The 56,591-nt window shown below is 59.0% G+C and carries 57 protein-coding genes and 1 other RNA gene (1 of these 58 running past the window's edge); 26 read left to right on the top strand and 32 right to left on the bottom strand.

The genetic code is table 11. From position 1 onward, the window contains the following. From accC to ACSSNI_RS20090, 10 genes are all read left to right on the top strand, one after another. Positions 1–899: the 3' portion of an acetyl-CoA carboxylase biotin carboxylase subunit gene (gene accC, locus ACSSNI_RS20135; protein WP_102836812.1), read on the top strand. Its footprint begins 451 nt before the window's first position; the window shows 899 of its 1,350 coding nt (coding positions 452–1,350); its start codon lies off the left edge, out of view; it ends in the stop codon at positions 897–899. Positions 900–1,041: 142 nt separating this feature from the next. Continuing rightward, entirely contained in the window at positions 1,042–1,923 is an 882-nt protein-coding gene (gene prmA, locus ACSSNI_RS20130) for a 50S ribosomal protein L11 methyltransferase (RefSeq protein ID WP_448260096.1), read from the top strand. Positions 1,924–2,019: 96 nt separating this feature from the next. Next, a complete protein-coding gene (locus ACSSNI_RS20125; protein ID WP_448260094.1) occupies positions 2,020–3,312 on the top strand; it encodes a DUF3426 domain-containing protein in 1,293 nt (430 codons plus the stop codon). A 198-nt stretch (positions 3,313–3,510) separates the two neighbouring features. Next, entirely contained in the window at positions 3,511–4,524 is a 1,014-nt protein-coding gene (gene dusB, locus ACSSNI_RS20120) for a tRNA dihydrouridine synthase DusB (RefSeq protein ID WP_448260092.1), read from the top strand. Continuing rightward, positions 4,521–4,841, top strand: a complete 321-nt coding sequence (gene fis / locus ACSSNI_RS20115; RefSeq protein WP_021208373.1) for a DNA-binding transcriptional regulator Fis — start codon at positions 4,521–4,523, stop codon at positions 4,839–4,841. Before dusB ends, fis begins: the two co-directional genes overlap by 4 nt. Positions 4,842–4,923: 82 nt before the next feature. Beyond that, positions 4,924–6,528: a bifunctional phosphoribosylaminoimidazolecarboxamide formyltransferase/IMP cyclohydrolase gene (gene purH / locus ACSSNI_RS20110; protein WP_448260089.1), complete on the top strand. Its 1,605-nt coding sequence runs from the start codon at positions 4,924–4,926 to the stop codon at positions 6,526–6,528. Positions 6,529–6,616: 88 nt separating this feature from the next. After that, entirely contained in the window at positions 6,617–7,906 is a 1,290-nt protein-coding gene (gene purD / locus ACSSNI_RS20105) for a phosphoribosylamine--glycine ligase (protein ID WP_448260087.1), read from the top strand. 115 nt (positions 7,907–8,021) lie between these two features. Beyond that, positions 8,022–10,820, top strand: a complete 2,799-nt coding sequence (locus ACSSNI_RS20100; RefSeq protein ID WP_448260085.1) for a hybrid sensor histidine kinase/response regulator — start codon at positions 8,022–8,024, stop codon at positions 10,818–10,820. A gap of 322 nt (positions 10,821–11,142) precedes the next feature. Further along, positions 11,143–12,093 (top strand): lysylphosphatidylglycerol synthase transmembrane domain-containing protein, encoded by a 951-nt coding sequence (locus tag ACSSNI_RS20095; protein ID WP_448260124.1) that lies wholly within the window; start codon positions 11,143–11,145, stop codon positions 12,091–12,093. An 88-nt stretch (positions 12,094–12,181) separates the two neighbouring features. Then, a complete protein-coding gene (locus ACSSNI_RS20090; RefSeq protein WP_200636478.1) occupies positions 12,182–12,928 on the top strand; it encodes a VC0807 family protein in 747 nt (248 codons plus the stop codon). Positions 12,929–12,937: 9 nt separating this feature from the next. Here ACSSNI_RS20090 and ACSSNI_RS20085 read toward each other — a convergent pair whose 3' ends face one another. Next, on the bottom strand, positions 12,938–13,837 hold the full coding sequence (locus ACSSNI_RS20085) for an AEC family transporter (protein ID WP_448260083.1): 900 nt from the start codon (positions 13,835–13,837) through the stop codon (positions 12,938–12,940). Between the two features lie 131 nt (positions 13,838–13,968). Next, positions 13,969–14,895: a dTDP-4-dehydrorhamnose reductase gene (rfbD, locus tag ACSSNI_RS20080; protein WP_448260081.1), complete on the bottom strand. Its 927-nt coding sequence runs from the start codon at positions 14,893–14,895 to the stop codon at positions 13,969–13,971. A gap of 375 nt (positions 14,896–15,270) precedes the next feature. On the opposite strand from rfbD, the gene ACSSNI_RS20075 reads away from it, so the two are divergent. The 3 genes from ACSSNI_RS20075 to ACSSNI_RS20065 all read left to right on the top strand — a co-directional run bounded on the left by ACSSNI_RS20075 (position 15,271) and on the right by ACSSNI_RS20065 (position 16,453). Beyond that, positions 15,271–15,669 (top strand): Rho termination factor N-terminal domain-containing protein, encoded by a 399-nt coding sequence (locus ACSSNI_RS20075; RefSeq protein ID WP_448260080.1) that lies wholly within the window; start codon positions 15,271–15,273, stop codon positions 15,667–15,669. Between the two features lie 11 nt (positions 15,670–15,680). Beyond that, positions 15,681–15,812, top strand: coding sequence for a hypothetical protein (locus ACSSNI_RS20070; RefSeq protein ID WP_256061618.1), 132 nt, complete (start codon positions 15,681–15,683; stop codon positions 15,810–15,812). A gap of 107 nt (positions 15,813–15,919) precedes the next feature. Then, positions 15,920–16,453 carry a ferritin-like domain-containing protein gene (locus tag ACSSNI_RS20065; protein ID WP_102836823.1) on the top strand — a complete coding sequence of 178 codons (534 nt, stop codon included), beginning with the start codon at positions 15,920–15,922 and terminating at the stop codon, positions 16,451–16,453. 82 nt (positions 16,454–16,535) lie between these two features. Here the strand turns inward: ACSSNI_RS20065 and lpxC are convergent, their stop codons facing one another. The 18 genes from lpxC to rsmI all read right to left on the bottom strand — a co-directional run bounded on the left by lpxC (position 16,536) and on the right by rsmI (position 35,899). Then, entirely contained in the window at positions 16,536–17,447 is a 912-nt protein-coding gene (gene lpxC / locus ACSSNI_RS20060) for a UDP-3-O-acyl-N-acetylglucosamine deacetylase (RefSeq protein WP_102836824.1), read from the bottom strand. A gap of 111 nt (positions 17,448–17,558) precedes the next feature. Then, the gene (ftsZ, locus tag ACSSNI_RS20055; protein WP_448260077.1) at positions 17,559–18,746 is read right to left on the bottom strand and encodes a cell division protein FtsZ; all 1,188 of its coding nucleotides are present in this window, start codon (positions 18,744–18,746) and stop codon (positions 17,559–17,561) included. A gap of 47 nt (positions 18,747–18,793) precedes the next feature. Next, entirely contained in the window at positions 18,794–20,041 is a 1,248-nt protein-coding gene (gene ftsA / locus ACSSNI_RS20050) for a cell division protein FtsA (protein WP_148925065.1), read from the bottom strand. Positions 20,042–20,053: 12 nt separating this feature from the next. Then, complete coding sequence (locus ACSSNI_RS20045; protein WP_102836827.1) at positions 20,054–20,911, bottom strand: cell division protein FtsQ/DivIB; 858 nt, start codon at positions 20,909–20,911, stop codon at positions 20,054–20,056. Positions 20,912–20,914: 3 nt separating this feature from the next. Beyond that, positions 20,915–21,859 carry a D-alanine--D-alanine ligase gene (locus ACSSNI_RS20040; RefSeq protein WP_102836828.1) on the bottom strand — a complete coding sequence of 315 codons (945 nt, stop codon included), beginning with the start codon at positions 21,857–21,859 and terminating at the stop codon, positions 20,915–20,917. Continuing rightward, the gene (murC, locus tag ACSSNI_RS20035; protein ID WP_448260074.1) at positions 21,856–23,316 is read right to left on the bottom strand and encodes a UDP-N-acetylmuramate--L-alanine ligase; all 1,461 of its coding nucleotides are present in this window, start codon (positions 23,314–23,316) and stop codon (positions 21,856–21,858) included. Before murC ends, ACSSNI_RS20040 begins: the two co-directional genes overlap by 4 nt. Next, positions 23,309–24,379, bottom strand: a complete 1,071-nt coding sequence (gene murG / locus ACSSNI_RS20030; RefSeq protein WP_448260072.1) for an undecaprenyldiphospho-muramoylpentapeptide beta-N-acetylglucosaminyltransferase — start codon at positions 24,377–24,379, stop codon at positions 23,309–23,311. Before murG ends, murC begins: the two co-directional genes overlap by 8 nt. Next, positions 24,369–25,601 carry a putative lipid II flippase FtsW gene (gene ftsW, locus ACSSNI_RS20025; RefSeq protein ID WP_448260070.1) on the bottom strand — a complete coding sequence of 411 codons (1,233 nt, stop codon included), beginning with the start codon at positions 25,599–25,601 and terminating at the stop codon, positions 24,369–24,371. The genes murG and ftsW overlap by 11 nt, the downstream gene beginning before the upstream one ends. Then, a complete protein-coding gene (murD, locus tag ACSSNI_RS20020) occupies positions 25,601–26,944 on the bottom strand; it encodes a UDP-N-acetylmuramoyl-L-alanine--D-glutamate ligase (RefSeq protein WP_159967267.1) in 1,344 nt (447 codons plus the stop codon). The genes ftsW and murD overlap by 1 nt, the downstream gene beginning before the upstream one ends. A 6-nt stretch (positions 26,945–26,950) precedes the next feature. After that, positions 26,951–28,033, bottom strand: a complete 1,083-nt coding sequence (gene mraY, locus ACSSNI_RS20015) for a phospho-N-acetylmuramoyl-pentapeptide-transferase (RefSeq protein ID WP_148925072.1) — start codon at positions 28,031–28,033, stop codon at positions 26,951–26,953. Next, positions 28,033–29,409, bottom strand: a complete 1,377-nt coding sequence (locus ACSSNI_RS20010; protein WP_448260068.1) for a UDP-N-acetylmuramoyl-tripeptide--D-alanyl-D-alanine ligase — start codon at positions 29,407–29,409, stop codon at positions 28,033–28,035. The genes mraY and ACSSNI_RS20010 overlap by 1 nt, the downstream gene beginning before the upstream one ends. Beyond that, complete coding sequence (locus ACSSNI_RS20005; RefSeq protein ID WP_448260066.1) at positions 29,402–30,865, bottom strand: UDP-N-acetylmuramoyl-L-alanyl-D-glutamate--2,6-diaminopimelate ligase; 1,464 nt, start codon at positions 30,863–30,865, stop codon at positions 29,402–29,404. Before ACSSNI_RS20005 ends, ACSSNI_RS20010 begins: the two co-directional genes overlap by 8 nt. Beyond that, positions 30,865–32,595: a peptidoglycan D,D-transpeptidase FtsI family protein gene (locus ACSSNI_RS20000; RefSeq protein WP_448260064.1), complete on the bottom strand. Its 1,731-nt coding sequence runs from the start codon at positions 32,593–32,595 to the stop codon at positions 30,865–30,867. The genes ACSSNI_RS20005 and ACSSNI_RS20000 overlap by 1 nt, the downstream gene beginning before the upstream one ends. After that, on the bottom strand, positions 32,592–32,861 hold the full coding sequence (gene ftsL, locus ACSSNI_RS19995) for a cell division protein FtsL (RefSeq protein ID WP_200637112.1): 270 nt from the start codon (positions 32,859–32,861) through the stop codon (positions 32,592–32,594). The genes ACSSNI_RS20000 and ftsL overlap by 4 nt, the downstream gene beginning before the upstream one ends. Positions 32,862–32,878: 17 nt before the next feature. Further along, positions 32,879–33,826 carry a 16S rRNA (cytosine(1402)-N(4))-methyltransferase RsmH gene (gene rsmH / locus ACSSNI_RS19990; RefSeq protein WP_448260062.1) on the bottom strand — a complete coding sequence of 316 codons (948 nt, stop codon included), beginning with the start codon at positions 33,824–33,826 and terminating at the stop codon, positions 32,879–32,881. Next, positions 33,823–34,278, bottom strand: a complete 456-nt coding sequence (gene mraZ / locus ACSSNI_RS19985) for a division/cell wall cluster transcriptional repressor MraZ (protein ID WP_159967262.1) — start codon at positions 34,276–34,278, stop codon at positions 33,823–33,825. The genes rsmH and mraZ overlap by 4 nt, the downstream gene beginning before the upstream one ends. A 291-nt stretch (positions 34,279–34,569) precedes the next feature. After that, an RNA gene (gene rnpB, locus ACSSNI_RS19980) (RNase P RNA component class A) lies at positions 34,570–34,928 on the bottom strand. A gap of 95 nt (positions 34,929–35,023) precedes the next feature. Then, positions 35,024–35,899, bottom strand: a complete 876-nt coding sequence (gene rsmI / locus ACSSNI_RS19975) for a 16S rRNA (cytidine(1402)-2'-O)-methyltransferase (protein WP_448260059.1) — start codon at positions 35,897–35,899, stop codon at positions 35,024–35,026. Positions 35,900–36,020: 121 nt separating this feature from the next. Here rsmI and ACSSNI_RS19970 point away from each other — a divergent pair, with 121 nt between their 5' ends. The 4 genes from ACSSNI_RS19970 (at position 36,021) to ACSSNI_RS19955 (ending at position 39,428) form a co-directional block, all read left to right on the top strand. Then, positions 36,021–37,787 carry a penicillin-binding protein activator gene (locus ACSSNI_RS19970; RefSeq protein ID WP_448260057.1) on the top strand — a complete coding sequence of 589 codons (1,767 nt, stop codon included), beginning with the start codon at positions 36,021–36,023 and terminating at the stop codon, positions 37,785–37,787. Continuing rightward, complete coding sequence (locus ACSSNI_RS19965) at positions 37,733–38,152, top strand: YraN family protein (RefSeq protein WP_200636501.1); 420 nt, start codon at positions 37,733–37,735, stop codon at positions 38,150–38,152. The genes ACSSNI_RS19970 and ACSSNI_RS19965 overlap by 55 nt, the downstream gene beginning before the upstream one ends. 107 nt (positions 38,153–38,259) lie before the next feature. Next, on the top strand, positions 38,260–38,853 hold the full coding sequence (locus ACSSNI_RS19960) for a phosphoheptose isomerase (RefSeq protein ID WP_148925081.1): 594 nt from the start codon (positions 38,260–38,262) through the stop codon (positions 38,851–38,853). Further along, the gene (locus tag ACSSNI_RS19955) at positions 38,850–39,428 is read left to right on the top strand and encodes a BON domain-containing protein (RefSeq protein WP_159967259.1); all 579 of its coding nucleotides are present in this window, start codon (positions 38,850–38,852) and stop codon (positions 39,426–39,428) included. The genes ACSSNI_RS19960 and ACSSNI_RS19955 overlap by 4 nt, the downstream gene beginning before the upstream one ends. A 115-nt stretch (positions 39,429–39,543) precedes the next feature. Here the strand turns inward: ACSSNI_RS19955 and ACSSNI_RS19950 are convergent, their stop codons facing one another. From ACSSNI_RS19950 to rplM, 7 genes are all read right to left on the bottom strand, one after another. Next, the gene (locus ACSSNI_RS19950; RefSeq protein WP_448260055.1) at positions 39,544–39,957 is read right to left on the bottom strand and encodes a ClpXP protease specificity-enhancing factor; all 414 of its coding nucleotides are present in this window, start codon (positions 39,955–39,957) and stop codon (positions 39,544–39,546) included. 12 nt (positions 39,958–39,969) lie between these two features. Then, positions 39,970–40,587 (bottom strand): glutathione S-transferase N-terminal domain-containing protein, encoded by a 618-nt coding sequence (locus tag ACSSNI_RS19945; RefSeq protein WP_448260053.1) that lies wholly within the window; start codon positions 40,585–40,587, stop codon positions 39,970–39,972. Positions 40,588–40,672: 85 nt separating this feature from the next. Then, positions 40,673–41,482 carry a cytochrome c1 gene (locus ACSSNI_RS19940; RefSeq protein WP_159967256.1) on the bottom strand — a complete coding sequence of 270 codons (810 nt, stop codon included), beginning with the start codon at positions 41,480–41,482 and terminating at the stop codon, positions 40,673–40,675. Next, a complete protein-coding gene (locus tag ACSSNI_RS19935; protein ID WP_148925086.1) occupies positions 41,482–42,693 on the bottom strand; it encodes a cytochrome b in 1,212 nt (403 codons plus the stop codon). The genes ACSSNI_RS19940 and ACSSNI_RS19935 overlap by 1 nt, the downstream gene beginning before the upstream one ends. Continuing rightward, entirely contained in the window at positions 42,693–43,286 is a 594-nt protein-coding gene (gene petA, locus ACSSNI_RS19930; RefSeq protein ID WP_148925087.1) for a ubiquinol-cytochrome c reductase iron-sulfur subunit, read from the bottom strand. The genes ACSSNI_RS19935 and petA overlap by 1 nt, the downstream gene beginning before the upstream one ends. Positions 43,287–43,537: 251 nt before the next feature. Beyond that, positions 43,538–43,930, bottom strand: coding sequence for a 30S ribosomal protein S9 (gene rpsI, locus ACSSNI_RS19925; protein ID WP_021209313.1), 393 nt, complete (start codon positions 43,928–43,930; stop codon positions 43,538–43,540). 14 nt (positions 43,931–43,944) lie between these two features. Continuing rightward, positions 43,945–44,373 (bottom strand): 50S ribosomal protein L13, encoded by a 429-nt coding sequence (rplM, locus tag ACSSNI_RS19920; protein ID WP_019342644.1) that lies wholly within the window; start codon positions 44,371–44,373, stop codon positions 43,945–43,947. Positions 44,374–44,770: 397 nt separating this feature from the next. Between rplM and ACSSNI_RS19915 the strand changes: the two genes are divergently transcribed. Further along, positions 44,771–45,808, top strand: coding sequence for an NADP(H)-dependent aldo-keto reductase (locus tag ACSSNI_RS19915; RefSeq protein ID WP_448260049.1), 1,038 nt, complete (start codon positions 44,771–44,773; stop codon positions 45,806–45,808). A gap of 84 nt (positions 45,809–45,892) precedes the next feature. Continuing rightward, on the top strand, positions 45,893–46,585 hold the full coding sequence (locus ACSSNI_RS19910) for an energy-coupling factor ABC transporter permease (RefSeq protein ID WP_148925089.1): 693 nt from the start codon (positions 45,893–45,895) through the stop codon (positions 46,583–46,585). A 52-nt stretch (positions 46,586–46,637) separates the two neighbouring features. Here ACSSNI_RS19910 and yacG read toward each other — a convergent pair whose 3' ends face one another. The 5 genes from yacG to pilB all read right to left on the bottom strand — a co-directional run bounded on the left by yacG (position 46,638) and on the right by pilB (position 51,607). Then, positions 46,638–46,835: a DNA gyrase inhibitor YacG gene (gene yacG, locus ACSSNI_RS19905; protein WP_148925090.1), complete on the bottom strand. Its 198-nt coding sequence runs from the start codon at positions 46,833–46,835 to the stop codon at positions 46,638–46,640. Continuing rightward, positions 46,832–47,440, bottom strand: coding sequence for a dephospho-CoA kinase (gene coaE, locus ACSSNI_RS19900; RefSeq protein WP_148925091.1), 609 nt, complete (start codon positions 47,438–47,440; stop codon positions 46,832–46,834). Before coaE ends, yacG begins: the two co-directional genes overlap by 4 nt. Positions 47,441–47,806: 366 nt before the next feature. Next, positions 47,807–48,670: a prepilin peptidase gene (locus ACSSNI_RS19895; RefSeq protein WP_448260046.1), complete on the bottom strand. Its 864-nt coding sequence runs from the start codon at positions 48,668–48,670 to the stop codon at positions 47,807–47,809. Positions 48,671–48,674: 4 nt separating this feature from the next. Continuing rightward, on the bottom strand, positions 48,675–49,898 hold the full coding sequence (locus ACSSNI_RS19890) for a type II secretion system F family protein (protein WP_448260045.1): 1,224 nt from the start codon (positions 49,896–49,898) through the stop codon (positions 48,675–48,677). A gap of 2 nt (positions 49,899–49,900) precedes the next feature. Beyond that, a complete protein-coding gene (pilB, locus tag ACSSNI_RS19885; RefSeq protein ID WP_448260043.1) occupies positions 49,901–51,607 on the bottom strand; it encodes a type IV-A pilus assembly ATPase PilB in 1,707 nt (568 codons plus the stop codon). Between the two features lie 512 nt (positions 51,608–52,119). Here pilB and ACSSNI_RS19880 point away from each other — a divergent pair. The 7 genes from ACSSNI_RS19880 (at position 52,120) to ACSSNI_RS19850 (ending at position 56,446) form a co-directional block, all read left to right on the top strand. Continuing rightward, complete coding sequence (locus ACSSNI_RS19880) at positions 52,120–52,305, top strand: type IV pilin protein (RefSeq protein WP_417791992.1); 186 nt, start codon at positions 52,120–52,122, stop codon at positions 52,303–52,305. Positions 52,306–52,334: 29 nt separating this feature from the next. Continuing rightward, positions 52,335–52,790 carry a hypothetical protein gene (locus ACSSNI_RS19875; RefSeq protein ID WP_448260041.1) on the top strand — a complete coding sequence of 152 codons (456 nt, stop codon included), beginning with the start codon at positions 52,335–52,337 and terminating at the stop codon, positions 52,788–52,790. A gap of 81 nt (positions 52,791–52,871) precedes the next feature. Continuing rightward, complete coding sequence (locus ACSSNI_RS19870; protein ID WP_448260039.1) at positions 52,872–53,051, top strand: type IV pilin protein; 180 nt, start codon at positions 52,872–52,874, stop codon at positions 53,049–53,051. A gap of 218 nt (positions 53,052–53,269) precedes the next feature. Next, positions 53,270–54,079, top strand: coding sequence for a hypothetical protein (locus ACSSNI_RS19865; RefSeq protein ID WP_448260037.1), 810 nt, complete (start codon positions 53,270–53,272; stop codon positions 54,077–54,079). A 121-nt stretch (positions 54,080–54,200) separates the two neighbouring features. Beyond that, the gene (locus tag ACSSNI_RS19860; protein WP_448260035.1) at positions 54,201–54,917 is read left to right on the top strand and encodes a tetratricopeptide repeat protein; all 717 of its coding nucleotides are present in this window, start codon (positions 54,201–54,203) and stop codon (positions 54,915–54,917) included. After that, positions 54,914–55,816 carry an ABC transporter ATP-binding protein gene (locus tag ACSSNI_RS19855; RefSeq protein WP_448260033.1) on the top strand — a complete coding sequence of 301 codons (903 nt, stop codon included), beginning with the start codon at positions 54,914–54,916 and terminating at the stop codon, positions 55,814–55,816. The genes ACSSNI_RS19860 and ACSSNI_RS19855 overlap by 4 nt, the downstream gene beginning before the upstream one ends. Positions 55,817–56,008: 192 nt before the next feature. Beyond that, positions 56,009–56,446, top strand: coding sequence for a YtoQ family protein (locus ACSSNI_RS19850; RefSeq protein WP_448260031.1), 438 nt, complete (start codon positions 56,009–56,011; stop codon positions 56,444–56,446). Positions 56,447–56,591 lie beyond the last annotated feature (145 nt).

Here is a 56,591-nt window from a genome sequence, read left to right as displayed (position 1 = left end):
AAGTGGGCTACCCGGTTATCATCAAGGCCGCTGGTGGCGGTGGCGGCCGCGGCATGCGTGTCGTTCATCACGAAGAAGACCTCATCAAGTCGGCCAAACTGACACGCACCGAAGCGGGCGCGGCGTTCGGAAACCCGATGGTCTATCTCGAGAAGTTCCTCGGCAACCCACGCCACGTGGAAGTTCAGGTGCTGTCCGATGGCCAAGGCAACGCCGTACACCTGGGCGATCGCGACTGCTCGCTCCAGCGCCGTCACCAGAAGGTCCTGGAAGAAGCGCCTGCGCCGTACATTGATGAAAAAGCACGTGCCGAAGTGCTCAAGCGCTGCACTGACGCCTGCGTAGAGATCGGCTACCGGGGCGCCGGTACCTTTGAGTTCCTGTACGAAGATGGGCACTTCTACTTCATCGAGATGAACACCCGCGTTCAGGTAGAGCATCCGGTCACCGAGATGGTGACGGGCGTCGACATCGTCAAGGAAATGCTCAGCATTGCAGCCGGCAACAAGCTGTCGATCAAACAGGACGATGTGGTTATTCGCGGCCATTCCCTGGAATGCCGGATCAATGCCGAAGATCCTTCGAACTTCCTGCCGAGCCCGGGCAAGGTCAAGCACTTCCACGCGCCTGGCGGCTTTGGCGTACGGGTCGATTCGCACCTTTACAGCGGTTATTCGGTACCGCCGAATTACGATTCGCTGATAGGCAAGCTGATCACCTACGGCGCCACTCGTGAAGAAGCCATGGCACGCATGCGCAACGCCCTCGACGAAATCGTCGTCGACGGCATCAAGACCAACATCCCTCTGCACCGGGATCTGGTGCGTGATGAAGGCTTCTGCAAAGGCGGCGTGAACATCCATTACCTGGAAAAGAAGCTGGGAATGGACAAGCACTGATCCAGTGCTGACATCAGCAAGGGCTGCCAAACGGCAGCCCTTGTCGTTTCTGGCATCGCCAAGATGGAAGCCTCCAACACGCTCCAGTAAGATCCCGACTTTTGCGACCGGCTATTCCGGTTGCTCGCTGCGAGAGACCACAATGCCTTGGTTACAACTTCGTCTTGCCATTTCCCCAGAACAGGCAGAAGCCCTCGAAGACGCGCTCCTGGGCGTTGGCGCAGTGTCAGTGACGTTCATGGACGCCGAAGACCAGCCCATATTCGAACCCGACCTCAATACGACGCCACTGTGGTCACATACCCATCTGCTGGCATTGTTCGAAGGCGATGCCGATGAAACTAACCTACTGGCCCACCTGCGGTTGCTAACCGGCGGTGAGTTGCCTGAATACCAGCTTGAGCGCATCGAAGACCAGGACTGGGAACGCAGCTGGATGGACAATTTTCACCCGATGCGTTTCGGCAGCCGTCTATGGATAGTACCGAGCTGGCACGCTGCTCCGGAGCCGGATGCAGTGAATCTTTTGCTCGACCCCGGGCTGGCCTTTGGCACCGGCACTCATCCAACCACGGCACTTTGCCTGGAGTGGCTTGATGCTCAGCCATTGGAGGGTCTGGATGTACTCGATTTCGGCTGCGGCTCGGGCATTCTAGCCATTGCTGCCCTGCTTCTGGGCGCGAAGCAAGCCGTCGGAACTGACATCGACGTGCAGGCCCTTGAAGCATCACGCGACAATGCCGGGCGCAACGGCATCGACCCGGCACGCTTCCCGCTGCATCTGCCCGAGCAGCTACCCGAGGGTCAGGCTGACGTGGTGGTCGCCAACATTCTTGCCGGCCCGCTGGTGGCATTGGCGCCGCGCATTATCGAAAGGGTCAAGCACCGCGGCCGTCTCGCCCTGTCGGGAATATTGGCCGAGCAAGCTGAAGAGGTGCGTGCCGCCTATGCCAACCAGTTCGAGCTCGACCCGACGGCGGAAAAAGACGGCTGGGTCCGCATCACCGGTATCCGTCGATTCTGAGCATTGCCTTAGACGCAGCAATCAACTCGGCCGTCCGCCACTGCTGCTTCCAGGCTAGCATGCGCTAGACTACGGCCATTTAAGCCGGACCAACGCATGACCAGCTTCGTCACCCAATGCCCTCATTGCCAGACCAGCTTCCGCGTCAGCCGCACCCAGCTCGGCGCGGCCCAGGGTGTGGTGCGGTGCGGCGCCTGCATGGAGCTTTTCAATGCCGCCCGCTACCTGCAGGACGCAGACACAGCTGGCAGCAGGGAAGCGACCACGGACGCCACCGCCCTAGCTCCTGTCAGCGGAGCATCGAGCGGGCGGGCAGCGCAGGGCAAACCTGCGGGTCAAGACGACACTTTCTGGATCCACGACGATCTGGACCTGGATAGCCTGGACCTCGATGAAGAGCTGGCGAAACTTGAGCGACAGGAGCTGGAGCTTTCCCGCGAGTTTCTGGAGCTGGAGCCGCAACCCGGCGAGCAACAACACCACCCGCACGCCGACCATTCGACTGATGATGACGAAGCGTGGGCCGAGCAACTGCTGAGTGCGGACTCAGAGCCGCAGGAGCGCAACGAGCCGCTCGAAGCGCAACCAGAAACTATTGTCGAACATCCTCATGACACCGCAAAGATTCGCTTCACTCCGGTGAATGTCGAACATCCCGCCCCGCCCAGCCCGCTCGGGGCGCCTGGTGATCCAGTGATCGGGCAGCTGAACGCTACAGAACGCGCCGAACCGGTAGTCAATCTGACTACTGACGCTGACGGCGACGATGGGCAAACAACGCTGGCAGCGCGAGACAGGATCGGTACCGAGCGAGAATCGCCGCGCCCGCCACGCCAAGATCGCGAGGAGCGGTTGTTCGACCTGGACGATGAACCCTTGCAGCTCGCTTGGCAGGCGCGCCGGCGCCCGTGGGGCCGCTGGCTGGGCTGGGGTTTGTTGAACCTGATAGCGCTGCTGGGGTTGGCGACCCAGTATGTGATCTATAACTTTGACGAGCTGGCACGACAGGACGAGTACCGCCCTTGGCTGGAGAAAATCTGCCCTGCGCTGGACTGCAAGCTACCGCCCCGAGTCGATATCAGCCAGATCAAGAGCAGCAATCTCGTAGTGCGCAGCCACCCGGATTTCGCTGGAGCACTGGTGGTCGATGCAATCATCTACAACCGTGCGTCATTTGCCCAACCTTTCCCGCTGCTGGAAGTGCGCTTCGATGACATTCGCGGCAACACGCTGGCGCGACGAACCTTCAAGCCGGGCGAATACCTTTCCGGAGAGCTCGCGGGACAACGGGAAATGCCCTCGCAGGTTCCTATCCACATTGCGCTGGACATCCTGGATCCTGGCACAGAGGCGGTGAATTACAGCCTCGCCTTTCGCTCTCCTGACTGACGTCCACTGTGCCCGAGACGACGGGCGGCGCTTACCGCGCGCCGTTTCAGTGCGCCATGCTACCGCTCGCTATAAGTCCGGAGCTGTTCAGATTTTGTTCAGAACAGCCTTTAACCCGTCATCCGTAGCGGGTATTATGCACACCCTTTTTTGCTGTCCCGATCTACCTAACAAGCAGGCTCCAGGCAGGGAATCTTCATGTCAGCGGTACGCATCGGCCCCTACATCCTTCCGAATCGATTGATCCTCGCGCCCATGGCCGGCGTGACCGATCAACCGTTCCGCCAGTTATGCCGACGTCTGGGCGCCGGCATGGTGGTGTCGGAAATGGTGACCAGCGATGTGCGCCTGTGGAACAGCCGCAAGTCGCGCCTGCGCTTGCTGCATGAGGGGGACCCGGAGCCACGCTCGGTGCAGATCGCTGGGGGCGATCCACAGATGCTGGCCGAAGCGGCCGCTCGAAATGTCGAACTGGGCGCGCAGATTATTGATATCAACATGGGCTGCCCAGCCAAGAAGGTGTGCAACAAGGCTGCCGGCTCCGCACTGATGAAGGATGAAAAACTGGTATCGGAGATACTTGAGGCGGTGGTCGGAGCAGTTGATGTGCCGGTCACGCTGAAGATCCGAACCGGCTGGGACAGGCAGAACAAGAACGGGCTCTCCATAGCGAGAATTGCTGAAGAGTCCGGAATCGCTGCACTGGCCGTACATGGTCGCACGCGTGCCGACCTCTACACCGGTAATGCGGAATACGAGACCGTTGCAGCGATCAAGCAGGCCGTCGCAATACCCGTGTTTGCCAATGGGGACATCCAGACGCCAGAAAAGGCCCGCCTGGTACTCGACAAGACCGGGGCGGACGGATTGCTCATTGGCCGTGCGGCCCAGGGTAAGCCTTGGATATTTCGCGAGATCAACCACTACCTCGCCACAGGCGAGTTAATGGCGCCGCCGACGCTGGTTGAGGTCGAAGACATTCTGCTGCAGCACCTTGAGGCGCTGCATGTGTTCTACGGCGATGTGATGGGCGTACGTATCGCCCGCAAGCACGTCAGCTGGTATCTGGCAACACTGCCCGGCGCGCAGGAGTACCGCGGTCGGTTCAATGGTTTGGAAGACAGGGATGCGCAATGCGCCAGCGTTCGGAGGTTTTTCGCCGAGCGCCGTACAAGCCCTGATTCGGGGGAAGGAAAAGGGGTGGCTGCATGACGCTGTTGAACGAAACCTTGTTAACTGGAACAACATCCGTGAGCGACAATGTGAACCTAAAGCAACACCTCAACACGCCCAGCGAAGCAGGCCAGACCTTGCGAGGCAGTGTAGAAAAGGCGTTGCATAACTATTTCGCCCATTTGGAAGGCGCGGACGTTACCGACGTTTACAACCTGGTGCTCTCTGAAGTGGAGGCACCGCTGTTGGAAACCGTGATGAATTACGTCAAAGGCAACCAGACCAAGGCCTCGGAGCTGTTGGGTCTGAACCGCGGCACCCTGCGCAAGAAACTCAAGCAATACGACCTTCTCTGATCAGCGGCGCGCTCCGATGGAACGGTGCAAGCCGGTTCCCAAGGAGTTGCCGCTCGCAGCCTGTAGCTCCTAGGAAATGTCTATGACCGACCAAAGCACCCGCCTTCCCGTCCGCCGCGCGCTGATCAGCGTGTCCGACAAAACCGGCGTCATTGAATTCGCACGCGAACTCGTTGCCCTGGGCGTCGAAATTCTCTCGACCGGCGGCACCTTCAAGCTGCTGCGCGAAAACGAAATCGCCGCGGTCGAAGTGGCCGACTACACCGGTTTCCCAGAAATGATGGACGGCCGGGTCAAGACGCTTCACCCAAAGATACACGGCGGCATTCTCGGTCGGCGTGATCTGGACGGCGAAGTCATGACCGAGCATGGCATCAATCCGATCGACCTGGTCGCGGTCAACCTGTATCCGTTCGCTGCCACCGTCGCCAAGCCTGGCTGCACGCTGCCGGACGCTATCGAAAATATCGACATCGGCGGCCCGACCATGGTCCGCAGCGCGGCGAAGAACCACAAGGACGTCGCCATCGTCGTCAACGCCGATGACTACACCAGCGTTATCGAAAACTTGAAGGCCGGCGGCCTGACGTATGCGCAACGCTTCGATCTGGCGCTTAAAGCATTCGAGCACACGGCCTCCTATGACGGCATGATCGCTAACTACCTGGGCACGGTTGATCAGAGCGCCGAGACCCTTTCCACCGAAGGCCGCAGCCTGTTGCCGCGCACCTTCACCACCCAGTTCGTCAAAGCTCAGGACATGCGCTACGGCGAGAACCCACACCAGATTGCGGCGTTCTACATGGAAACCGCCGACGAAGCCTGCGTCGCCACCGCGCGCCAACTGCAGGGCAAGGAATTGTCCTTCAACAATGTGGCCGATACCGACGCTGCTCTCGAATGCGTAAAAAGCTTCGTCAAGCCAGCCTGTGTCATCGTCAAGCACGCCAATCCGTGCGGCGTCGCTGTGGTCCCGGATGCCGAGGGCGGCATCCGCCAGGCTTACGAACTGGCCTACGCCACAGACAGCGAGTCCGCGTTCGGCGGCATCATTGCCTTCAACCGCGAACTGGACGGCGAGACGGCGAAAGCCATCGTTGATCGCCAGTTTGTCGAGGTCATCATTGCGCCAAGCATTTCGGCACAAGCGCGTGAGGTAGTCGCAAGCAAAGCCAACGTACGCTTGCTCGAATGCGGCCAGTGGCCAGCCGAGCGTGCGCCGGGCTGGGACTTCAAGCGCGTCAACGGCGGGCTTCTGGTTCAGAGCCGCGATATTGGCATGATCAGCGAAGCCGACCTCAAGGTCGTCACCCAGCGCGCCCCGTCTGAACAGGAAATCCACGACCTGATCTTCGCGTGGAAGGTGGCCAAATTCGTCAAGTCCAACGCCATCGTCTACGCCAAGAACCGGCAGACCGTCGGGGTCGGCGCAGGCCAGATGAGCCGGGTCAACTCCGCACGTATTGCGGCGATCAAGGCCGAGCATGCCGGCTTGCCAGTGCCCGGCGCAGTGATGGCCAGCGATGCGTTCTTCCCGTTCCGAGACGGCATCGATAATGCCGCCAAAGCCGGCATTACCGCAGTCATTCAACCTGGCGGGTCCATGCGCGACGCCGAAGTGATTGCCGCAGCAGATGAAGCCGGCATCGCCATGGTGTTCACAGGCATGCGCCATTTCAGGCACTAAAAGCTCGAAGGTGAAGCTGGAAGACTGAAGCCCTGCTGCTTCCGACTTTCAGCTTTCGGCTTCCAGCTCTCAGACGAGAGAATCGAGTATGAAGGTTTTAATTATCGGCAGCGGCGGCCGCGAGCATGCCCTGGCCTGGAAGGTCGCGCAGGATCCCCGCGTAGAGAAAGTGTTCGTCGCGCCCGGTAATGCAGGCACGGCAACTGAAGCGAAGTGTGAAAACGTCGCCATCGATGCCCTAGCCATCGAGCAACTGGCGGACTTCGCCGAACAGAACGTGCAGCTGACAATCGTCGGGCCCGAAGCGCCGCTGGTCAAAGGTGTGGTCGACCTGTTCCGTTTGCGCGGGCTCGACTGCTTCGGTCCGACGGCCGCGGCAGCCCAACTGGAAGGCTCCAAGGCATTCACTAAAGACTTTCTCGCTCGTCACAAGATCCCGACCGCCGATTATCAGAACTTCACCGAAGTCGAACCGGCACTCGCTTATTTGCGAGAAAAAGGCGCGCCGATCGTGATCAAGGCCGACGGCCTGGCCGCCGGAAAGGGGGTCATCGTCGCCATGACTCTGACCGAAGCGGAAGAAGCCGTGCGCGACATGCTCTCCGGTAACGCTTTCGGCGATGCGGGCGCGCGGGTGGTGATAGAAGAGTTTCTCGAGGGTGAGGAAGCCAGTTTTATCGTCATGGTCGATGGCGCCAATGTATTACCAATGGCCACCAGCCAGGACCACAAGCGCGTCGGCGACGGCGACACCGGCCCGAACACGGGAGGAATGGGCGCCTATTCCCCAGCGCCAGTGGTAACTGCCGACGTTCACCAGCGCGTGATGGATAAAGTTATCTGGCCGACCGTGAATGGCATGGCCGCCGAGGGTAACGTTTACACCGGTTTTCTCTACGCCGGCCTCATGATCGACCGCAACGGTGCGCCGAAAGTCATCGAGTTCAATTGCCGCTTCGGCGATCCGGAAACCCAGCCGATCATGTTGCGCCTGCAGTCCAGTCTGGTACTGCTGGTCGAAGCAGCCTTGGCCAAAGCGCTGAACAAGGTCGAAGCGCAATGGGATTCGCGTCCGAGCCTCGGCGTGGTGATGGCAGCGGGAGGCTATCCGGGTGATTACAGCAAAGGTGCCGCAATCCGCGGTCTGGATGCCGCCGCCCAGTTGAATGGCAAGGTCTTCCATGCCGGTACCGCATTGGCGGACGGCGCGGTGACCACCGCAGGCGGTCGTGTTCTCTGCGCCACGGCGCTTGGCGAAACGGTCTCCGCGGCCCAGCAAAATGCTTATGCACTGGCTGCCCGTATCGAATGGGACGGGCATTTCTATCGACATGACATAGGCTATCGTGCGATAGCGCGCGAGCAGGGCGAAAGCTAAGCGCCAAAATCGGAGCGATGCGCGCAGCGGCAGCTTTTATTGATCGTTGCGCGCATTACTGAGCGCCTGTGCGGTGGTTATAATCCACCGTCACACACATGAAGGGACTTCAATCGTGCGTCGACTCAGGGTCGCCATTGCTTTTACCTTCAGTCTATTGCTGGCTGCGCTGGTCGCATGGCCTGCATTAGGCGCCGCTCCGGAAGCTGCGCCCTTTCCTGTATCGCCAGAAGCCATACCGGCGACAGAGTCCAACTGGCGATTGCTCGTCGATCAATCCGGTCTGCTCACGCTTGATGAGGTTGTCGCCCAGCGCAGCCTGTTCCAGCGGATCGACAAACGCGCTTACGCCGCTCCAGCCAGTGAAAACGCCGTCTGGCTACAGGTAAACCTTCCCGCGCTCGCCGACCCGAACTGGTTGTGGATCTTTGCCCCACGCGTGCAGTATCTCGATTTCTATCTGCTGCGGGATGGGCAGCTCGAACGCCATATCGAGACTGGCGAGCTCCGACCACTCGAGTCGCGTCCGCTGCCTACCCGCGCCTATCTGTTTTCGCTGCCCAATGACGATACGCCTCGCGAAGCCTATATCCGCCTGCAGTCTTCACACCCGATCATGGCCTGGTTCAGTACCGTGGATGAGGTAGGACTGGTCGCGCTGGCGCGCCCGGCTTACCTGTTTGGTGCCCTGTTTGGTGCCTTGGCACTACTGACGATCTACAACCTGCTGCGTTTCGCTTACACCTTGAGCTACAGCCATGTATGGCTTGCCCTGCTCCACTGTGCCCTGCTCACCAGCGCAGTCGCAAATCTGGGTCTGCTTGCGGTCTGGTCGCCCAAGCTGATCTATAGCCAGCCGTTGATCGCCGATTTGGCGGCATTGCTGACCTGTATTTCCTTGCTGGCCTTCACCTACGGTTTTTTCCATCACCGCAAGATAGCTTGGGCGACAGGAGTACTTGCGCTGGAAACTGGCCTGGTCAGCGCGCTTGCAGCCACCATACTGTTCACCGGTCAGCTCTGGTTCAGCTGGTTGATATATGCGCTGGTGCTAGTCACCGCCGTCAGCGTCACCGTCGTGGCTGTTCATCACTGGCGGCAGCGCTACGAGCCCGCCCGGCTGCTGGTCGCGGGCATGCTGTTGTTCGATGGCGGCTTCGTTCTGGTCCTGCCCGTTCTGCTGGGTTTCAATCAGTTCGACCCGGATTGGCTGACTGGCATCATGTTCAGCGTAGCCACCTGCTCCGGGCTGATCCTCAGCTTTGCGCTGCTCGAGCGGCAGCGCCAGATTCAGTCTGACAGCCGCAACCAACATACAGCGGAAGCCGTTAATAGCGCCGAACTGCGGACCAAAGCAGACTTCCTGGCAAAGATCAGTCATGAGATTCGTACGCCGATGAACGGAGTGCTCGGCATGAGCGAGCTGCTGCTCAGCACCTCGCTATCAGCCAAACAACGTGACTATGTTCAGACGATTCACAGCTCCGGTAATGAGTTGCTCAACCTGATCAACGAAATTCTGGATATTTCCAAGCTGGAGTCAGGACAAATCGAGCTGGACGATGTGCAGTTCGATCTCAACGCCCTCATCGAAGACTGTCTCAGTATTTTCCGCGCCAAGGCCGAACAGCAACGAGTCGAGCTGATCAGCTTTGTTCAACCGCAGATGCCGCACGTGGTGGCTGGCGACCCGACTCGCCTGCGCCAGGCGCTGCTCAACCTGCTCGAGAATGCCTTCAAGCAAACCGAAGAAGGCGAGGTGCTACTGACCGCAGCGGTGGATGAGCGCGAAGGACAGCCCCGTCTGCGCATAACCGTACAGGACAGTGGACGTCCGCTGGAGACACAGGAGCGCGACGCCCTGCTCAACGCTGCGCTTGATAGCCGAGACTTTCTCGCCGCGACCCGCCTTGGCGGCCGCCTTGGCCTGATTATCGCCCGGCAGCTGATTCACCTGATGGATGGAGAATTCGGCATTCAGACCGGCGGCATTGCCGGCAACACGCTATGGATGAGTCTGCCACTGGCGGCTGAAATTGCCGAACCCGCCAGCGATCTCGATAACCAGCTCAAAGGCGCCCGGCTGCTGGTAGTGGATGACAACGATACCTGCCGCAAGGTCCTCGGCCAGCAGTGCAGCAGCTGGGGCATGGAGGTCAGTGCGGTGGCCTCAGGCAAAGAGGCGCTGGCGCTGCTGCGGACCAAGGCGCACTTACGCGACTATTTCGACGTGGTTTTGCTCGATCAGGACATGCCCGGTATGACGGGCATGCAGCTGGCGAGCAGAATCAAGGAAGACTTCAGCCTCAATCACGACATCCTGCTGATCATGCTGACCGGCATGAGCAGTGCGCCAAGCAAGATCATTGCACGCAACGCCGGCATCAAACGCATCCTGGCCAAACCCGTCGCCGGTTACACGCTGAAAACCACCTTGGCAGACGAGCTTGCCCGACGCACCAGCGCGCTCGCACAGTCCTCAGCGACTCAAGCCAACGAGCCTCTATCCGTGCCAGAAGATTTCCGAATCCTGGTCGCCGAAGACAACAGCATATCCACCAAAGTGATCCGCGGCATGCTCAGCAAGCTCAACCTCAAACCGGATACCGCCAGCAATGGCGCAGAGGCGCTCGCACTGATCAAGATGCATCCATACGACCTGGTGTTGATGGACTGTGAGATGCCGGTGATGGACGGCTTTGAGGCCACTACGCAGCTACGGGCGTGGGAAACGTTCGAGGCGCGCCCGCGAACGCCGGTGGTTGCGCTGACCGCGCATATTCTCAGTGAGCACCGGGAGCGAGCCCGCGATGCCGGGATGGATGGGCACATGTCCAAACCTGTCGAAATGTCCCAGCTACGCGAGCTGATAGAGCACTGGGCCAGGAGCCGAGCAGCCGCTGCGGATCGCTAGACCCTGGTCATACCCGCCCTACTGATGATCAGCAGGCTTTCAGATCAGGCCGGCATCCGGAACGTTTGGCCCCCAAGGACCTGCTGCCAAAGCCTGATTTTCGCAAGAAATAACTGGCATGAGCGCATCTCTGTTGAGCTTCCCCGCACATGGCCCCGAAGGCGGGGTACGGGTGCCGTGGCCAACGGCATTTAGCCGGACAATGAACAAAACGTCCGGTCCGCTGCCGATAAAAGACCGCCCGAATTATTCCGCGACGCAACATGACCCATTGTCCGAATCTTCGCTTCGAGGCATAAGCCGTCGCCAAGGAGCCCGTGTAATGATGAAGAGGAGCGATGTCGCCTGGACGCTTGTAGGTATCACCGCAGTAGTCCTGTCCGGCTATCTGCTCTATCAGGAAATCCGTAATCTATCGCTGGCGGAACTGACCGACAGTCTCGACGCGATCAGCCAGCGCAGCTGGGTGCTGGCTGGGCTGGCAACGCTGGGCGCTTACGTGGCGCTGGCGTGGTACGACCGGATCGCCATAGCGCACCTCGGTAAACGCATCTCATGGTGGTTTATCACACTCTGCTCATTCACGACCTATGCCCTTGCGCATAATGTCGGTGCGTCGGTGTTCTCCGGCGCGGTGGTGCGGTACCGCGCATATCGCAGCAAAGGACTGACACCCCATGAGATCGGCGTACTGATCGTATTCTGCTCACTGACCTTTTTCCTCGGGACGTTACTGGCGAGTGGTTTCGTGTTGATTTTCAGACCCGAACTGCTCAACAGGCTCGTGGATGTCGATCCATGGCTATCGATTGCGATAGGCACTTCGCTGCTATGTGTTATCGGACTCTATGTGATCGGTGCTTGGCGACACTTCCCGCCGATGCATGTAGGCAAATGGCACATCACCTACCCGCGCCTGCCTATCGTCGGGCGGCAGCTCATTGCCGCGCCTCTCGAGCTCGCGTGCGCTGCGGCGATCATCTATTTTGCTCTGCCGGACGAAAGCAATCCCGGCTACCTAGTCGTGCTCGGCGTATTTCTGGCCTCTTTCTCGCTGGCGTTGCTGTCACACGCGCCCGGCGGTCTTGGGGTGCTCGAAGTAACGTTCCTTGCCGCAATGCCAGAGCTGCCCACGGCTGATGTGCTGGCCGCGCTGATCGTATTCAGAGGCTTCTACCTGTTGCTGCCGCTTGCCTTGGCTATCTTGGTCGTCGCATTGTTCGAAGCGGGACAGTGGTCGCAGCGACGACGCATTGCCTCGAGGCGCCTCTGAACGAGTCACGAAACGACACTATTGCCCTATGGCTATGCGCGCTTTGCCGCGCGATCATTCGCCCTCTTACGAGACGAAATCGAATCACATGAACAATACCCAACCCAATCGACCAAGCTCCGATCAGGCGGCTGCGCATAAACCGCGCCCGTTGATGGACTTGGCCATCAGCATCGTCATCCCATCACTGATCCTGATGAAGCTCAGCGGGGAAGAACGACTGGGCGCGGATGGCGCACTGCTGCTGGCGCTGGCGTTTCCGCTCAGCTGGGGGCTGTTCGAGCTGGCGAAATACCGCAAGTTCAACTGGATTGCGCTGCTGGGCCTGATAAGCGTGCTGCTCACCGGGGGGATCGGCCTGCTGCAGCTCGATCCGCAATGGCTGGCAATCAAGGAAGCTGCGATTCCCGGCATTATTGGGGTCGCCGTGCTGGCGTCTACTCGCACCCGTTTTCCATTGATCCGTACCTTGCTGTACAACCCGAAGGTACTAAACGTCGACAAGGTTCACGAGCAACTTGAGCGCAACGGGCAAACCGCTCACTTCGAGACGCGACTACTGCGAGCGACCTACTTTCTCAGCGTCACCTTCTTTTTTTCGTCATTCATGAATTACGTACTGGCCAAATGGATTGTCCACAGTCCGGCCGGTAGCGAAGCATTCAATGCCGAACTGGGGCGCATGACCTTACTCAGCTACCCCATGATCGCCATCCCGAGCATGGTGATGATGATGGCGATTTTCTACTACCTCTGGAAAACCATTCACGGCCTGACCGGGCTGCGGCTGGAGGACATCATCGCCAATCACGCGCAGACTGATAAGCGGACATAATCTACGCAGTCAGCTCGACAGCAGCAGCATCCACATCGGCAAGCTGATCACGGCCAGCAGCGTCGAGAGGAAGACTGTCGAGCTGACCACGCGGGTGTCTTCTGGATTGACAACGAAGGCCAGGACGTTGACACCGCTTGGGCAGGCAGCCAGCAGTACCAGCACGCTCAGGGCTTCATGACTGAGACCTGGTAACCATCCGCCCACATACCAGACCAGCGACGGAAACAGACCCAACTTCACCAGTGCCAGGCCCAGCGCCGGTGCGCTGGGTCGCAGTCGGTAACGCGACAGACTGATGCCCAACACCATCAACGCACATGGCAATGCGGCCTGGGCGAGCCAATCGGCCACACGCCAGATCGGCACTGGCAGGTCCCAACCGGATGCATTCAACATGGCGCCGAGCAACAGACCGACAATCAAAGGGTTGGCCAGATTCTTCAGCAATGCCGGGGCACTGACCTGTTGTCCTGAACCGAAGGCGTTATAGAAGCTCTGTAGGGAAAACAGGATCAGGCTGTGAAACACAAGAATGGCAAATACGTACACCAGACTCTCCGGCCCCAACAACGTAGTTACCAGAGGGATGCCGACCAGCACGTTGTTTGAGTAGGCTGCCGTCAAGCCGAGGGGGGAGGCTCGTCCGAGCAATCGGTGAGCAAACAGCGATACCAGTATGAAAATGGTAACCACCGGCCCAAAGTAGGCCAGCAACAGCGTTGGTGACATCCCATCACTCAGCTGGGCCCGAGCAATACCGGTGAACAGGACCGCCGGCATGAACAGCTTGAAGGTGATGTTGGCGAGTCCGGCTGCCGCTTCCCCTGCCAACCATTTCCGCCAGCCCAGCAGGTAGCCAAGCATGATCAAGCCGAAGATTGGCAATATCGCCTGAAACACTACCACGCGGCTTCTCCAGCAAACGTTGCGGCTTCATGCCGCCTCGTAAAAGGCCGGACAGAATACCTGAGAGACGCGTCAGATCACCACATCGGGCCTAGCTGCATGCGCTAGAGCCGGTATTGCGGATTGGATGCTCAAGCCTGGGTGTGCTGCGCGGCGCCAGCTGCGACTAAGGCTGCAGCCCTGGCCAGCGAGTCGAGCACAATGGAAAGCTCGTCATGCCAGTCCCGGGTGTCTATACCGAACGTAGTCTCGAACTTCGAGCAATCGAGCACCGACCAAGCCGGACGGCGTGCGGGAGTGGGGTACTGAGCGGTGGTAATGGGCGATACCTTTGGGCGAGTAGCAAGCATGCCCTTGGCTTCTGCCTGACGAAAGACTTCTACGGCGAAATCGAACCAGGTGCATGGAGATCGTCCACTGTAGTGATAGAGCCCCCATTTCAATTCGCCGCTCTGGGCATAGCGCTGCGCCAGCTCCAGCAACACATCGGCAATGCTACCCGCCTGAGTGGGGCAACCGAACTGATCGGCAACCACAGACAACGCGTCACGCTGACAGCCAAGGCGTAGCATGGTCTTAACGAAGTTGTGGCCATGCGCCCCATAGACCCAGCTGGTGCGCAAAATGAGGTGCTTATCCAGCACAGCCTGGATGGCCGTTTCGCCCGCCAGCTTACTAGCACCATAGACCCCCGTAGGCTCGACTTCATCGTCCTCGTTATAAGGCGCTCGGGCATCACCGGAGAACACGTAATCGGTGGAAATATGCAACAGCGGGATAGAGGCTTGACGAGCTGCTTGCGCCAGCCGCTCCGCACCGTCACGGTTGACACTGTAAGCCTGTTCGCGGTGCGTCTCGGCGTTGTCAACGTGCGTGTAAGCGGCCGCGTTGAGGATAAGCCCCGGCTTGAGCCGGCGGACCAGATCAGTCACCTGCTCCGCATCGGTGATGTCGAGATGGTCGCGAGTCATGCCGAGCGCTTCGAGACCGTACCCACCGGCACGGTTTATCAACTCGTGACCGACCTGGCCACCGGCTCCGCATACTAGGATTCGCATCTGGTTAGCGCCTCGTTCAAGGCCCGCCGTAAACGGCTGGCATGGATTTGTAACAGACTCGATACACGCGTCACTCTGCAGCTACCGAGATAGCGCAGCCCGCGCTTGGTTCAGGCCAACTTAAATGTGTTTTGTTCCGCCCGTTTGAGGCGTAGCAGAAATTATTGTCCTCGTGCAGGCCTTACATGCCAGCTCGGGCGCGAAAAGGATGTTCCCTCTTGAGCTGCTCGGACCGCTTGCAGCAGCCGGTAATGCTAACACGAGTGAAACTCGAGGCCTGCCATGCGGACCAAACAGGATAGGCGTCGCGGCTAATTCGCCACGATGCCATGTCCAACAGGGGCCACATCGTTGCATCACCAAGAGGACGCCGTCATGCCCAGAGGTGAGAAATCCAAATACACCGATAAACAACAACGTAAAGCCGAACATATCGAAGACAGTTACGAGGAGCGGGGAGTACCCGCTGAAGAGGCGGAAGCCCGAGCATGGGCCACCGTAAACAAGCAGTCCGGCGGGGGCGAACGCAAAGGTGGCTCGGGGCAGGACAAAAGCGAGACCGCCAAGCGAGCCGACCGCAAGGACTCGGCACATCGAGCAGCCGAGTCGCGCTCCGGCAGATCACCAAACAAGGGCTCGGCACGTAGCAATCAATCAGGCAGCACGTCCCTTAGCGACCTGACCCGCGACGAACTGATGGACAAAGCTCGAGAGCGTGACGTGCAGGGCCGCTCCAAGATGCGTAAGGACGATCTGATAAAGGCGCTCAGTTAATGGAGCTTGAAATGCAAGAACCTGATCCTCGGGATGACGGCACGCCGAGTCCAGTACCGGAGCCTGAACGGCAGGACCCCGGCGAACCAATCCCTATCGAGGAGCCGGCCAAGCCCGAACGCCCCAACGACGGGCGCGGTTAAACTTTCCGTGCCCTCGCCTATCACAGCTTATAGCCCTGAGAGACGCCGACAGGCGCGACGGCCATACGGCGGCGCAATACCGCACGCCCCATACCCAGGAGACCGTGATGAGTTATGTGCAATTGAGCGACAAACATACTTTGCGTGAGCGCGCGCGCCAGCATGTCGAAAACGGCGCGGTGACGGAAAGCTATTCGGCGGATCGCGAGACGGTGATCAATCTGCTCAATGAGGCGCTGGCGACCGAACTGGTCTGCTACCTACGCTACAAGCGCCACTACTACATGGCCACTGGCCTCAAATCGAGCGTTGCCGCCGACGAGTTTCTTGAGCACGCCAACGAAGAACAGGAACATGCTGACCGTTTGGCCGAACGTATCGTGCAACTTGGTGGCGCTCCGGATTTCAATCCCGACAGCCTCACCGAGCGCGCTCACGCGCAATATGCAGAGGGTAACGGACTGCGCGACATGGTATTCGAGAACCTAGTGGCCGAACGGATAGCTATCGACAGCTATCGAGAAATCGTCCAATACATTGGCGATAAAGACCCGACAACACGGCGCATCTTCGAGGACATCCTTGCACAGGAAGAAGAGCACGCCGACGATCTGGCTGGCTTACTGGACGGTATGAACTGACAAGGTCACTCAGCCAGCAGCATTGTCGTTAAAAAAAAAGGCCACCCAAAGGTGGCCTCAAAAAAAGGAAAGAGAGTACAGCTCAGCCGGCTGCTGCCGGGCGCATGTAGGAGATCGGTGCGGTCTGGGACTCTTCGAATGTGACCATTTCCCACGCATCCTTCTGATCCATTAGGGTGCGTAGCAGACGGTTGTTCAAAGCATGTCCGGATTTAAAGCCGCGGAATTCGCCGATCAGGCTGGTGCCCAGCAAGTAAAGATCACCGATTGCATCGAGAATCTTGTGCTTCACGAACTCGTCCTCATAACGCAGGCCGTCTTCGTTGAGCACATGGTCTTCATCGACCACGATGGCGTTTTCGACGCTCCCACCCAGGGCCAGGTTGTGCGAGCGGAGGAATTCAATGTCACGCATAAAACCAAAGGTTCGAGCACGACTGACTTCCTTGACGAAGGAAGTACTTGAAAAATCCACGCTGGCGGTCTGGGTACGACCGCGGAACACCGGATGGTCGAAATCGATCTCGAAACTCACCTTGAAGCCTTCGAATGGCAGGAACGTGGCGCGCTTGTCGCCGTCCTCCACCGAAACCTCGCGGATGATTCGGATGAACTTCTTGGGGGCGTCCTGCTCCTGCAGTCCGGCCGATTGAATCAGGAATACGAAGGGACCAGCACTACCGTCCATGATTGGCACTTCCGAAGCGGAAAGCTCGACGTAGGCGTTATCGATGCCTAGCCCAGCCATCGCCGAGAGCAAGTGCTCAACCGTATCGACTTTGACGTCACCGCTGACCAGCGTAGTCGACATGGTCGTCTCGCCAACGTTCTCGGCCCGTGCGGCTATCTGCACAGGTGGGTTGAGATCGGTGCGACAGAACACGATTCCGGTGTCCACGGGAGCCGGCTTCAGGGTCAGGTAAACCTTTTCCCCCGAATGCAGGCCGACGCCTGTGGCGCGAATGATGTTCTTTAAGGTGCGTTGTCTGATCATGGCTCGTTTTCGCTAGTGCGCTGTTGCGAATGGTTTCCAACAAAGGTGGCGATCATAGCAGAACCCCACTTTGCTGAATACCAATCACCCCGATAGTCCTGATACATCCAATCAATCAGCCTGACGGCGCAGAAACGCAGGAATATCCAAATAATCCAGATCTTCCTGTGGATTCATCTTCGCTGCAGTAGCCGTCGCGTGAGCCTGATTACGCATCACGGTCGGGCGGTCCAGGTCGCGATAGTTTACGGCCGCTTGGTCCTGACGCGCTGCTGGAGCGGGCTGCGGCGCTACGGCTGCGGCCTGCAGAGTGTTGTCTACAACCTTGACCGGTTTCTCGTTGCGCGGGCCGAGACCAGTCGCCACAACCGTCACGTGTAGCTCATCGAGCATGTCTGGGTCGATTACGGCACCCACCTTCACCGTCGCCTCGTCGGACGCGAACGCCTCGATGATCTCGCCCACCGCAGCGTACTCGCCCAGGGAAAGATCCAGACCAGCGGTAATATTGACCAGAATGCCACGCGCACCCTGTAGGTTGACGTCTTCCAGCAGTGGGTTGCGGATCGCCGCTTCGGTAGCCTCGCGAGCGCGGTTCGGGCCAGTAGCACAACCAGTCCCCATCATGGCCATGCCCATCTCGCCCATGACGGTTTTGACGTCTGCAAAGTCGACGTTCATCAGGCCCGGACGCTGCATGATGTCAGAGATACCGCGCACGGCGCCGGTCAACACGTCGTCAGCTTTGGCGAACGCAGAAAGCAGGCTTGCATCCTTGCCGAGGATGGTCAGCAGCTTTTCGTTCGGGATAGTGATCAGCGAGTCGACGCACTCGGACAGCTGACGGATACCTTCGTCGGCGACCTGCATGCGGCGGCGCCCTTCGAATGGGAACGGGCGGGTCACCACTGCAACAGTGAGAATGCCCATTTCCTTGGCCACCGAAGCAATGACTGGCGCTGCGCCAGTGCCGGTACCACCACCCATACCGGTAGTGATGAATACCATGTCGGCGCCCTGCAGCACCTCGGCGATACGCTCACGGTCATCCATCGCAGCCTGGCGGCCGATATCGGGATTGGTGCCTGCACCCAAGCCCTTGGTAATGGCGGAACCCAACTGCAGTACGGTCCGCGCTTCGATTTTCTTCAGCGCCTGAGCATCGGTGTTAGCGCAGATGAATTCCACGCCTTCAACGCTGTTGCGCACCATGTGATTGACAGCGTTTCCGCCGCCTCCGCCTACGCCAATGACCTTAATCACTGCATTTTGCGGGGTATGATCTACGAGTTCGAACATTTCCCTCTCTCCTTCCAGCTTTCTAGTTTTAGGTACAGCCGCACTGCTCAGAAATTGCCCTGGATCCAGCTCTTGAGCCGGTCCACGACAGACGTCTTGGGTTCTTCGGCAAAGTTGCCGAGACCGGACATGGAGGTGCCCTCGGTCTGCTTACGCATCCCGTAGAGCAGCAGGCCCACGCCCGTTGAATAGATGGGATTGCGGACCACGTCCGCGAGTCCGTTGACGCTATGCGGTACGCCAAGGCGCACCGGCATGTGGAAGATCTCCTCGGCGAGCTCGACGGCACCTTCCATCTTCGCTGTACCGCCTGTAAGGACGATCCCTGCCGGAACCAGATCCTCATAGCCGCTGCGACGCAGCTCGGCCTGAATCAAGGTAAAGAGCTCGTCATAACGCGGCTCCACGACTTCGGCCAGTGCCTGACGCGAGAGTTCCCGCGGCGGGCGATCTCCGACGCTCGGTACCTTGATGGTCTCGCCGGGGCCGGCCAACTTGGCCAGCGCGCAGGCGTACCGAATCTTGATCTCCTCCGCGTACTGAGTCGGAGTGCGCAGCGCCATGGCGATGTCGTTGGTGACCTGATCGCCCGCAATCGGGATAACGGCGGTATGCCGGATAGCGCCTTCGGTGAAGATGCAGATGTCGGTCGTCCCGCCACCGATATCTACCAGGCAGACGCCCAACTCTTTCTCGTCATCAGTCAATACGGCATGCGCCGAGGCCAGCTGCTCGAGGATGATGTCGTCAACCTCAAGACCACAACGGCGTACGCACTTTTCAATATTCTGCGCGGCATTGACTGCACAGGTTACGACGTGAACCTTGGCTTCCAGGCGCACCCCGGACATGCCTAGCGGTTCGCGAACGCCTTCCTGGTTGTCGATCACATAGTCCTGCGGCAACGTGTGCAGCACACGCTGATCTGCCGGAATAGCTACGGCCTGGGCAGCATCTAGCACACGTTCGAGGTCGGCAGTGCTGACTTCACGGTCGCGGATGGCGACAATCCCGTGCGAGTTCAGGCTGCGGATATGGTTGCCGGCCAAGCCGACGAATGCCGAGTGAATGCGGCAGCCTGCCATCAGCTGTGCCTCTTCAACGGCACGCTGGATCGACTGAACGGTGGACTCAATATTGACCACTACGCCCTTTTTCAAGCCACGCGACGGATGCGTGCCGATCCCGACAATCTCCAACTCGCCATCCGGAGTCACTTCGCCGACCAGCGCCACCACCTTCGAGGTGCCGATATCGAGACCGACGATCATCTTGCCGCTTTGCACGCTAGACATGTGTTTCATTCCTCAATTCTTCGCAACGACGGCTTCATCCGTCGTGGTCGGGCTCGGCTCCCGCCACGCAACGGCGAGGCCATTGGCGTAGCGAAGGTCGATCCGCGCAATTTTGTCGCTCTCCTGCGCCAGCTCTTGCTGGTAAATGGCAGTGAAGCGCCGCATTTTTTCGATTATCTGGTCCCGTCCCAACAGCAACTCGACGCCCTGCCCGGTCGTCACAAACCAGCTGCCCCTCGCCCGCAGTTCCAGGCGAGCGATGGAAAAACCGAGTGGCCGCAGCATCTGGCTGAGCACCTGGTACTGCTGCATCACCCGTTGCTGGGCCCGCTTCGGACCATACAACTGCGGCAAGTGTTCATACCGAGTCAGATTGTCTGGCGCGAAGGCCTGACCGTTATTGTTCAGCAGCGATTCGTCACCCCAGCGAGCGATCGGCAGCTGCTCGTCTAGACGCACCATGACTTCATCCGGCCAGATTCGGCGCGCTTCGACATGGGCTATCCAAGGCATCTGTTCAAGGTCGTGACGCAAAGCGTCGAGATCAACCTTGAAGAAGCTGGCTTCGACGAATGGCGCCATGCGTGCTTGTACCGCCTGCTGATCGACATAGGTCAGTTCACCCCGAACGCTCACTTTGGCGATCGGCCGATCGGCATAGGGCGCGAGCTGGTCACCCAGCTGGTAAAGCCCCACGGCAAGCCCCGCGAGCAGTACCGGCCACAGGGCACGCTTGAGCGAACCCAGACTCGGCCGTGGCAAGCGCGCCGAAAGCGGCTCGCGCTGCACCAGGCGGCTCGCGCCCCGCTGTGCCGGCTTGCGTGAAGCACGGCCGGTAGCGGGTTGAGAGTGACGCAGCGTGGTGATCATCGATCAGTTCCCCGTCGCCATGCTGGCATCCAGAATCGCGAGGACCAACTGCTGGAAGTCCAGCCCTGCTGCCCGCGCGGCCATCGGCACCAGGCTGTGGTCAGTCATGCCTGGAACGGTGTTCACCTCCAACAGCCAGAAAGCGCCGCTGTTGTCCTGCATGACGTCGACACGCGCCCAGCCCTGAATGCCCACGGCTTCACAGGCACGGGCGGACAGGTCCTTCAATTCCTGTTCTTTTGCAGCGTCCAGCCCACAGGGAATCCGGTACTGGGTGTCGTTGGCGACATACTTGGCGTCGTAGTCGTAGAAAGTGTGCGGCGTGCCCAGACCAATCGGTGGAAGCACCTTGCCGCGCAATGTGGCAATCGTGAACTCCGGACCCTGGATCCACTGTTCGACCAGCACCTGCGAGTCGTAGAGACTCGCGGCGCGCCAGGCCGCAATCAGCTCATCGATACCTGCGACTTTGGCCATCCCGATGCTGGAGCCCTCATGCGCTGGCTTGACGATCAGCGGGAAACCCAAACCATCAGCTGCGGCCCGACAATCGGCCTCGCTCGCCAGAACGGCGTGCCGCGGAGTCGGTAGGCCAAGGCTCTGCCAAACCTGCTTGGTACGCAGCTTGTCCATGGCCAGAGCCGATGCAAGGATGCCGCTACCGGTATAAGGGATACCGGCACACTCGAGCAGACCTTGCATGCTGCCGTCTTCACCGCCACGCCCATGCAGCACGATAAAGGCGCGATCAATCCGTTCGCTGCTCAACCGAGTCAACAGCTGATCATCAACATCGATACCGAACGCATCAACGCCAGCCGATTGCAGGGCCGCGAGCACTGCCGCTCCAGATTTCAGCGACACCTCGCGCTCGGCGCTCTTGCCGCCGTAGAGCACGGCGACCCGGCCGAATGCCTGGGGGTCGCGGGTCGATTGGAGGGCCGTCATTCGCTCTTCCTCGTGGCGCTTACAGCGCCAGCAAACAGGGGACTATTGATGAGTTGCGGGGCTAGCCCGCCGATGTCGCCGGCGCCCTGACAAAGCAGGATGTCGCCCGGTCGTAGCAGGGGTTTGACCAGCGGAGCCAAATCGACGCCGCGGTCGATATAGATCGGGTCGAGCTGGCCGCGTTGACGGATGCTGTGGCAAAGATGGCGGCTGTCAGCACCTGGAATGGGCTCCTCGCCGGCTGGATAGACTTCCATCAAGAGCAAAACATTCGCATCGTTCAGCACCTGTACGAAGTCGTCGTACAGATCACGGGTTCGGCTGAACCGATGGGGTTGATAGACCATGACCAAGCGGCGATCGGGCCACCCCCCTCGGACAGCCTGGATCACAGCGGCCACTTCACGCGGGTGATGACCGTAGTCGTCAACGAGCATCACGCTGCCGTCTTCAACCGGTAGTTCTCCGTAAACCTGAAAGCGCCGGCCGACCCCGCCGAACTGAGACAAGCCCAGAACGATCGCCTCGTCGTCGATCCCTTCGTCGGTGGCGATGGCGATTGTTGCCAGGGCGTTGAGGACGTTATGGTTGCCCGGCATGTTGACCGACACATCGAGCGCGTCGAAGCCATCGCGCAGCACCGTGAAATAGGTGCGCATCCCTTCCTGGCAAACATTGATGGCCCTGACATCGGCATCTTCATGCATACCGTAGGTGGTGATCGGGCGCCCTACCTGTGGAATGATTTCGCGCACGACCGGATCGTCGACACAGAGCACCGCCAGCCCGTAGAACGGCAGGTTGTGCAGGAACTCGACAAAGGTCTTCTTCAGCTTGCCGAAATCGCCGCCGTAGGTGCTCATGTGATCGGCGTCGATGTTGGTGACGACCGCGACCATCGGCTGCAGGTGCAGGAAGCTGGCGTCACTTTCATCGGCCTCGGCAATCAGATACCGACTGGAACCCAGCTGAGCATTGGTGCCGGCTGCAGTCAGGCGGCCGCCGATAACAAAGGTTGGATCTAGCCCACCCGCAGCGAACACCGAAGCCAGCAAGCTGGTGGTGGTGGTCTTGCCATGGGTGCCTGCCACGGCGATGCCATGACGGTAGCGCATCAGTTCGGCAAGCATCTCGGCGCGAGGCACCACCGGTATCCGCTGCTCGAGGGCAAACGCGACCTCCGGGTTGGACGCGTTTACCGCGCTGGACACCACCAGCACGTCCGCCCCGGCGACGTTTCCAGCCTGATGGCCGATGTAAATCTGTGCGCCGAAATTTTCCAGGCGCTCGGTGCTGGCCGAGGTTTTGAGATCCGAGCCGGACACGTCGTAGCCGAGGTTCAACAGGACTTCGGCGATGCCACACATGCCAACGCCACCCACTCCGACGAAGTGAATCCGGCGGATGCGACGCATGCGCCTTACTTCTGCCTTGACCGCCGCTGGGGATTTAGCCATGGGCCACCTCCAGACAGATATCGACGACGGTTCGGGTAGCGTCCGGCCGAGCCAGACGACGTGCCGTGGCTCCCATGGCCTTGAGTTTTTCCGGCTGCATCATTACCTCGGTCAACTGCGCGGCCAGCGCTGCAGCATCGGTCGTTGCTTGAGGGAGAAGAACGGCTGCGCCTTCCTTCGCCAGATATTCGGCATTACGGGTTTGGTGGTCGTCGATTGCGTGGGGCAGCGGCACTAGAAACGAAGGCAAGCCGGCAGCCGCCAGCTCGCACACCGTCAAGGCGCCGGAGCGACAGATGACCAGGTCGGCCCAGGCATAGGCCCGAGCCATGTCCTTGATGAAGGACGCAACCTCAGCGTCGACACCTGCCGTCACATAACGCTCTCGCGTAATTTCGGCGTGCTGCTTGCCGGCCTGATGGAACACCTCGGGACGCAGATCGCCAGGCAGTTGACCAAGCGCTTCCGGCAACAGCTTGTTCAGCGGCTCAGCACCCAGACTGCCGCCTAATACCAGCAGCCGGGGGCGGCGGCCAAGCAAGGTCTGTCTCGGCGTTTCGAGAAACAGCTCATGACGCACCGGATTGCCGGTGGTTCGCCGCTTGTCGCTTGCGGCGAAGGTATTCGGAAACGCCTCGCAGACGCGCTGCGCGAACGGCACCAGGCTGCGATTGGCAGTTCCAGCGACAGCGTTTTGCTCGTGAATGATCAAAGGCGTTCCGGCCAGCTTCGCGGCGAGACCGCCAGGCCCCGTCACATAGCCACCAAGCCCAAGCACGCAGACCGGCTGGAGGGTACGAATCACCCGGCGGGCCTGACCCAGCGAGCGCAGCAACTGGAACGGAGCCTTCAGCAAGGAAGCGAAACCTTTACCGCGCAGCCCGCTCACCTGAATCAGGTGCAGCGGCAATCCAGCCGCAGGAACCACCTCATTTTCGATGCCTCGCGGCGTACCCAGCCAGTGCACGCTATAACCGCGACTCTGGAACTCGTGCGCGCAGGCCAGCGCCGGGAAGACATGCCCCCCGGTTCCGCCGGCCATGATCAAGACGTTACCGGCCATGCACGACCCCCTTGCTTTGGGGCACAGACGTTTCGGCAAAATCGTCCTCGCTGAACTCGGCATCTTCGCTGCCCAGTACCGTGCGGCTTTCCCACTCGATGCGCAGCAGCAAGGCCATACTGGCGCAGGTCACCACCAGCGAGCTGCCGCCATAACTCAGGAACGGTAAGGTCAGGCCTTTGGTTGGTAACAGTCCGATGTTCACACCAACATTGATCAGGAACTGACCGAGCCAGAGGAACGCAACGCCCCAGGCTATATATGCAGCAAAGAACTGGCGTGCTCGCTCCGCCGCAAGCCCGATGTACAGCGCGCGGACACCGACGAATGCGAATAGAAGGATGGTCAGCAGCGCACCCACCATGCCCAGCTCTTCGGCGAGCACGGAAAAGACGAAATCGGTGTGCGCTTCAGGCAGGTAGAACTGCTTCTGGACGCTGTTGCCAAGCCCGACACCCAGCCATTCACCACGCCCAAAAGCGATCAGAGCCTGAGTCAACTGATAGCCGGCGCCGTACTGATCAGCCCAGGGATCGGTGAAGGTAATCAACCGCTGCAGTCGGTACTCCTGCGTCTGTACCAGCACGAAGACCGCGCCGACAGCGAGCAGAACTAGCAAGCTGAATCGAACCAGGCCGACGCCGCCCAGGAACAGCATGGCAACTGCCGCGCCCATCACCACCACAGTCGCACCGAAGTCCGGCTCGAGCAGGAGCAACATGGCCATTGGAAGCAATACAAGAAACGGCTTGAGGAAGCCCCATAGGCTTTCACGCACCTCTTGCTGGCGGCGCACCAGATAACCGGCGAGATAGACCACAACGAACAGCTTGGCCAGTTCCGACGGCTGTACGTTGAAGGCACCGAAGCCGATCCAGCGCATCGAGCCGTTCACCTCCCGCCCAATGCCGGGAATCAGCACCAGAATCAACAGCACGAACGCAGCAATCAGCAGCATCCAGTCCAGCCGCTGCCAGACGGACAGCGGCACCAGAAGCACCAATGCCGCCGCGCCAATACCGAGCAGGACGTAAACCAGATGGCGGATCATGTAGTACATCGGATTATCGGCATTCACGGCCGCGACTTCCGAAGAAGCCGAGGTGATCATCACCAATCCGAGGCCTAGCAGTGCCAGACAGCCGGCGAGCATAGGGAAATCGAGGTCGAGGCCGCGTCGACTGAACAGAGGTGACGGTGCGCTGCGCAGGAAAGCGATCATCAGCTCAGCGCCCCCACCGCAGCGGCGAACTGACGTCCGCGGTCTTCGAAATTCTCGAACATGTCCAGGCTTGCACAGGCCGGCGAGAGCAATACCGCATCGCCGGATTGGGCCAGTTTGGCTGCCAGCTGAACAGCGTCCTGAAGCGTCTGAACGCGGTGGATCGGCGCAGCGCCATCAAGCGCCGCCGCCAGTTGTTCGGCATCGCGGCCAAGCAAGACGACCGCGCGGCACTGATGAGAGACCGGACTGTGCAAGGCTGAGAAATCCGCACCCTTGCCATCGCCGCCGGCGATGAGCACCAATTCACCGGTGATATCGCTACCCAGCCCATCGATTGCTGCGAGGGCAGCACCGACGTTGGTTGCCTTCGAATCGTCGTAGTAGGTCACGCCTTTGCGCTCCGCCACCCACTGGCAGCGATGGGCGAGCCCGGCAAAGTTGCGCAAGGTGGCGAGCATCGGCTCGAACGGAAGACCCACGGCATGCCCGAGCGCCAGGGCGGCCAGCGCATTGGACTGGTTGTGAGCCCCACGCATCTTCAGCTGGTTGGCCGGCATCAGAGCGTCGAACTGGAAAGCGAGGTACTTCTCCCCGCTTTCTTCGAACAGTCCGAAGCCCTTGAAATCGGGCTTGCCGAGGCCGAAGGACCAAGTTGGAAGGTCGTCGGCAACCAGCGGGCGGCTAAGGCGGTCGTCACGATTGACTACAACCTGCCGAGCACCCCGAAAAATGCGGTGCTTAGACTGATGGTAGGCAGGCAGCCCATCATAACGATCCATGTGATCTTCACTGATGTTCAGGCAGGTGGCGACCTCCGCATTCAGCTGATCGGTTATTTCCAGCTGGAAGCTCGACAGTTCGAGGACGTAGAGCTCGACATCGTCGTTGAGCAGATCCAGGGCCGGCGTTCCCAGGTTTCCGCCAACCGCCACTTTGCGCCCGGCCGCAGCAGCCATCTCGCCGACCAGACTCGTCACAGTGCTTTTCGCGTTAGACCCAGTGATTGCCACGATTGGCGCCTTGGCTTCACGCGCGAACAGCTCGATATCTCCGGACAGCTTCACTCCGTTAGCAGCGGCTGCCTGCAATGCGGGCATGCTGATCGGCAGGCCCGGGCTTACCAACAGCTCGCTGGCGCGGCAGAGGAACTGGGGATCGAGCTCTCCACAATGAACCTCGATATTCGGGTACTGCGCTTTCAGAGTGGCCAACTCCGGGGGGTTCGCGCGCGTGTCGGCGACGGCAAACGGCACACCGCGGCTGGCCAGATGGCGAACCAAGGACATGCCGCTCTTGCCGAGACCTACGACGATGCGGAACTGATCGGAAGCGATGAGCACTCTTCGTTACCTCAACTTCAATGTGGCAAGACCAACCAACACAAGGATCACCGTGATGATCCAGAAGCGCACGATCACGCGGGGCTCTGGCCAGCCCTTGAGTTCGAAGTGGTGATGAATCGGAGCCATGCGGAACACCCGCTTGCCGGTCAGCTTGAATGAGGCGACCTGGATCATCACCGACAGGGTTTCCATCACGAATATCCCGCCCATGATGAACAGCACGACTTCCTGGCGGACGATCACGGCAATGGTGCCAAGGGCCGCGCCAAGCGCCAGCGCGCCCACATCACCCATGAAGACCTGGGCTGGATAGGTGTTGAACCAGAGAAAGCCGAGCCCGGCACCGATCAGCGCACCGCAGAACACGATCAGCTCGCCGGCTCCGGGGATGTATGGAATCAGCAGGTAATCGGCAAAATTCACGTTGCCCGACAGGTAGCAGAAGATGCCCAGACCACCGCCCACCATCACCGTCGGCATTATTGCCAAGCCATCCAGCCCATCGGTGAGGTTCACTGCATTGCTGGAGCCGACGATGACGAAATAGGTCAGGACGATGAAGCCGATCCCCAGCGGAATTTCGATGTTCTTCAGCAGCGGGAGGATCAACGTGGTTTCGACCGGTGTCTGCGCGGTCAGGTAAAGAAAGATCGCAGCACCAAGGCCGAAGACGGATTGCCAGAAATATTTCCAACGGCTTGGCAAACCCCGGGAGTTCTTTTCGATCACCTTGCGGTAGTCATCAACCCAACCAATTGCACCGAACAGCAGGGTCACGGCGAGCACCACCCACACATAGCGATTGGACAGATCGGCCCAAAGCAAGGTGCTGATGGCGATTGCGCTGAGGATCAGGGCGCCACCCATGGTCGGCGTGCCGGATTTCGACAGATGCGTTTGCGGGCCGTCAGTTCGTACCGCCTGACCGATCTGACGCAGCTGCAGCGTACGGATCAACCAGGGACCCAGCCACAGCGACAACACCAGCGCGGTCAGTACGCCGAGAATCCCACGCAGGGACAGGTACTGAAAGACTGCGAAGCCCGTGTGGAACTGTTGCAGGTACTCGGCGAGTAGCAGCAGCATCAATGTTTCTCCATGCCGGACGCGGAAAGTGCAGCGATGACGTTATCCATCGCTGCGCTCCGTGATCCCTTGATCAAAATGGTGGTCGCATTGCCCTGCTCCAGACGCAGCGACTCGATCAGGCTCTGCTGATCGGCGAAATGGCGCGCGCCATGACCGAAGGCCTCCACCGCATGCTTCATGAGCGGTCCGACCGCGAACAAAGTGTCCACTTTGCCCCGGGCGTAACTGCCGACTTCGCGGTGGCCCTGCTCGGCCCAGGAGCCCAGCTCCCCCATGTCGCCCAGCACCAGCACCGTGCGGCCAGCAAAGCCGGCCAGCACATCGATGGCGGCACAGATGGACGCAGGGTTGGCGTTGTAGGTGTCGTCTATCAGGCGAACGCCGTTGCTCAGCATCTGCGCAACGCCTCGGCCCTTCACGGGCTGCAAGCTTTCAAGCCCGGCGACGATATGCTCTGCGGCAACGCCCAGCGCCCTGGCGGCCGCAGCGGCGGCCAGCGCATTGGCCACGCTATGGCGGCCGAGGAGATTCAATTGGACACGCACAGACCCGGTCGGGCCGGTCAGGACGAAATTGGGACAGCCGCGAAGATCGTAAGCAATCGAAGCGGGGTGAAAATCGGCCAGCGGGCTCGTGACGGCAAAGCTCACTACTCGCTTGCCTGCCACTCGGCGCTCCCACACCGAATAGGCGCGGTCGTCACGATTGAGCACGGCGACGCCTTTGGCGCCGAGACCATCGAGAATCTCGCCCTTGGCCTCGACGATTTTTTCCGGCCCACCGAATTCGCCAACATGAGCCGTGCCCGCGTTGGTAATCAAGCTGACATCCGGCCGAGTCAGGCTGACGGTATAGGCGATTTCGCCAACGCGTGAAGCACCTAGCTCAATCACCGCAGCCTTATGCTGAGGGCCTAACTCCAGCAGCGTGAGCGGTGCGCCCAAATCGTTGTTGAGATTGCCGCGTGTGGCGAGAACCGCATCATCGCCATAGGCAGCGCGCAGGATGCTGGCAAGCAGTTCCTTGACGCTGGTCTTGCCGCTGGAGCCGGTGATCGCCGCGACCGGACCGGTGAAAGCGTCGCGATTGAGCGCTCCCAGCTGACCGAGGGCGACACGGCTATCGGCAACAACAAGCTGAGGTAATGAAACCTCTGGCACATGGCGCTCGACCAAAGCGGCGACAGCGCCCTTGGCCGCAACCTCCGCGAGGTAGGCATGCCCGTCGAAGCGAGGCCCGGTGAGCGCAATGAAAAGCTGCCCCGGCTCGATTGCGCGGCTGTCGGTGCTGACAGAGCTAAAGGTTGCATCGGCATTGATCAGCTTGGCTGACAATGGCTCGACCAGATCGCTAAGACGCTTGGCTTCAAGCATGGGAACCCCTCCAGGCAGCCAGGGCCGTCGAGGCCTGCTCGAGATCGGAGAATGGCAGACGCTCGCCCTTTATTTCCTGGTAGTCCTCATGCCCCTTGCCGGCCAGCAACACCACATCATCAATGCTGGCGCTCTCGATACAGCGGGTAATGGCCGCGGCGCGCCCTGGCACAAATAGCGCTTGTTCGGGTGCGCTGAAACCTGCACGGATCTCATCGAGGATCTGCTGCGGATCTTCATGGCGCGGGTTGTCATCGGTGACTATGACGCGGTCCGCCAAACGCTCGGCAACCTGAGCCATCAGCGAGCGCTTGCCACGGTCTCGATCACCACCGCAGCCGAACAGGCACAGCAACTTACCGCGGGCATGCGGGCGTAGAGCGACAAGAACCTTTTCAAGCGCATCCGGCGTATGAGCGTAATCGACCACCACCAACGGGCGATCGCCTCCACCTAGCCGCTGCATGCGGCCGGCGGGGCCATCAATCTCCTGCAGCACTGCTAAAACTTCGTCGAGCGCGTAATTCATGCCCAGCAAGGCGCCCACCGCCGCAAGCACATTGCTGACATTGAACCGGCCGAGTAGCGGGCTACGCAGCGAGCGCTCCCCTTGCGGGGTCACCAGCCGCGCGTGGATTCCGCTGTCGTCCAGCCGCGCCTCTGGGCAGTAGAGGTAAGCCGAGGCATCTTCCAGGCTATAAGTGATCAAGCGCGATCCCGGGTGCTCTTGCGCGAGCGATCGGCCCAGCGCGTCGTCCAGATTGATCACCCGACACCCGAGCCCCGGCATATTGAATAGCTGTGCCTTGACCTCGCCGTAGGCTTCCATGGAACCGTGATAGTCGAGGTGGTCTCGGGACAGATTTGTGAACACCGCCACATCGAACGCGAGCGCGGCAACCCGGCCCTGCGCCAGCCCATGCGAGGACACCTCCATCGCAACAGCGCGCGCGCCCTGCTTCCGCAGGCTCGCCAGATTGGCCTGTACGCCGATGGCATCAGGTGTGGTGTGCTGACCAAGGACCAACTCGCCGTGAAAGCCGGTCCCGAGGGTGCCGATGATCCCGCAACGCTCACCCAAGCGGTCCAGAGCTTGGGCAATCAGGTAGGTCACGCTGGTCTTGCCATTGGTTCCGGTCACGCCGACCAGATGCAGACCGCGGCTTGGTTCACCGTAGAACCGCCCGGCAATAGCTGAAAGCTGTCCCGCCAGGTTGCGAACCGGGACCAGCTCAGCGCTAGCCGCGGTCATTTTCGCAGCCCCTTCGGCTTCGTAGGCGATAGCGGCTGCGCCGTGGGCAATCGCATCTGCAATGTGCACGCGGCCGTCTTGCTGATAACCGGGCACAGCCAGAAACAGATCGCCTGGGCGGACCTTGCGGCTGTCCAGCGTCAGCTCTCGAATGAGGGTATCGCTGGCAGCTTGAGGCAGTAACTGATTCAGCGGCATCGGCATCAGATACGCCCTCCCTTGGTCTTGTCAGCGTCGGCGGTCTTGACGTCCTCCGGAGGAAGATTGTCAGGAGCAACATTCATCAGACGCAGCGCGCCGGACATCACGCGACTGAACACGGGGGCCGATACCAGGCCGCCGTAATAGCCGCTCTTGCTGGGCTCGTCGATGACCACTGCGATGGCGATGCGTGGATCTCGCATCGGCCCGAAACCGGCGAACATCGACCGATAGGCATTTTCCTGATAGCCGCGACTGTTAGCCGAGGCCTTGCGCGCGGTACCGCTCTTGCCCGCCACGTGATAACCCGGCACCTGGGCACGGAATACGCCACGCGGGGCTTCGATCACTTCCTGAAGCATGCCCTGAAGGGTTTTGGCCACTTCCGGCGACACCACTTCCACGCCTTCCGGCTTGTGGTCCACCCGGATCAATGACATCGGCACCAGGCGCCCGTCATTGGCCAGTGCGCCATAGGCGTGAGCCAATTGCACAGCGGTCACCGACAGGCCATAGCCATACGAAAGCGTGGCAGTTTCGGCCTGGCGCCATTCGCGGTGGGTAGGAAGATTGCCGACTCGCTCGCCTGGGAAGCCCAAGCCGGTGTCCTGGCCGAAACCGATCTTGCGCATGACCTCATGAATTGCAGCGCCGCCGATATCGAAGGCGACCTTGCTCATTCCGACGTTGGAAGAATTGATGAGAATGCCCGTCAGGCTAAGCTCACGCCCTTCGGTTCTGGAAACGTCACGGATCGTGTAGCGACCGATGCGCAGCGATCCCGGCCACACCTCGACCAGGTCGCTGGGCTTCCAACGTCCTGTTTCGAGAGCCGCGCTCATAGAGATGGGTTTCATCGTCGAACCCGGCTCGAACAGGTCCGTCATGGCCCGGTTACGCATCGCCGCTGGCTGCAGATTTCGGCGATTGTTCGGGTTATAGGTTGGCTGATTGACCATGGCCAGCACTTCGCCCGTTTTCACGTCGAGCACGACCAAGCTGCCAGCCTTGGCGCCAAACTCCAACAGCGCGTTACGCAGCTCGCGATGCGCCAGATACTGCAGACGCAGGTCAAGGGACAGAGCAAGCGCCTTGCCGGCCTTGGCGTTCTTGACCACCTGAACATCCTTGATCAAACGGCCGCGACGGTCCTTCAACACCTGCCGCTTACCCGGTACACCGGCCAACCATTCGTTGTAGGCGAGTTCCATACCTTCACGCCCGTGGTCGTCGATATCGGTAAAGCCGACCACGTGAGCGGCCACCTCACCGGCGGGGTAGAAACGGCGAAATTCCTCTTGCGCGTAAACGCCCGGTATATCCAGATCCAGAACCCGCTGCCCCTGCTCAGGGGTCAGACCGCGCACCAGGTACATGAACTCTCGCTCGGCCTGCGCCTTGAGGCGCTGCTGCAATCCGGCGGGGTCCTGCCCCAGCGCCTCAGCCAGTTCGGGCCAGCGAGCCTGTGCGCTTTGCATTTCGCGCGGGTTCGCCCAAAGCGTAGTGACTGGGGTACTCACAGCCAGGGGCTCGCCGTGACGATCGGTCATGAGTCCACGATGCGCGGGGATTGGAATGTGGCGCACGCTGCGCGCATCTCCCTGGCCCTTCAGAAACCCCTGATCCAGTACCTGCAGATCAACGATGCGCCATGCAATGGCGCCAACCATCAATGCCAGCAGAGCCAGCACGATGCGAAAACGCCACGGATAGAGCGCGCCCTGAAGCTTCATGGTGCCACCAGCCTGACAGCTGCCGCTTCAGGGATGTGCATCTTCAACTGCTCGGAAGCCAAGGTCTCGATCCGGCTGTGAGCAGTCCAGGTGCTCTGCTCAAGAATTAGACGCCCCCATTCAGCCTGCGCCTTGTCGCGCACACTGAGCTCACCGTAAAGCTCATTGAGTAACTGCCGGTTCCAGTGCGCGCTATAGGCGACGCCAATTGCCGACAACAGCACGGCAATAAACAGCACCAGCATCAGCAGGCTGCCGTTGGGCATGGCGCGACGCAGCTGGGTCACCGCAACTTCTCCGCCACACGCATCACGGCGCTGCGCGAACGCGGGTTCGCCTTGACCTCTTCGGTGGACGCGTATTGCGGTTTGCCCAGCAGCTTCAGCCGAGGCACGAATTTTTCAGGAATGATCGGCAGGTCACGCGGGAGCGTGTCGGCCTCGCCTTTTGCATGCCGACGCATGAACTGTTTGACGATGCGGTCTTCCAGCGAGTGAAAGCTGATCACCACCAGCCGCCCCCCCACATCGAGCCCCTCGAGAGCGGCCTCGAGCCCTGCTTCCAAGTCGCCTAGTTCGTTATTGATAAAAATGCGCAACCCCTGGAAGGCCCGTGTGGCGGGGTTCTTGCCTTTCTCCCAAGCGGGGTTGGCCACCGTAATGACTTGTGCGAGATCAGCCGTACGCTCAAAAGGCTGCACCGCACGACGCTGCACCACGGCACGAGCCATGCGCTTGGCAAAGCGCTCTTCGCCGTATTCCCGGAATACTCTGGAGATATCGTCTTCGTGGGCGGTTGCAATCCACTCAGCAGCACTGACCCCTCGACTGGGGTCCATGCGCATATCGAGAGGGCCATCGTTCAGAAAGCTGAAGCCGCGCTCGGGATCGTCCAGCTGCGGCGAAGATACCCCAAGATCCAGCAGTACACCGCTCAACGTGCCGGTCCAGCCGCGCTGTTCAAGCTCCACGCCAAGCTCTGCGAAACTTCTCTGCACAACGACAAAGCGGCCATCCTCGGCCGCCAGTGCTTGCCCCGTAGCGATTGCTAGCGGGTCTTTGTCGAATCCTAGCAAACAGCCATCAGGCCCAAGCTGCCGTAGCAGCAGGCGGCTATGTCCGCCGCGACCGAAGGTCCCATCCAGATAGCGACCGTTCGGACGCACGGCAAGGGCCGCGACGGCCTCGTCGAGCAAAACGGTGACATGGTTATAGTTGCTGGTCGGGCTCACAGGATTAGATCACGCAGTTCTTCCGGCAAAGCACCGGGTTGTTTGATGGCCGCCAGGTCCGCATCTGCTTGTGCGTTCCAGTCGTCCTCGTTCCACAAGCTGAACTTGTTCAGCTGACCGACCAGCATGGCCCGCTTGTCCAGCCCGGCGTATTCACGCAAACGCGGCGGCACCAGAACACGACCATTGCCGTCCATTTCCAGATCAACCGCATTTCCGATGAGCAAACGCTGCAGTCGGCGACTTTCTTCTCTTAAAGAAGGCAACTCACGAAGCTTGGCTTCGATCAGCTCCCACTCAGGCAATGGGTAAATTCCCAGGCATCGATCCACAGCATCGATGGTGATGATCAGCTGGCCCTCGCAACGCAAAACGAGCTCGTCACGGTACCGGCTTGGCATCGCTAGCCGGCCTTTGGCATCGAGACTGATGGCGTTTGCTCCGCGAAACACGGCTGCGCTTCCCCTGTTTTAGCTATCCATGCCCATAAATACCCACTTCATTCCACTTTCTACCACTTGTGCGCACTATAGAAATGCAGCAGCCCCACCGTCAAGGTACGCCGGACGGGAAAAACCCTTATGTGACGGGAATTTAGCAAGCGAAACGGAGATAAACGGTAAACCGTAAGGAATAGCGAATAGAGATATTCAGCAAACGCAAAAGCCTGCACTTCGAAGTTAAAGTACTTTATGAAGAGCAAGAATTTTTTGGTCTAAACAGGAGGGATGTTTCGAGAAAATTCGGAGAGTCGATCTGTAAGCCGGGTTCTGTCGAGGACAGTCATTCCTCTACGACAGCCATCACTGACTGCCTCTAGCAACCTACCCGGATCCAGCGCGGGCCACGCCAATGGATCCCTATTTGGTCTTGCTCCAAGTGGGGTTTACCTAGCCACGGACTGTTGCCAGCCGTGCGGTGCGCTCTTACCACACCTTTTCACCCTTACCGGCACCGAAGCGCTTAGGCGGTTATTTTCTGTGGCACTTTCCGTAGGCTCACGCCTCCCAGGCGTTACCTGGCACTTCGCCCTATGGAGCCCGGACTTTCCTCCCCCCCTTCTTGCGGAACAAAAAGAGACAGCGACTGTCCGATCGACTCTCCGGCGGTCAGAGTACTTGCATACAGCGAGAGCTGCAAGCTGCGGGTAGCCCGCGACCGAAGCGGCAGAACCACTCCGCCAATCATCCGACAGCTTTATTGGCTCGCATCCTTTTCCTGTAATGCGAGTTGATACAGCAGGTTTTTCCTGACGCCCGTGATCTCCGAGGCAAGCGCCGCGGCACGCTTAACCGGCAGTTCGGCCAATAGCAGACTCAACACCCGCCGGGCATTCGCATCGACTGTGTCATCCTCGTTCGGCGCTTGCCAACCGCCCACCACAAGCACGCACTCGCCGCGCTGCTGATTGGTATCTGATTCAACCCAAGCGCGCAGTTCGCCCAATGGAAGCCCCTTCAGTGTCTCGAAGGTTTTAGTCAACTCGCGCCCCAGCACAGCTAGCCGATCGGGACCGAACACAGCCTCAAGATCAGCCAGCGCAGCAAGGATTCGATGCGGCGCCTCATAGAAAATCAGCGTACGCGGCTCATCCCGTAAGTGCTCCAGACGAGCAAGACGCGCGACCTGCTTAGCAGGCAAAAAGCCCTCGAAGATGAATCGATCAGACGGCAGACCCGCAGCGCACAGTGCCGCGATAAGCGCGCAGGCGCCAGGCAACGGAACGACACGCACCCCTGCTGCACGCGATTGGCGAACAAGGTGGTAGCCAGGGTCGGATATCAGTGGCGTACCTGCATCGGAGATCAGCGCCACATCGTCACCGGCCAGTAGTCGCCTGATGAAGCGTCCACCCTCATCTCGCTCGTTATGTTCATGGCACGCCGCCAACGGCGTACTGATACCGAAGTGCTGCAGCAGCCGAGACGAATGACGAGTGTCCTCCGCGGCGATCAGCGTTACCTCGGATAGGACGCGCAAAGCCCGCGCACTGATATCTTCGAGGTTGCCGATTGGCGTGGCGACTACGTAGAGCGTACCCACCGCGGAATTCACATCACCTGTCGCAGTCACAGAGCTTACCTCAGTCACTAAAACGCGCATTGTAGCCCGTTTACGGGCGGCGACATCGCGACCCCGCCAATGCTTGGGTACAATCCGCCGACACCCGCCATCGCCTTTCAGGAACGAACACATGACGGCCCGCTTTCGCCCGCTTATCTTTTTATGCATTGCCGCTCTGCTGTCGGCTTGCGCCAGCTCGCCTTCGTCCACTCTCGGTGAATTACCCAGAACACCACAGGCATCAACGCAGCAGTTATTGAAAGAGGCCGATGCCAGCGACCCCGCCAAGGCAGCATCACTGCGACTGTCTGCAGCCGACCAGAGCATGCAGCAGGGCAATCAGGCTCAAGCTCGAGAGATCCTCAGTCAAATCGACCTCAATCAATTGATGCCTGCCGAGCAAATGTTTGCGAAAACCCTGCAAGCAGAGCTGGCCTTAGCTGCTGGCGAGCCCAAGGGCGCCCTGCAGGCGCTTCAGCACCCTGCGTTCGATCGCCTCGCAGAAATGCCCGTAGACCAGCAGCTACGAACCCAGCTGGCCCGAGCCCAAGCATTCGAAGCGAACGACCAACCTCTCGACGCAGCTCGTGAACGCACCTACATAGCCCCTCTGTTAAGCGGCGAGGCAGCCGAAGCCAATCACGAATCCATCTGGTCGCTTGTATCGAGCCTGCCGATCGACCAACTGCAACCAAGCACAGACACGGACCTAGCCGGCTGGATAAACCTGGCAGCAGCCGTCAAGCAGGCCGGCACCCTCAACCAGCAGCAACGTGCGATCGACGCCTGGCTACAGCAGAACGCCAACCATCCGGCAGCGCGACGACTGCCGACGCCACTGCAGAAACTCAGGGAGCTGGCTGACAAACCTTTGTCACATGTAGCGTTGCTGCTCCCAATGGACGGCCCATTGGCCAGCGTTGCGCGCGCGCTGCGCGACGGGTTCCTCGCCGCTCACTTAGCCGGGCAGCAAGATCTCAAGATCGAATTATTCGACAGCACCCGACTGTCTTCGCTCGATGAATTTTACCGCCAGGCGTCTGCCGCGGGCGTTGAACTGGTCATCGGCCCTCTGGAAAAGGACATGGTCCGCCAGCTGGCCGACCGCGAGCAACTACCCATCACCACTCTTGCCCTGAATTACAGCGACGCGAACCAGAAGGTGCCGCCGCAACTGTTTCAGTTCGGCCTCGCGGCAGAAGACGAAGCGCGCGAAGTAGCTCGCCGAGCCCGGACAGACGGGCACCGCCGCGCCGTAGCTCTGACGCCTCGTGGCGACTGGGGCAATCGTGTATTCGAGGCCTTCCGCCAGGAATGGCAGGCGCTAGGCGGCACTGTAGTCGCCGCAGAACCCTTGGCCGAACCCATCGAGCTGGCAAATCAGATAGCGGATCTGCTGCAGATACGCAGCAACGGAACAGGCGATGAAGCGCAGCCATCGCGTCGTCAGGATATCGATTTTCTCTTCCTTGCCGCGACTCCGCAGCAGGCGCAACAAGTCAAGCCCACACTGATCTTCCAGTACGCTGGAGACCTACCCGTCTACGCCACCTCTCACCTTCACGCTGCTACAGATAACCGAACGCAGTATCTGGACCTCGAGGGCATCCGCTTTACCGAAACCCCCTGGCTGCTTGATGCACAGCTGCCACTGCGGCAGGAAATCGAGCGCAAGTGGCCGCAAGCCCGAGGCAGTCTCGGCAGACTGTATGCAATGGGCGCTGACGCCTACCAGCTGGCACCGCGCCTGAACCAGCTTCTAGCGCTACCGGATACTCGACTCGAAGGCCTTTCCGGCACACTCAGCCTGACTCCGCAGCAGCGGATCGAACGGGAACTGCCATGGGCCGAATTCCGCGACGGCGAAGTTCATCCGCTCCCGGATACGTCCGATTGATAACGAACAGCAAGCAGATCAGCGGGAAGCTCGCCGAAGACTTGACCTTGCGACACCTTGAGACGTGCGGGCTACGCCTGATCTGCCGAAACTGGAGCTGTCGGAGCGGCGAGCTTGATCTGGTCATGCTCGATGGCGATACAGTAGTATTCGTCGAGGTTCGATACAGGCGTCACGCCGCATGGGGCGGCGCACTCGAGAGCGTGGATCTGCGCAAACAGCAGAAGCTGATCAAGGCAGCTCAGCTGTTCCTGCTGAAGGAGAGTCGCTGGGCAAAACACCCCTGTCGCTTCGACGTTGTCGCCATGAGCGCCACCGAAGGTGGAGCGCACCCCAGCTGGATTCGAAATGCCTTCGATAGTTAAAGATGCCCTTGTGGGCTCTCACCAGCTCGTGCACATCACCTCTACACCGAAGACTCCTTGCGGCACGGCTAAAGCAGCCCGGCCCGTCACCTGAAGGTTTATTTCCGATGGACATGCAATCCCGTATACGACAGCTCTTCCTAGCCAGCATTGAAACCAAACAAAACGCCATGGAAGTGCTCGCACCAAGCATCGAGCAAGCCGGGCAAGTGATGGTCAACACCCTGCTCAGCGAAGGCAAAATTCTGACCTGTGGCAACGGCGGCTCCGCCGGCGATGCGCAGCACTTCTCCTCGGAACTGCTCAACCGATTTGAACGGGAGCGCCCTAGTCTGCCAGCAATCGCGCTGACCACCGACAGCTCGACAATTACATCCATCGCCAACGATTACAGCTACAACGAAGTGTTTTCCAAGCAGATCCGCGCACTGGGCCAGCCCGGCGATGTGCTGCTGGCGATTTCCACCAGCGGCAACTCGGCGAATGTCATACAGGCGATACAGGCCGCGCACGACCGGGAGATGGTGGTCGTAGCGCTTACCGGTCGCGATGGCGGCGGCATGGCCTCGCTACTGCTACCGGAAGACGTTGAAATACGGGTTCCGGCGAAGGTGACTGCACGCATTCAAGAGGTTCACCTGCTGACCATTCATTGCCTATGCGACCTAATCGACAACCAACTCTTTGGGAGCGAAGAATGACTTCGGTTCATCTGCATACGCTTACGCTCGCACTGTGCCTCGTCGTCACAGGATGCGGCTCCGTGCTCAACGCCACACGCGACGAGCCAATTAACGACAATCGTGGCACTCGCACGATCGGCAGTACGATTGACGACTCGCTAATCGAAACGAAAGCAGCTGTGAATATCGCAAAAGCACATCCCGACCTCGACCAGGCATCCCATATTGTCGTTGCCAGCTACAACGGGGTGGTGCTTTTGGCGGGACAAACGCCACGCGCAGAGCTAAAGCAGCTCGCCGAACAAGCCGCCAGCTCAGTGCAGCGGGTCAAGCGCGTACACAACGAAGTACAGGTATTGAAGCCCTCTTCGGGCCTGGCACGAAGCAATGACTCCTGGCTAACAACCAAGATCAAGGCACAGATGCTGGCAGACGCGAGCGTTCCCGGCTCCCGCATAAAAGTCATCACCGAGAACGGAATCGTTTATCTGCTTGGCCTCGTTACACGCCAGGAAGGCAATCGCGCAACGAGCGTGGTGCAAGGCGTTTCCGGCGTGCAGCGGATCGTCAAGCTGTTCGAGTATATCGATTAAAGAGCTGAGGCCCGGAAGCGTAACAGGGGATGCAGCCTTGCGCCCACCGACACCCCAACGCACCAAGGCTGACCTTCAGGTCAACCTTGGCGGCCTAGAGGCCTCACGGCCGCTCTTATTTGACCACTTTTAAACTAGGACGCCCGCCTGGGGTCGGGCGTGACGAGGTGCCAGCTCCTGCTGAGACGTCATCGGAAGGCGTGTTGTCATCCGGCGGAGTTGTCTCGACCTCGAAGACCATTCCCTGACCGTTCTCCCTTGCGTAGATCGCCATGATCGCTGCAGACGGGACGTGCAAGCTGTGCGGAACGCCGCCAAAGCGCCCCTCGAAACTGATCGCCTGGTTATCCATCTGCAACTGACGCACCGCGCTGGGCGCCACATTTAAGACAATCTGGCCATCACTGGCAAAACCGTCAGGCACTTGAACGCCGGCATGATCGGCGTTGACCAAAAGATGCGGCGTGCAGTCGTTGTCGACGATCCATTCGTACAACGCTCGTACCAGATATGGTCGACTCGATGTCATATACAACCCCTCTTAGCGCATGCCGCGCTCAACGGCGGATAGACTGACCTGGAAGGCCTCGCGTGCAAAATTGATCTCCATATAGTCAAGCAGCGGCTTCGCCGCCCGCGGCAAATCAACTCCGAGTTTGGGTAAGCGCCACAGGATAGGCAACAGGCAACAGTCCACCAAACTGATTTCATCACTCATGAAGAAAGGCTTTTCAGCGAACACGGGAGACACGCCCGTTAGACTCTCACGCAGCTCTTTCCGCGCTTGCACACGAGCCGCTTCAGCTGTACGGCGATCACCAATTCTATCCACCAGAGTGCACCAGTCCCGCTGCACCCGATGCACTAGCAGCCGGGTATTCGCTCTTGCTACAGGATAGACGGGAAGCAGTGGCGGGTGCGGATATCGCTCTTCGAGATACTCGGTGATCACGCTCGGCTCATAAAGCGCCAAATCACGGTCCACGAGCGTAGGCACGCTGGCGTACGGATTCACCTCGGTCAAGCTGACCGGACAGTGAGCTGAATCAACATCGATTATTTCGACGCTTACACCCTTCTCAGCAAGCACATAACGCACGCGATGTGAATAGTGGTCGGCGGGATCGGAATAGCAGGCCAACCGGTTGGTAGCGGCCATAGGGTCCCTCCTTAAAAATATGCCGTGGCAGAAAAAAACGCGCGCCCATAAGGGCGCGCGCGGGGTACAGCTAACAAGCAAAGAATCAGTGGATGTCTTTCCAGTATTCCCGCTTGAGCAAATAAGCAAACACGAAGAAGAACGCTAGGAACAGCAGTACATAGGTACCGATGCGCTGGCTCTCCAACTTGACCGGGTTAGCTGAGTAAGCAAGAAAGGACACCAGATTCTTGATCTTCTCGTCGTACTCGGCCTCAGTCAGCTCACCAGTACCAGGCACAACCGTCATCGCATGGCAGTCTTCGTGAGTGATCGGAGTGCCGGTTAGCGGGTCGAACTGCTTACGGCCGTCTTCGACAATCTGAACCTGCTTGCACGCTACTGACTCGCCTTCAGGCAGTTTGCTTGGCAAAACCTGACGACCCTGCAACGGAGCCAACACGTGAGGCATGCCCACATTCGGGAATACCGTGTTGTTGACGCCATACGGGCGCGTAGGATCTTCGTAGAAACTGCGCAGGTAGGTGTACAGCCAGTCGTTACCACGCACTCGCGCCACCAGTGTCAGATCCGGAGGCGCAGCGCCGAACCAGGTCTTGGCCTCATCAGAGCTCATGCCTATCTTCATGTGGTCGCCAATTTTGGCGCCAGTGAAAACTATGTTGTCGAGCATGATCTCTTCGGGGATACCAAGATCTGTCGCAACACGCTCATAGCGCTGATACTTCGCGCTATGGCAGCCCATGCAGTAGTTTGTAAAGGTCTGTAGACCGTCCTGCAGGGCCACCTTGTCGGTCAGGTCAATATCGACCTCATCCAGGTGTACGCCAGTACCCGCGGCGAAACCGAAGGCTGGCACCAGTGCAAGAATCAATGCAGCAAATTGCTTTTTCATCAGCCAGCCACCCTTTGCGGAACTACTTTGGTCTTCTCGAGCTTGGTATAGAACGGCATCAGGATGAAGTAGCCGAAGTAGATAGCAGTACAGATCCGAGATACCAATGTGCGCTCAGGCGTCGGAGAAAGCACACCAAGCACGCCGAGGATGACGAAGGAGATACAGAACAGTATGAGAGCAATCTTGCTCATCCAGCCCTTGTAGCGCATCGACTTGACCGGACTACGGTCGAGCCATGGCAGCACGAACAGGACGGCGATGGCTGCACCCATGGCAATCACGCCAAGCAGCTTGTCCGGAACCGCACGAAGGATCGCGTAGTAAGGCGTGAAGTACCAAACCGGCGCAATGTGTTCAGGCGTCTTGAAAGCGTTCGCCACTTCGAAGTTCGGCTTCTCGAGGAAGTAGCCGCCCATTTCAGGGAAGAAGAACACGATGGCGCAGAACACGAAGAGAAACACCACCACACCCACGATATCTTTAACCGTGTAGTACGGATGGAACGGAATGCCATCGAGCGGCACGCCGGCTTCGTTCTTGGTCTTCTTGATGTCGACGCCCATCGGGTTGTTCGAGCCCACCTCATGCAGCGCAAGGATGTGCAGCACGACCAGCCCGAGGATCACGATCGGCAGTGCGATCACATGCAGCGCAAAGAAGCGGTTCAGGGTAATGCCGGAGATCAGGTAATCACCGCGAATCCACTGCGTCAGATCATCGCCAATAACAGGAATGGCACCGAACAGCGAGATAATCACCTGGGCGCCCCAGTAGGACATCTGACCCCACGGCAGAAGGTAGCCCATGAAGGCCTCAGCCATCAACGCCAGATAGATCATCATGCCGAAGATCCAGACCAGCTCGCGCGGCTTCTGGTAGGAGCCGTACAGGATCCCTCGGAACATGTGCAGGTAGACCACGACGAAGAATGCCGACGCCCCGGTGGAATGCAGGTAGCGAATGATCCAGCCGTATTCGACGTCCCGCATGATGTATTCGACTGAGGCGAATGCACCCTCTGCAGACGGCTCGAAGCTCATCGTCAACCAAACGCCGGTCAGAATCTGATTCACCAGAACCAACAAGGCGAGAGAGCCGAAGAAATACAGAACGTTGAAGTTCTTCGGCGCGTAGTACTTACTCAGATGGTCTTCCCACATCTTGGTCGCAGGGAAGCGCGCATCGACCCATTCCATGAACTTGCTCATCACGCGCTCTCCTGATCCACGCCGATAATGACCACAGAGTCAGTTTCGTAGCTGTGTGGGGGAACCGGTAGATTCAATGGCGCAGGTTGACCCTTGTACACACGGCCAGCCATATCGTATTTCGAACCATGGCACGGGCAGAAATAGCCACCAAGCCAATCAGCCCCGAGGTCAGCCGCCGCCACTTCCGGGCGGAAGGATGGGGAACAACCGAGGTGCGTGCAAAGTCCGACAACTATCAGCACCTCAGGCTTGATCGACCGAACGACCGGATCAACATAAGCGGGCTGCACGGACGCTTCCGATTTCGGATCAGCGACCGTATCAGTCAGCTTGTCCAGATTAGTCAGCGTCTCCTCGGTACGACGAACAATAAACACCGGCTGACCGCGCCATTCGGCCACCATTTGCTGGCCTGGCTCGATCTTGCTGATATTTACCTTAACCGGTGCACCGGCTGCCTTGGCCTTGGCACTTGGGAACCACGATCCCACGAACGGGACCGCGGCACCCACCGCTCCTGCAGCACCTACTACCGAAGTAGCGGCTACGAGGAAGCGACGCCGGCCAGCATTCACGCCGTCATTGCTCATTCAGTCGTCTCCCATCAGTTTCTTATGGCCTACCGAAAGCAGGCGTCTACTACGTAAAAACAGCCGCGAAAAAATTCGCCAAATGGTAAAGAAAACCCCCTCTCGTGACAAGGTAATAACCGGATACAACCCTGCCTAAGGCCCCGAAAATCGGGACCTTACGCGTGACAAGCTGTCGCAGGAGCGAAAAGCCGCCCATAAAAAAACGCCCAGCTCGAGAGAAGCTGGGCGTTCTTTTTGAGAAGCCTGAATTAGCGCTTCGAGTACTGCGGACGCTTACGCGCCTTACGCAGGCCAACTTTCTTACGTTCAACTTCGCGAGCATCGCGAGTAACGAAGCCAGCTTTACGCAGAGCAGGACGCAGAGTCTCGTCATACTCCATCAGGGCACGAGTGATGCCGTGACGGATCGCACCGGCCTGACCACTCACACCACCACCCAGAACGGTTACGTAGATGTCGAACTTTTCGACAGTCTCGGTCAGTTCCAGCGGCTGACGAACGACCATGCGAGCGGTTTCACGCCCGAAGAAGTTGTCCAGCTCACGGTTGTTGATGGAGATTTTGCCAGTACCCGGACGCAGGAATACGCGTGCGGTTGCAGTCTTACGACGGCCAGTGCCGTAGTTTTGAGTCGCCGACATAATGAACTATTCCGTTAAATCTTCAGTTCTTGGGGCTGCTGAGCGGTATGCGGATGATTAGCACCCTTATACACCTTCAGCTTACGGTACATGTCGCGACCCAGCGGGTTCTTAGGCAGCATGCCCTTGACCGCGGTCTCGATCACACGCTCTGGCGCCTTGGCGATCAGCTTCTCGAAGTTGATCGACTTGATGCCACCCGGGAAACCGGAGTGAGAGTAGTACATCTTGTCGGTGGTTTTCGCACCGGTAACACGCACTTGCTCGGCATTGATAACGACGATGTAATCACCGGTATCGACGTGAGGGGTATATTCCGCCTTGTGCTTGCCACGCAGGCGGCTAGCGATTTCGGTTGCCAGACGACCCAGGGTCTGGCCGGCAGCGTCGACGACGAACCAGTCGCGCTTGACGGTTTCCGGTTTAGCAGTAAAAGTCTTCATTCGTTATAGCCTCAGGGGCCGCCCTGAAAATAAGACGGCGAATCTTACTGAATGGTGCTCGCCCTGGCAAGACCAGGACAGCCGGAAACAGACGCTATCGGGGGCTCGGGTCAGCGCGTCCGCTACGGCAGTGTTCGGTAGGCTTGGCATCCCCTACCTTGTTTTTGCGTCAACGGGCTAGGCATCCCCGGCGACAGGCTGCGGAATTATCCGGATTACCAGCCAAATAGCAAGCAGCTTGTGGCCGTTCTGAACAAACGGCGTGTCAGGGCGAAATCATTGAGCTGCTGCCAGTAGCCGCCTACGGCGACGGTAGCCCCGCACCACTGCGAAACAGGAAACTTATCGTCAGCGTTACCATCCCAACCCGATATCTATTCAAACGAAAGGACACTGCATGGAAAAGCGCCAACTAGGCCGTACTGATCTTGATGTCACGGCGCTCTGCCTGGGCACCATGACCTGGGGCGAGCAGAATGATGAAAGTGAAGCATTCGCCCAAATGGACTGCGCGAAAGCTGCAGGCATCAATTTCGTCGACACCGCCGAAATGTATCCGGTGCCACCTAAGCCTGAGACCTATGCCACCACGGAGCGCTACATAGGCAATTACTTCAAGGCACGCGGTAATCGTGCCGACTGGATCCTGGCCAGCAAGATCGCCGGCCCCGGCAACGGCATCAGCCACATCCGCGATGGCAAGTTGAAAATGAACCGGCAGCACATCGTTGCGGCACTTGACGCCAGCTTGCAGCGCCTGCAGACGGACTGGATCGATCTCTATCAGCTGCATTGGCCAGAGCGCAGCACCAATTTCTTTGGTCAGCTGGGCTACCACCATCAGGACCAAGACTTCACCCCAATCGAAGAAACCCTGGAAGTGCTCGACCAGCAAGTGAAAGCTGGCAAGATCCGCCATATCGGCCTGTCGAACGAAACGCCATGGGGCACCATGAAGTTTCTGCAACTCGCCGACTCCCGAGGTTGGCCCCGCGCCGTTTCGATCCAGAACCCCTACAACCTGCTAAACCGGACCTTTGAAGTCGGCCTCGCCGAAATAGCCATGCGCGAGCAATGCGGACTCCTCGCTTACTCGCCGCTTGCCTTCGGCATGCTCAGCGGCAAATACGAGCAAGGTGCACGACCAGCCGGAGCACGACTGACCTTATTCAGTCGCTTCGCGCGCTACGCCAAGCCGGAGTCGCAGGCGGCATGCTCTCGGTATGTGGCGCTTGCCAGGGAGCACGGACTGGACCCTGCACAAATGGCCCTGGCCTATGTAACTCAACAGCCTTTCGTAACCAGCAACATCATCGGTGCAACTTCAATTGAGCAACTCGAAAGCAATCTCGCCAGTTCTGAATTGCGCTTGTCAGCCGAAGTACTCGAATCCATAGAAGCCATTCACACCGCGCAACCCAATCCCGCCCCCTGAGGAATCATGGACCAATCACGCGGCAATACTGTGCAAGCCTTGCCGTCGCCACCAGTCATAACTCTTGGCGCAAGGAGCGCATAGATGATCGCTGCCGAATTGCTTGCCCCGACCAGCCTTGTGCTGGGGTGGCTGCTCTATGCCGCCGGACTGATATGGGCCTGCATGCGTGCACCCTGGGTCGAGCTGTTCAGCGATACGCGGCGCCAGCACCTGCTGTTCGGTGCGGTCCTGGCGATCTTTCTGCTTTGGTTGGTCCGCCGAGACTTCGATTCGGGTTTGTCTTTCCACTTCATTGGACTGACTGCGGTCACGCTACTGCTCGACTGGCCCCTGGCGATTCTCGCTGCCTTTGTCGCCCAGCTTGGATTGACGGTCACAGGCCACCAGCAATTGGTTGCTCTCGGCCTGAATGGCGTGCTGCTGGTATTGATACCGGTGACGGTCACCGAAGCTTGCGCCATCGCCGTGGAGCGCACCCAGCCTCGCAACTTATTCGTCTATATATTCTTTTCAGGTTTTTTTGCGGCCGGCCTCGCGACCCTGATCTGCATCCTGGCAGGATTCGGGATCTTGCTGATCGACGGCCTCTATCCAATGCCGCCCTGGCTGGACGACTTCGCCGGGTACATCTGGCTGGTGATGTTTCCCGAGGCTTTTATCAACGGCGCGGTCGTCAGTGCGCTAGTGGTGTTCTATCCGGACTGGATGGAAACCTTCAACCGCAGTCGCTACTTGCAAGCTCCGTGGAAAGACGACAGCAACGATGATATGTGAGTAAGCCGTAGCACTGCCAGCCGCACAACCAAGCCGGGACGCGAACGCGCCCTCAGTGCTGGCGCGGCGGCATATCGTCAGAGAACAGATCATCCTCAAGCTCATTACCTGGGATCGCGTGCTCTTCCGACGCCCAGGCACCCAAGTCGATCAGTTTGCACCGCTCCGAACAGAAAGGACGATTCGCACTTTTCACACTCCATTCGACCGGCGCGCCGCATGTGGGACATTCAACAACCGTAGCACTCATTCCTGACCTCCTCGTAGCGTCAGATAAAAATCATGTAGCCGTTTGACCTCGCCTTCCAGCCAAGCCCGGTCCCGATCATTGACCAGCACATCATCAGCACGACGCAAACGCTCTTCGCGGCTGATCTGTGCGTTGAGAATGGCGCGGATCTGCGCTTCGCTGGATTGGTCACGCTGGATGGCGCGCTCCAACTGCAGCGCCTCTGGCACATCGACCACCAACACGCGCGCAACCTGCTGGTGCTGACCGGACTCCACCAATAGGGGCGATACCATGATCGCGTACGGCGAGGTCGCCCGAGAGAGATGCTCATCGACTTCCTGGCGTATCAGTGGGTGCAATAGCTGCTCAAGCCATTTGCGCTGCTCCGGCTCTCGAAACACCAGCTCGCGCAGTGCCGCCCTATCCAGCCCCCCGTCGTACGCAAGAACACCGTCACCGAACCGATCGACAATCAGCCCCAGAGCCGGCCGACCTGGCTCGACAACCCAGCGCGCTGCATGGTCGGCATCAACCCAGTGCACCCCGAGGCGGCCGAATGCTTCCACCACTACGCTCTTGCCGCTGCCGATACCACCCGTCAAACCAAGCACCCACGGCTTCATCACATAACGTCCCCAGATTAAACGACGCGCAGTAGTAACGTTTGAAATGCAAGGATGCAAGCGCAACGTCGATCCCAACAGAATCGCTCGACCTTTCTAGGACTGAGTAAGCCAGCTTTCACAGAGGGTGGCAGGTCCCACCAAAGCAACACACTGCTGTCCGTAGCAGACGACGGGAGAGAGGACGTCGACGCGCAGGCTCTCTGCATTCCCGCGGCGCTACAAGCCGCCCTCCGACAGCTGCAACTAGCAGCGGGCTGCCGCTCAGTCAATGGAGCCTGAGATCGCCCCATCACCGGAGCGCGAGATGGCCAACTAGCAGAACCGGAAAACGCCAAAGCGAATCAGACCCGAATGCCCAGGCCGTCAGAACCGGGCAAATTGAAGATAGGCCGACGTGATCTCACCACCCCAGAGCAGCGCGACCCAACCCGCAATCGCGAGGTACGGGCCGAATGGAATGGTCGTGCCGCTGTCCGCCTTTTGCATGCGCAGCATGATGGTGCCCAACACCGCTCCCACGACTGACGAGAGAAGAATGGTCAGCGGTAATACTTGCCATCCACCCCAGGCGCCCAGCATCGCCAGGAGCTTGAAGTCGCCATAGCCCATGCCCTCCTTGCCAGTCACAAGCTTGAACAGCCAGTACACCGACCAGAGACTTAGATAACCGGCAACCGCACCCCACACCGCATCAGGCAACGGCGCGAACAATCCAAAATAATTGACAATCAAGCCCAGCCAAAGCAAAGGCAGCACGAGGGAGTCAGGCAACAACTGATGATCGACATCGATCATGCTCATTGCCAGCAGGCCCCAAGTCAGCACCAGCATTGCGCCAGCCTGCCAGGAGAAGCCGAAATACCAGGCCACATAGGCGGACAAGAGGCCGCATAGCAGCTCGACCACCGGGTAGCGACGGCTGATCGGCGCACGGCACGACGAGCACTTGCCGCGCAGCGCTAGCCAGCTGATCAAGGGAATATTTTCCCAGGGACGTATTTCATGATCGCACTGCGGGCAGTGAGAGTTGGGAAGCACGAGATTGAAGGTTGACGCAGGTTCGGCCGGCAACTCGAGAAACTCACGCGCTTGAGCGCGCCAGTCACGCTGCATCATGATTGGCAGGCGATGGATCACCACGTTGAGAAAACTGCCCACCAGCAGGCCGAGCACCAGTACGCATAAAACAAAGGCCAGCGTACTGCTGGCCAAAATGTCAAAAATCATGGATTTATCCGACCACGCTACCCAACTGGAAGATCGGCAGATACATGGCAACGATCAGGCCGCCCACGAGCGTACCCAGAACCACCATGATCATCGGCTCCATCAAGGTCGTTAGGTTATCGACCATATTGTCGACTTCGTCTTCGTAAAAGCCAGCAACCTTGTCCAGCATCTCATCCAGCGAGCCGGACTCCTCGCCAATGGCCGTCATCTGGATTGCCATCGACGGGAATACTCCGGTCGTACGCATCGAGAAGTTGAGCTGCACACCGGACGAAACATCGTTGCGAATTTTGTTCACAGCGTTACGGAAGACCACGTTGCCTGTCGCGCCGGCAACCGAGTCCAACGCGTCCACCAGCGGCACCCCTGCAGCGAAGGTAGTCGCGAGCGTACGGGCATAGCGGGCCACCACAGCCTTGTACATGATGTCGCCGACAATCGGCATTTTCAAAAGGCCACGGTCGAGCGAATCGCGGAACTTCTCCGATCGTTTGTAGGCGTGCTTGAACAGAAAAGCTGCGGCAAATAGACCGCCCCCAACCAAATACCACCACTCCTGCAGCCATCGGGAGAGCCCGACCACCATCATCGTGAACGCCGGCAGTTCGGCGCCGAACCCTTGGAACACACTCTCGAACTGCGGAACCACTTTTATCAAAAGTACGGCCGACACGATGATCGCCACCACGATGACCGCAATCGGGTAAGTCATCGCCTTTTTGATTTTAGCCTTGAGCTGCTCAGTCTTTTCCTTATAGGTCGCCACGCGGTCCAGCAGGGTTTCAAGCGCACCCGATTGCTCACCGGACTCGACTAAGTTGCAGTAGAGATCATCGAAATACTGCGGCTTCTTGCGCAGCGAGCCAGCGAAGCTATTGCCCGCTGCCACCTCCTGCTTAACCTCGTCCACCAGCTTGCGCATGTTGGGGTTGTCAAAGCCCTCACCGATGATGTCGAAGGACTGCAACAGCGGCACTCCCGCCTTCATCATGGTGGCCATCTGCCGAGTAAAAAGGGCGATGTCCATCGGCTTGATTTTCTTGCCGGCCCCGAACAGCGAGACAGCCTTCTTGCGCACCTTGATCGGATTGATACCCTGCTTGCGGAGTTGCGCCTTGATCAGCGCCGGGCTTTGACCGGAGAGCTCACCCTTGATCTTGCTGCCCTTGCGGTCGGTTCCTTCCCAGCTGAACACACTGGTTTTCAACGCTTTCTGCTGCGCCATGGTTAATCCTTGGTCACGCGGTTGACTTCTTCCAGGCTGGTGATGCCATTCATGGCTTTTACCAGACCGGAGATGCGCAAATCATTGAATCCATCTTTGCGCGCCTGGAGGGCGATATCGATGGAGTTACCTTCTTCCATGATAAGCCGCTGCAGGGCAGGCGTGATTTTAACCACTTCATAAATACCGACACGGCCTTTGTAGCCGCCGTTGCAATTATCGCAGCCCACAGGACCATAGAGTTGAAAGGTGCCGATCCTGTCTTCTGGTATCCCTTCCTTTAAAAGCGCCTCGCGTGGCACCTCGACTTCTTTCTTACAGCTAGAGCAAAGCTTGCGAGCGAGCCGCTGGGCGATGATCAGGTTGACGGATGTTGCGATGTTAAAGGCCGGTACGCCCATGTTACGCAAACGGGTGAGCGTTTCCGCAGCACTGTTGGTGTGAAGGGTAGACATGACCATATGGCCGGTTTGGGCGGCTTTGACCGCAATCTCCGCCGTTTCAAGGTCCCGAATCTCCCCCACCATGATGATGTCCGGATCCTGACGCAGGAAGGCGCGCAGCGCCTGGGCGAAATCCATACCCTGACGCGGATTGACGTTAACTTGGTTAATGCCCTCCAGGTTGATCTCCACCGGGTCTTCCGCGGTGGAGATGTTCACGTCCACCGTATTAAGAATGTTCAGCCCGGTGTACAGGGAAACGGTCTTACCCGAGCCGGTCGGGCCCGTGACCAGAATCATGCCTTGAGGCTGCTTCAGCGCAGCCATATAAAGCGCTTTCTGATCCTCCTCATAACCCAGCGCATCGATCCCCATCTTGGCGCTTGAAGAGTCGAGGATACGCATCACGATCTTTTCGCCCCACAGGGTGGGCAGACTATTGACGCGGAAGTCGATGGACTTGGTCTTGGAGACCTTCATCTTGATTCGGCCGTCCTGCGGTTTGCGCCGCTCGGCAATGTCCAGCGCCGCCATCACCTTGAGGCGCGCCGAGATCCGGCTGACCAATTGCACCGGAGGCCTCGCGACCTCATGCAAGACACCATCGGTACGGAAGCGGACGCGATAGGATTTTTCGTAGGGCTCGAAGTGCAGGTCCGATGAGCCCCGCCTGATAGCATCCAACAGCATCTTATTGACGAAGCGTACGACCGGAGCGTCATCCGCCTCGTTGTGCTCGCCTTCTTCCTTGGGGACAGCTCCGCCACCTACCTCAATATCCAGATCATCCAGATCGGAGTCAGACAGCCCGTCCAGCGCCGTATTGGCCGACTCGAAAAGCTTTTCGATAGCCTCACCCAGCTTGTCATCTTCAACCAGCACCGACTCGACCGACAGCCCGGTATTGAACTGAATATCACTGATAGCCTGGTGATTGGTTGGGTCGGACACCGCCACATACAGTTTATTGCCGCGACGCTGCAGCGGCAGCACCCGGTGTTGACGGACCAGCTTTTCACTGACGAGATCTTGAGGCTGGGCTTCTCTATCCAGCGTCGTCAGATCGAAGTACGGAACACCGAACTGCTCGCCCGCGACCTCAGCCACCGCCCGGCTTTTTACCAGTTTGTTCTGCACCAGCCAGGAAACCAGCGGCACCTGGTTGCGCTGGGCCTGCTGCTGGGCCTGCAGCGCAACCTTTTCATCAAGCTGGCCGACCAGCACAAGCTGGCGGGCCAGCCCGCCGAGGGGAGCGTTTTCGTTCATTTAACTGCCCATCAAGGCTGGAGAGATGTGGCGCCCTTATATCGCAGTTCCGAACGACTGCCAAACCGACAGAAAACAAGTGGCAATTTTTGTCACATGCTGACTTGGAGGGCTAAGTTAGCTTCCAAACGTTCTACTAATCAGGCACCAGCTCCTGCATAGCGAGAGTTCTTGTGGGAGACGCGCATCGCGGAGAAAGCCTGGGACTTCTACATATAGATATTTATATCCACCGCCCCTCACCTCCACCAACAGCACCCTCACCCAACCTATCGAACCCAACCCTGCGGCGCTTCCAACCCGGCACGGACAAATGCGGGAGGCGCGCCTCGCCGCGAAACCGGTTATCGCCATTCCGAGACACAATGCAAGAGTCCACGGTCTCGCGCACACTCTAGAAAGTGCGCTACCTCACAGCTGCACCGTCAAACGCAACGATGCATCCCCGCTTGGCACAGAAGCTGCTCCTATCTCGCCAGGTCCAACGACCTCACCAACAAAGGAGCTTTTCAATGAAGTCCATCAAGAAGCAAAAAGGTTTCACCCTGATCGAGCTGATGATCGTAGTGGCGATCATTGGCATTCTAGCTGCCATCGCCATTCCGCAGTTTAATGAATACCGCGCGAAAGCTAACGATTCGACTGCGAATGCCGATGCAAAAAACGCTATTACAGTAATGACAGCTGCCCAACGCTAAGCGACAGGGTCGTTTAAGGAGATCAAAGAATGAAAAAAGCAATTTTTGCGCTGGTTGCCGGCCTGTCGATGACAACCCAGGTTATTGCTGCCGATGCAGGTAGCGCCATCCCTAGCGGCACAGCCATTCCAGCTACCACAGCCGGCTGTTCACTACTTTCCGAAGACGTAACTATCAACCTGTCGAATAACGTATTCGGCGCCTATGCTTGCAATATCACAGATAACGTAATAGCTGTAGCGACATGCCACCCCACGGGTCGCAAGGGCAACGTAACTGTGAGCTGCGACCCGACTGATGCAAACGCGCCGGCAGGGTGTGCGGCCGCTGATGCCGCCGCGCCAACCGAAGGCACTGCAACTGTACAAGGCGGTCTGGCATTTACGGCCAGTTCTCGTGGTGGCCGTGTAAGTGGCACCGCAGCAGCAAACTGTGTTACCGGGGGAAGTACTGTAGCCGAAGCGCAGGCGGCCGCAGGTTTATAAGACGCCTTAAAGGCGCCTTAAACGGGGGGCTTTCCAGCCCCTCGTTATTTTGAAGTAAACCTCTGTGACGCGTAGTTGGTCGTGCTTAATAAGTCAAGCGCTTTCACGCCTATTGAAGTTATGGTCGTTATCTCAATAGTGGGAGTACTTTCCGCAATTGCGCTGCCTGCATTCAATGAGCGCAGAAACAAATCCAACGATATCAGCGCCCAAGCAGACGCCAAGAACAGTATTCACGCTTTAATATCCGCAAAAAAATAAGGTACCGTGCAACGCATCTTAACTTTCTAGCTCAACAAGCAACCACAATCAAGCGCATGAGAACGAAATCTCGTGCCTCGGCATGGGTTTTCTGCAATCTTCTAATGGACATAACATAAAGTTTCTAACTGCATTCAAACGAAATCGCAGGCGCGCACCTTGCGCAACCATTAGTATCGGGCCCTTACGTCCCATTCGGCTTAACTAGACATTCGCTCATGCTGAATTTGTCCCACACTGCAACCGGTTTCCGCCTCGCTCTTCGCGCCCATTTTGGCTCGTTGGCTAGCGGCACACTGCTTGTAATGATTATTGCCGCACTATTGTCCGCTCACTTCAGCCCCCGCCAGCCCGCCACAGTTGCAATGGATATTGGCCTATCGGTTATACGCCTTCTACTGCCTCTCATCCTCGTGCTGTTGATCCAAGAGCTTCTGTCACGAGAGTTCGATAGACGTTACTTTTTCAATACGCTGTCCTACCCGCACCGCCGCCATATCCTATTGCTGGGTCGCGCGCTCGCCGTCGCCGCGTTAACGCTCGGCCTCATGGCCGTTTTGGCCTGTACATTGGCCGTACTGGTCTGGCTGATTAGCCAGAGCTACGCACAAAACACGCTGGTTGCGCTGGGCTCCCATTTCCTAATCACCATCGCATTCACCGGCCTAGATTTGCTGCTACTAACCGCTGTCGCCACCTTACTTGCGGTGGTTGCGTCTACGCCCAGCTTTGTATTGATCGGTACCTTCGGCTTTATGCTCATTGCTCGTTCGTTTGGTGCTATTGTTGAACTGCTGACCCGAAACGTAACGGTAGTGAGCGATGCCCAAAGTTATCGTTCCGGCGTCAGTCTCCTGAGCTACCTACTACCCGACCTCGGCGCAATGGATGTGCGCGCCATTACCCTCTATGGCCAGATGGATCTGCTGCCTCTCGACTGGCCTTGGCTGGTGCTGTCGAGCCTGAGCTATACTCTCGGCGTGCTGGCGCTGGCGGTTTGGGCGCTGCAACGCAAGCGTTTCTCCTGAAATGGGCACGCTCCGCTCGCTATCGTTCGCGGCGTTTAGTTTTGCCCTCTTCGCCGGAATCGCTGCGTGGCGCGCCCAGCAACCCGTGGAGCTTACGCTACAGGTATTCACGGACCGCGTGGTGATTCCTGCGCCCCTGCTGGTCGCGCTGCACGGCGGTGATCGCTTCCTTGCTGCCGATTTCGAAACCATGCGCCTAGCCGCCACCGGCATGGATGACCGCGGAGTTGATACCAGCTACCTGGTTCGTGCTCAGCGTGAAGTCGCCCGGCTTAACCCCTGCCACGAAGACAACTACTACCTAGCAAACGGGTTGTTGACCTGGGGCGGGGCGGTGGAAGAAGGCAATGACGTTTTGCGTGCGGCCGTTGGATGCCGCTTCTGGGACGAAATCCCACCCTTCTTCTATGGGATTAACCTCGCATTCTTCCAACACAACAATGAAGAAGCCGCACGTGTTTTGGACATTGGCGCAGAACGCTCTCCACAAAACGCCGCTGCGATGCGCAAACTGGCGGTGATGCTGCGCGCCGAGCAGTTCGCCGACGAGCGACTGGCGCTCAACTACCTTATTCAACAGCGAGACAGCGCAGCCGACCCCAAGCTACGCGACATGCTCGACAAGCGCGTCATCCGGCTGCAGGGCTTGATCGCGTTACGCGAGGCGCAGCGACGCTACGAGCAAGCACATGGGCCTTTGACGTCCCTTGATCAACTGGTCGAACAGCGCCTGATCGACAGCCTACCAACCGACCCCTTGCGCCTCGGCTACGAGCTGCGTGACGAGCATATCGAATTGAAGAAACTGAAGATTGCCGGACTGGAGGAACAGCCTTGAGCGCAGCCGTAGAGTTTCAGGGTGTAAGCCATACCTACCGAGCCAAGGGCAAGCAGGTCCAGGCGGTGCGGGATGTCAGCTTCAGCCTGTCCGAAGGCGAGGTGTTCGGCTTTGTCGGCCCCAACGGCGCAGGCAAGTCCACGACCATCAAGATCATGCTGGACATCATTAACGACTACCAAGGCCAGGTGACGTTGTACGGCACCGATGCGCGCCGGGCCGAAGCCCGTCGAGGCATGGCCTATGTGCCGGAAGCGCCGGCGCTGTACGTCCAGTTCACACCGCTGGAAATCCTGCGCATGGGCCTGTCCATGTACGGCATCAAACGCAGCGATGCGGATGCCTGGTGTTTACACTGGCTGGAGCGATTCTCCGTGGATGGCACCGGCAAACGACGGATGCGCGAACTATCCAAAGGCAACGCACAACGGGTCGCATTGGCTCACGCCATGGCGGTCGAGCCACGCCTGCTCATCCTCGACGAGCCGCTGTCCGGCCTCGACCCAGTGGGCCGTAAGGATGTGGTCGAGATCCTCAATGAGTACAAGAAACAAGGTGGCGCGATTTTCTTCACTTCTCACGTCCTACATGACGTGGAGCGCATTGCCGACCGTTTCGGCTTTATCAACAAGGGCCAGCTGGTCACTGTTCGCTCCCCACGCGAACTGGCCGCTGAGCGCGCTGACTGTTTTATTCTGCGTTATCAGGCGGATCAGTCGCTAACGCCAGCGTGCATCGCGCTTCGTCCAGGCGAGTTCGAGTGCGAGCTTGCACAAAGCGAGCTGCCGGCTGCCATCGCGCAGCTGGGCAACACCGGCGGCCACCTGCTGACCGTCAAGCCTGCCGTATCACTAGAGACTGTGTTCTTCCGCATTCTCGCCGAGGCTTCCCAGGCTTAATCGCTCAACGAGCCTTTTTGCGGAATGCATCTAGTTGCGCCGGCCTAGAGCTATATTCGCCGCAACAGCACGCCTATTACAAAGCATGAACCCTCCGGAACTGCCGCCAGTGGCTGGCCTTGAGGTGCCTAGCGAGCTACCATTCGCCCCTCTTTGCCAAGCCCAGCATGGCCCAAACCCTCAGGAGGATTCATGAGCTTCACCGTTTACCTGTCCGGCGAAATTCATACCGACTGGCGCGACCAGATCAAGCGTGGCGCCACTGCAGCCGGATTGGATGTGCTATTTACTTCAGCCGTAACCGATCACGAAGCCAGCGATGCCTCCGGCGATTGCCTCGGCGCCGAGCCGAATGCGTTCTGGCGCGACCACAAGTCGTCCAAGGTCAATGCAATCCGCACCAAGACATTGATCCAGCAAGCGGACCTCGTGGTGGTGCGTTTTGGCGACAAGTACAAGCAGTGGAACGCGGCGTTTGATGCCGGTTACTGCGCGGCGCTGGGCAAGCCTTATGTCACGCTGCATGACGAGGTCATCGTGCACCCACTGAAGGAAGTCGATGCGGCAGCCATGGCTTGGGCCACCACCACCGAACAGGTCGTGGAGATTTTGAAATACGTGGTGCAGTAAAGCCGCGGATGGGTCGCAACTCCCGCAGATCGAACCCGCGACTCACTGTCCAGCAATGCGGTTGCCTCAATCGAGTAGGAGGCGGATTCACATCCGCCGTCCTCTCACACCACCGTACGTACGGTTCCGTATACGGCGGTTCAGG

This window comes from Stutzerimonas tianxiuensis (assembly GCF_053470365.1).
Note: the sequence above shows the minus strand (reverse complement) of the source record. Positions and strands in the feature narration are given on the sequence as shown.

Coding starts and splice junctions, on each gene's coding strand:
- prmA (WP_448260096.1), top strand. CDS start 1,042: ATGCCTTGGTTACAACTTCGTCTTGCCATTTCCCCAGAACAGGCAGAA.
- ACSSNI_RS20125 (WP_448260094.1), top strand. CDS start 2,020: ATGACCAGCTTCGTCACCCAATGCCCTCATTGCCAGACCAGCTTCCGC.
- dusB (WP_448260092.1), top strand. CDS start 3,511: ATGTCAGCGGTACGCATCGGCCCCTACATCCTTCCGAATCGATTGATC.
- fis (WP_021208373.1), top strand. CDS start 4,521: ATGACGCTGTTGAACGAAACCTTGTTAACTGGAACAACATCCGTGAGC.
- purH (WP_448260089.1), top strand. CDS start 4,924: ATGACCGACCAAAGCACCCGCCTTCCCGTCCGCCGCGCGCTGATCAGC.
- purD (WP_448260087.1), top strand. CDS start 6,617: ATGAAGGTTTTAATTATCGGCAGCGGCGGCCGCGAGCATGCCCTGGCC.
- ACSSNI_RS20095 (WP_448260124.1), top strand. CDS start 11,143: ATGATGAAGAGGAGCGATGTCGCCTGGACGCTTGTAGGTATCACCGCA.
- ACSSNI_RS20090 (WP_200636478.1), top strand. CDS start 12,182: ATGAACAATACCCAACCCAATCGACCAAGCTCCGATCAGGCGGCTGCG.
- rfbD (WP_448260081.1), bottom strand. CDS start 14,895: ATGCGAATCCTAGTATGCGGAGCCGGTGGCCAGGTCGGTCACGAGTTG.
- ACSSNI_RS20075 (WP_448260080.1), top strand. CDS start 15,271: ATGCCCAGAGGTGAGAAATCCAAATACACCGATAAACAACAACGTAAA.
- ACSSNI_RS20070 (WP_256061618.1), top strand. CDS start 15,681: ATGCAAGAACCTGATCCTCGGGATGACGGCACGCCGAGTCCAGTACCG.
- ACSSNI_RS20065 (WP_102836823.1), top strand. CDS start 15,920: ATGAGTTATGTGCAATTGAGCGACAAACATACTTTGCGTGAGCGCGCG.
- lpxC (WP_102836824.1), bottom strand. CDS start 17,447: ATGATCAGACAACGCACCTTAAAGAACATCATTCGCGCCACAGGCGTC.
- ftsZ (WP_448260077.1), bottom strand. CDS start 18,746: ATGTTCGAACTCGTAGATCATACCCCGCAAAATGCAGTGATTAAGGTC.
- ftsA (WP_148925065.1), bottom strand. CDS start 20,041: ATGTCTAGCGTGCAAAGCGGCAAGATGATCGTCGGTCTCGATATCGGC.
- ACSSNI_RS20045 (WP_102836827.1), bottom strand. CDS start 20,911: ATGATCACCACGCTGCGTCACTCTCAACCCGCTACCGGCCGTGCTTCA.
- ACSSNI_RS20040 (WP_102836828.1), bottom strand. CDS start 21,859: ATGACGGCCCTCCAATCGACCCGCGACCCCCAGGCATTCGGCCGGGTC.
- murC (WP_448260074.1), bottom strand. CDS start 23,316: ATGGCTAAATCCCCAGCGGCGGTCAAGGCAGAAGTAAGGCGCATGCGT.
- murG (WP_448260072.1), bottom strand. CDS start 24,379: ATGGCCGGTAACGTCTTGATCATGGCCGGCGGAACCGGGGGGCATGTC.
- ftsW (WP_448260070.1), bottom strand. CDS start 25,601: ATGATCGCTTTCCTGCGCAGCGCACCGTCACCTCTGTTCAGTCGACGC.
- mraY (WP_148925072.1), bottom strand. CDS start 28,033: ATGCTGCTGCTACTCGCCGAGTACCTGCAACAGTTCCACACGGGCTTC.
- ACSSNI_RS20010 (WP_448260068.1), bottom strand. CDS start 29,409: ATGCTTGAAGCCAAGCGTCTTAGCGATCTGGTCGAGCCATTGTCAGCC.
- ACSSNI_RS20005 (WP_448260066.1), bottom strand. CDS start 30,865: ATGCCGATGCCGCTGAATCAGTTACTGCCTCAAGCTGCCAGCGATACC.
- ACSSNI_RS20000 (WP_448260064.1), bottom strand. CDS start 32,595: ATGAAGCTTCAGGGCGCGCTCTATCCGTGGCGTTTTCGCATCGTGCTG.
- ftsL (WP_200637112.1), bottom strand. CDS start 32,861: ATGCCCAACGGCAGCCTGCTGATGCTGGTGCTGTTTATTGCCGTGCTG.
- ACSSNI_RS19970 (WP_448260057.1), top strand. CDS start 36,021: ATGACGGCCCGCTTTCGCCCGCTTATCTTTTTATGCATTGCCGCTCTG.
- ACSSNI_RS19965 (WP_200636501.1), top strand. CDS start 37,733: ATGGGCCGAATTCCGCGACGGCGAAGTTCATCCGCTCCCGGATACGTC.
- ACSSNI_RS19960 (WP_148925081.1), top strand. CDS start 38,260: ATGGACATGCAATCCCGTATACGACAGCTCTTCCTAGCCAGCATTGAA.
- ACSSNI_RS19955 (WP_159967259.1), top strand. CDS start 38,850: ATGACTTCGGTTCATCTGCATACGCTTACGCTCGCACTGTGCCTCGTC.
- ACSSNI_RS19950 (WP_448260055.1), bottom strand. CDS start 39,957: ATGACATCGAGTCGACCATATCTGGTACGAGCGTTGTACGAATGGATC.
- ACSSNI_RS19945 (WP_448260053.1), bottom strand. CDS start 40,587: ATGGCCGCTACCAACCGGTTGGCCTGCTATTCCGATCCCGCCGACCAC.
- ACSSNI_RS19940 (WP_159967256.1), bottom strand. CDS start 41,482: ATGAAAAAGCAATTTGCTGCATTGATTCTTGCACTGGTGCCAGCCTTC.
- ACSSNI_RS19935 (WP_148925086.1), bottom strand. CDS start 42,693: ATGAGCAAGTTCATGGAATGGGTCGATGCGCGCTTCCCTGCGACCAAG.
- petA (WP_148925087.1), bottom strand. CDS start 43,286: ATGAGCAATGACGGCGTGAATGCTGGCCGGCGTCGCTTCCTCGTAGCC.
- rpsI (WP_021209313.1), bottom strand. CDS start 43,930: ATGTCGGCGACTCAAAACTACGGCACTGGCCGTCGTAAGACTGCAACC.
- rplM (WP_019342644.1), bottom strand. CDS start 44,373: ATGAAGACTTTTACTGCTAAACCGGAAACCGTCAAGCGCGACTGGTTC.
- ACSSNI_RS19915 (WP_448260049.1), top strand. CDS start 44,771: ATGGAAAAGCGCCAACTAGGCCGTACTGATCTTGATGTCACGGCGCTC.
- ACSSNI_RS19910 (WP_148925089.1), top strand. CDS start 45,893: ATGATCGCTGCCGAATTGCTTGCCCCGACCAGCCTTGTGCTGGGGTGG.
- yacG (WP_148925090.1), bottom strand. CDS start 46,835: ATGAGTGCTACGGTTGTTGAATGTCCCACATGCGGCGCGCCGGTCGAA.
- coaE (WP_148925091.1), bottom strand. CDS start 47,440: ATGAAGCCGTGGGTGCTTGGTTTGACGGGTGGTATCGGCAGCGGCAAG.
- ACSSNI_RS19895 (WP_448260046.1), bottom strand. CDS start 48,670: ATGATTTTTGACATTTTGGCCAGCAGTACGCTGGCCTTTGTTTTATGC.
- ACSSNI_RS19890 (WP_448260045.1), bottom strand. CDS start 49,898: ATGGCGCAGCAGAAAGCGTTGAAAACCAGTGTGTTCAGCTGGGAAGGA.
- pilB (WP_448260043.1), bottom strand. CDS start 51,607: ATGAACGAAAACGCTCCCCTCGGCGGGCTGGCCCGCCAGCTTGTGCTG.
- ACSSNI_RS19880 (WP_417791992.1), top strand. CDS start 52,120: ATGAAGTCCATCAAGAAGCAAAAAGGTTTCACCCTGATCGAGCTGATG.
- ACSSNI_RS19875 (WP_448260041.1), top strand. CDS start 52,335: ATGAAAAAAGCAATTTTTGCGCTGGTTGCCGGCCTGTCGATGACAACC.
- ACSSNI_RS19865 (WP_448260037.1), top strand. CDS start 53,270: ATGCTGAATTTGTCCCACACTGCAACCGGTTTCCGCCTCGCTCTTCGC.
- ACSSNI_RS19850 (WP_448260031.1), top strand. CDS start 56,009: ATGAGCTTCACCGTTTACCTGTCCGGCGAAATTCATACCGACTGGCGC.